We start from the raw sequence: 55,436 nt of genomic DNA, 5'->3' as shown, positions 1-55,436 counted from the left end.
GTGCAGCGCAGCGGCCAGGGCATGGCGCCCACACCGCGCGCACTCGCGATCTGGCCGGCCGTGCGCGAGGCGCTGCAGCAGTTGCAGGAGTCGCTGATTCCCAGCACGTTTGTGCCCGGCGAGGCGCATTCCACGTTTGTGCTGGCCATGGCCGACGCGACGGCCGCCGAGCTGATACCGGGGCTGGTGGACATCCTGGAACACGAGGCACCGGGGGTGTCCATCCGCGTGGTGCCGCTGACAACCCGCGATCCGCGCAAACTCCTTGACGAGGAAACCTGCGATCTGGCGATCGGCTACTTTCCCTCCGTGCTGGCGGACCTGACGGCCCGCGCCCAGAGCGGCGACGTCATGCCTTTTTTACACCAACGGCTGTATGACGGCGAATATGTGTGCGTGATGCGCGCCGGCCACCCGCTGGCCACCGGCCCCTTCACGCTGAACCGGTTTTGCGCGGCGCGCCATATGCTGGTGAGTTTTTCCGGCCGCCCTTACGGATTCATTGACGAGTCGCTGGCGTCGCTGGGCCGCGAACGCAAGGTGGTGCTGACCGTCAACCAGTTCTTCACGGCCGGCCGGGTGGTCGCCAACTCCAACCTGCTCACCGTGCTGCCCCGGCACTTTGTGCGGGTCACAGGCATCGCCGAACAGCTGGTGCTGCGGCCCCTGCCCTTTGATGTGTCGCCGGTGCACGTCGATGCGGTATGGCACCGCCGCTCCCAGCAGCACGGCGCCCATGTCTGGCTGCGCCAGGCCCTGGTGCGCTCCGCCGACAAGGCCTTTTCAGGCTGACGCCGCCGGACGGGGCACCACTCGGCCAGCCCTGGTGGCCACCCGGGTCACCGGCGCAACACTTCGGGACCTGTCAGCGGACCACGCTGAGGTAAGCACGTGCCGCACGGCGCAGTTCCTGGGCCTGCTGCGGGTTGCGGCCGGCCCCGGCTTCCGCGCGTTCCATCAGGTTATGGGCCACGCCGTGAACCGGCGCCACGGCGCGGGCAAAAGGGAGAAAACGGAAAACCTGCGAAAAAAGGGTGTACATGTCCTGGCGCCAGCCGATGGCGAAAAATTGCGATACCCCTACGTTAAGGGTTTTCCCTAGGTCTGCAAGCCCCAAACCGGCCGATAGCCATGCACAAAGCGCATAGTTGACCTGCCAACGGGCATAAGCGGCATCTCCGTCCTCTTGGGGTTCGCGTACGCCCTTCCCGGCTGAAGCCACCCCCAGCCATTGCCAAAACAGGCTTCCTGCACAATCGGCAGGTGAACATCCAGCTTCTGTCCGACCTGCACCTTGAATCCAACCCGCATTTCCTGGCCCAGCCCGTCCCCGGGGCTGACCTGCTGGTGCTGGCCGGCGATATCGGCTCCTACCAGCCGGGCTCGCTGCTGACCGAGCTGCAGGACGGCGACTTCGGACTCGCCCGCTTTTCCCCCCTGCCGGTGGCGCAGGGCGGCGCGGCCTGGCCGACGCCGGTTTTTTTCCTGCCCGGCAACCACGAGTACGACGGGCAGGACTTCGAGGCCACCCATGCGCGCCTGCGCGAGACCTGTGCGCGGCTGGGCCTGGTCTGGCTGGAACGCGAGGCGGTGGAGTGGCAGGGCATCCGTTTTGTCGGCTGCACCTTGTGGACCGACTTTGATGCCCTGACCGCCGCCCAGGCGGCCGACGGCAGCCTGACCACGGGCGAAGTCCTCAAGGCGCGTGACAAGGCCTTTCGCGCCGCCAATTTTTACCTCCAAAAAAACCACGCCTTCCGGGACGGCCAGCCCATGCTGGCCGACGCCGTGCGCGAACTGGGCCTGCAAAGCCAGGCCTGGCTGCGGCAGGCGCTGGCCATCCCCTTTGACGGCCCGACCGTGGTCGTCACGCACTTTGCGCCCAGCCTGCTCAGCGGCGACCCGCGTTATGGCCTGGTGCCCGGCACCGCGGGGTTTTGCAATGCGCTGGACGACCTGCTGGCGCAGGCGCAGCTGTGGCTGCACGGCCACCTGCATTGCCCCAACGACTACGTCAAGAACGGCTGCCGGGTGGTGGCCAATCCGCTGGGTTACGCCCGCAAGGGCGAACAGGACGGATTCAAACCCGATTTGTTGATAAAAATCGGGGCTTAGCCCATATTCGGCGGGCGCAAGCAGCTATATAAACCATAGCAACCTCCTGCCGGCAACTCACGCCCCGGGGCTGCCCAGCGTGAAGAAGAAGCGGGCCCCCGCGCCCCGGGCCGACTCGGCCCAGATCTGCCCGCCATGGCGCGCAATGATGCGCTGGATGTTGGCCAGCCCCACCCCTGCGCCGGGAAATTCCTGTGGCGCGTGCAGGCGCTGGAAACTGCGAAACAGCTTGTCGACATGGGCCATGTCGAAGCCCTCGCCGTTGTCGCTGACCACGTAGACGGCTTGCGTGCCTGTTGCCGGCGCCGGTTGCAGGCCAAAACTGATCTCGGTGTGCGTCTGCCGCGACGTGAATTTCCAGGCATTGCCGAGCAGCTCCTGCATCACCAGCCGCAGCAACATCGCGTCGGCCTGCACCACCAGGCCCTCCTGGATGCGGATGCTGCGCGCGCGCGCGGGCTCTTCCTGCTGCAGGGTGCCCATCACACTGTGCGCAACGGCGCTGAGGTCCACCGCCTGCACGCGCAGCTGCACACGCGACAGGTTGGCCAGCGCCAGCAGGGCTTCCGTCAGTTCGCCGGCCTGCCGCACGCCGACCTTGATGCGGTTGATGTAATGCCTGGCGCGGTCATCCGTCACCAGGCGTTCGAGCAAACCGCTGAAGCCGCCGATCGCAATAAAGGGCTGGCGCAGGTCATGGGCCACCGAGTGGGCAAACTCCTGCAGGTCGCGGTTGGAGGCTTCGAGCTGGGCGGTCCGCCGCCCCACGCGCTGCTCCAGTTCGGCGTTGAGCAGTGCGATGCGCGCTTCCGAACGCTTGCGTGCGGTGATGTCGCGCAAGACAATGTTGGCGCAGGGCGCGTTGTTCGAGTCCAGGAATATCGTCGACGACAGCTCGCATTCGAAGGCCGTTCCGTCGCCGCGCAGCATGCGCAGCTCGCCGCGCATTTTTCCTTCGCGCTGGCGTTCGTCGAGCAGGGCCTGCAACCGTGTGTCGCCCGGGTCCACCAGCCCCTGCCGGCCGCGCTCGCGAAGCTCATCCAAACCCATGCCAAACAGCTCGCAGGCGGCGGCGTTGGCATTGAGCACCTGTCCGTCCGGGCGGGTTTGCAAAATGCATTCCAGGCTGGTTTCAAACAGCTGGCGAAAATGTTCCTCGCTGTTGCGCAGGGCCAGCTGGGCGGTCTGGCGTTCGGTGATGTCCATCAGGGTGCCCGCCATCAGCGCCGGCTGGCGGTTGCCACTCCACGCACAGACACGGCCACGCGACAGCACCCAGACCCAGCGGCCGTCCTTGTGGCGCAGCCGCACCTCGCAGTCAAAATAAGGCGTCCTGCCGGCAAAATGCTGCTTGAGCAGTCCATCGGCGTGGAGCAGGTCCCCGGGATGGGTCAGGGCGCGCCAGGTCTGGATGTTCAGGGGCAGCAGCTCATCGAGCGCATGGCCGGTGATGGCCGCCCAGCGCTCGTCGAAGCGGGTTTCTCCCGTCTGTACATTCCACTCCCAGGTGCCGACATTGGTCCCCTCCACGATGCTGAGCAGGCGCTGCTGCTCGTGCGCCAGGTCCAGCGTCATGCGCTGGGCCACCGACAGCGCACGCGCCCGGCTGCTGCCAAGCAGCCAGATGCACAAGGCCAGCAGCAGGCTCAACAGGACACCGCCCAGCCCCAGCAAGGTCGGCATGGGGCTGGCCGACTCGGCTTCAAATGCGGGTGTGCTGCTGACACGCAAGGTCAAGGTGCGCCCACCGGCCGAGACCGGCCGGGAGGAAGAAAAAAGACGCCGGGTCTCGTGGTTCGGCACGGGGTCACCCCGGTTTGCCGCCAGTTGCCCGTTGCGGTCGTAAACCAGCGTCTGTGCGGTCGGCTGTGCAGCGTCAAATAGCTCGAAATCGGCCTGCCCCTGGGTCGCCTCGGCCGCTCCTTGCAGCACCTCGCTGACCAGCATGGGCGCAAACAGCACACCGACCAGGAGCGCCTGGCGTTGCGCCGGCGTGGTGAGGTCCCCACCCGTGCGGTAAACCGGCAACAGGTACACCCAGCCCGGGTTTTGCTGCTGGTCCTGCACCAGGGTGGTTTTTCGGGTCAAGGTGGGCTCGCCCGTCGCCACGGCACGTTCGATGGCCTCGCGGCGCACCGGCTCTGCACCGGCGTCCAGGCCCAATGCCGCCTGGTTGCGGGCCTGGGGTTCCATGAACTTCACCACATACAGGTCGGATGCAAGGTGGGCGGTCGGCGTGCCGGGCATCGTGCTGACGGCGAAGGCCGGTTCCTCATCGGCACGTTCGGCAGCGACAAAGCGGTCCAGGTCATCCCGCAGGACCCGGGCCATGAAGCCGAACCCGCGCACACCCGGAAAATCGCGCCCCAGCTGGCTGAACTGCACATAGGCGCGAAACTCGGCCCGCTCGACCGAGTTGCTGGCCGCATACACACCGGCGGCGCCGCGCAGCCCACGCAGCGGGGCGTTCAGGCGGTCCTGCACATCGATCTGGACACGGTCTGCCAGCCGGTCGAAACGCTCCCTGGCCTGGCCCTGAACCGTGTTGTTCACCCAGAAAACGCCCCCCCCGGTAAAGAGCAGGCCAAGCAGCAGGGCCAGCCCTGCCATGGCCACCGCAAAGCGCTGGCTTCGGATGGACTGCGAGTCCGAGGATGCCAGCTGGCGCGTCATGACCGGCCCGGCAGCGCTCGTAACGCACAGGCACCCGGGGTAGCCGCGTCGAACGCCGGCGGGACCAGTTTCATGCGCGATGCGAACAGCTTCATGGGTTGGGGCGGGGTTTCCCGCGTCAGCAAGGCATGTTCACGGGGAGAGGCGCAGACGCGAAAAGCCCACAAAATGTAATGCAATTTCGCACTTTCCGGTTGTTTGCGAACGCCTGGCGGGACAGCCGGTTCCCTGCGGCTTTAACGTGCACAAAGCCCCTCGAAGCAGGTGCGAATGACCAATTCAATGATCTCTTCATCACTGTGCTGGCCGCCGGCCCGCAGGAACTCCAGCACCGGGTCGCAAGCCCGGGCGTACAAGGTGTAGAGCACCAGAATCGGCGGAATGCTGGTGCTCAGGGAGCCGTCTTTTTGCGCACGTTCTATCCAGCCGCCAATCTGGTCGCTGATGCGCACCAGCCCGTCGAGGTAGGCCTTGTTGTTCATCAGCGTGGTGCGCAGGCTGGAGTTCTGGTGCGGCAGCGAGGGCATTTCGCCGGCCAGCTGCCGCTGCAGCATCCAGCGCACCATCGCCTTGAGTTGCGCCAGGGGCTGGGCGTCTGCCGGCAAGCTGGCCAGAAAGGCCTGCGCCAGCCCGACCACGCGGACCATGGCCGCCGCCGCCAGGTCTTCCTTGCTGGGGAAGTGCTTGTAAAGACTGGCCTTGGCAATGCCCACATCCGCAGCGACTTCATCCACCGTCATCAGGTCAAAGCCTTTTTCCGCCAGCAGCCGGTTGACCGCCTGCACGATGGCCTCCTCCCGGGCGGCCAGCATTTGCGCCTTGAAAGAAATTTTGGGGCCGCCATGCGCGGCGGATCTGGCCCTGGGGGCCGGCCCGGTCTGAGTGGTGGTAGTCATGCCGACATTTTAGCCGTTCACGTCTGAATCGAGAGTGCTCGCTTTATTTTCTACCCCTCAGTCACAATTGAACCTCGCGGTTTCTGCTGTTTTGTTCCCGATCGCTGCGCCCTGCCGGGTGGCATGCAGGTATCTTGCGTGGCTCGGACCCTCGTGAGAGCGTGCAGCCGCACGGCGCTCACGAGGCCTCCAGCCCCGCCGCAGGTGCGTCACCCAGGGTGAAATAGAAGGCCGCCCCGTGCCCTGGCGCGGACTCGGCCCACACCCGCCCCCCGTGACGCGTGATGATTCTGTGCACCGTCGCCAGGCCAATGCCGGTTCCGGCGTATTCCGAGACGGTGTGCAAGCGCTCGAAAGCGCCAAACAGTTTTTCTGAATAAGCCATGTCAAAGCCCGCCCCGTTGTCCCGCACCACGTACACCGCCTCACCGCCGGGGCTTTGCTCCCGCCCGAACGCGATCAGGGATTGCGCTTGCAGGCTGCTGAACTTCCAGGCATTGCCCAGCAGGTTGTCCAGCACCTGCAACAGCAGGCGCGCATCGCCCTGGGCCAGCAGGCCTGGCTGGATGTCGAGCAGGGCCACGCGACCGGGCTGCCTCTCGCGGTAACCGCCAAGTATTTTTTCCGCCAAAGCGCTCAGGTCGACGGTCTCCCAGCGCAGGTTGGTGCGCGAAACCTGCGCCAGCGACAACAGGGCGTCGATCAGTTCGCCCATCTGCACCACGCCGGCACGTATGCGGGCCAGGTAATGCCGACTGCGTTCGCCCGCTGCGCCGCCCTCCAGTTCCCGCACGAGCAGGTTGCTGAATCCACCAATGGCACTGAGCGGCGTGCGCAGGTCGTGCGACACCGAATAGGAAAAGGCCTCGAGCTGCTTGTTGGCAAACTCCAGTTGCCCGGTGCGCTGCTGCACCCGGTCTTCCAGGCTGGCATTGAGTTGCAGGATTTCCTCGCGCGCCCGCTTGCGCTCCCGGATATCGGTGTTGATGCCCAGCACGCCGTTGACCCGGCCCTGCCCATCACGCACCACGGTCCAGCGTGCCTCGATGCTGAACGTCGAGCCGTCGCGGGCCACCTGCTCGAGCTCCCCGGTCCAGTCCCCATCATTGGCCAGGGTCTGGTTCATGGCATCGGCCAGCGCCTGCGGGCTGCGGTACATGCGTTCATCCATGGTTTTGCCGAGCACCTCGTCGGCGGTCCAGCCGTAGAGGCGCTCGGCGCCCTTGTTCCAGAAACGCAGGGTTCTGTCCAGGTTGCGAACCATGATGGCGTCCTGCGCACGGTCGAGCAGCGAGGCCTGCTCGCGCACCTGGACGGCCGCCAGGCGCGCCTCTTCCTGGCTGCGCTGGCGCTCCAGCCGGGCGCGCAAGCTGCCGATGCCAAACGCCAGGTTGTCGGCCATGTCCTGCAACAGCCTGATCTCGTCAGCGGCAAGTTTTTCAAGCGATCCGGAGTACAGGCCCAGCAGGCCGAACGTGCGATGGGCGTCACTCAGGGGCAAGAACACTGCGCTGCGGTAGCCCAGTTCTGCCGCCTCCTCGCTCCAGTAAAACTGGTTGTCTCCCTGCGCGATGTCTTCACTGACGCTGGCCCGGCCACTGCGTATGGTCTGGCCCGCAGGCCCGCGCCCGGTGGGCTGGTCGGCATCCCAGGTCAGCCTGACCCTGGAGAGGTAGCCCGCTTCATGGCCGGCGTGGGCCATGGGCTCGATGCTGCGGGCTGCATCGTCCCGCGCATAACCGACCCACGCCATCCGGTAGCCGCCCACCTCCACGGCCAGCCGGCACACCTGCAGCAACAGTTCGGCTTCGTCGTCGATGCGGGTCAGCGCCTGGTTGCAGCGGCTGAGCATCTGCAACGCCCGGTTGGTGCGCGCCAGTTCGCGGTCCGCACGTTTGCGCCCGGTCACGTCACGCGCGGTGCCGACAATGCGCTCCACCGAGCCGGCCTCGTTGAGGACCGGGTAGGAACGGTCGCGAATCCAGCGCACCTCGCCATCCGGCCGGACAATCCGGTATTCCAGGTCGGTGGCAGCACCCGACGCCTGCCGGTGTTTGGTCTGCGCTTCCGCGTCCCGGTCGTCGGGGTGGATGGACTCGCGGTAGGCATCGGGTGCCGCGTACAGTTCTTCCCGGCGGCGATGCCACAGGGTCTCATAGGCCGGGCTGATGTAGAGAAAACGCCCGCTGGCAAAGTCGCGGTTGTAAAACACGTCCTTGATGTTTTCTGCAAGCTCCCGAAAACGCGCCTCGCTGCCCAGCAGCGCGGCCTCGGCCTGCGCCCGCTCGATCGCAATGCGCGCCAGCCGCACGGCCGTGTCCACCAGGTCCTGATCCGCCGGCTGAGGCGTGTACGGCGTGTGATGGTAGATCGCAAAGGTGGCCAGGACCTCGCCCGCCGCCGAGAGCACCGGCGTGGACCAGCAGGACTGCAGGTCGAATTCGCGTCCGAGCTCGCGGTAGTTGCGCATCAGCGGATCACTGGCCAGGTGCTCCACCACGACCGGCTTTTTGCGGAACGCGGCCGTCCCGCACGCGCCGGCACCTTCGCCGATCCCCAGCCCGTCGACCTGCCGGCTGAAGGCGGCCGGCAGGCTGGGCGCCGCACCATGGCGCAAGCGCGTGCCCTCGCGCAGCAAAATCGAACACAGGCTGTTGGCGGAACGGCCCTCGATCAGGCTGACGATGGCTTCGAGGGACTGCGGCAAGGGCACGCCGTAGGCGATCAGCTCCAGCACCTGCTCCTGGTCGCGCACCAGTTCCTCGGTGAACTTGCGCTCGGTGATGTCGGTAAACACCGCCAGCCCGCCCACCAGTTGCCCCGCCTCGTCGTGCAGGGGCCGGACATTGTTGCGCAGCACATGGTCCCTGGCGCCTGGCCGGCGCAGCAGGATATCCCAGTTGTCGACGCTCTCGCCGCGAATGGCCCGGCTCAGCGGCCGGTTCTGCGGCGCACACACCGTCTTGCCGTCCAGCAGCACCACCTCGTGGTCCGCCCGCCATGCCGCCAGCGTTTTGCCTGTTCCATCGCTGGGGAAATACTTTTTCGCGGTCGCGTTGAACAGCAGGAAGCGGCCTTCGACATCAATCGCCAGCACCCCTTCACTCATGCTGTTGATGATCAGGTCCAGCATGCCGCGCTCCTTGCCGATGCGCGCCAGCGACTCGTCGCGTTGCTGGTGGCTCAACTCCAGCGATGCGGCCATGCGGTTGAAGGTTCGTGCCAGATGCCCGAGCTCCCCCTGGTAAACCGGGCCGAGCGCAACGCGAGCCGCCAGGTTGCCGCGGGCCAGTTCGTCGGCTTCATGCAGCATGGCATTGGCCGGGTTGACGATCAGGCGCTTGCCCATGACCCAGGCGCAGGCCATGCCAAACAGGGCGGCAGCGAGCAGAACCCCCAGTTCCAGCGTCAGCGCTTTCGCCGGTTCAGCGGAGATCAGCGCGCGTGTCATGCTGACGGCCACAAACAGCGCGCCGTCCGCCGTGCCGCTCACCGGGGCAAAGGCGTACACGCGCTGCTCCCCGCCAGCATCCGGTGCCTCCTCGATGCCCACGCGCGGGGCCTGCAAAAAGGCCCGGATGGTCGCATCGGTCTGCAGGCTGCCCACCGCGCCGGCAGCTGCAGGCTGGGCGGCCAGGACGGTGCCTCGGCGATCGGTCAGCACCACGCTGGCCCCTGCCGTCGGCGCCACCTGCGCCAGCAGGGGCGCGAAAGCCTGCACGCTGAGCGCGGCAAAGACCGCCCCACTCAGCACCCCGGCGTTGTCATGGACGGGCGCCGCAAAACCGATGCCCGCCTGGCCGCTGCGCCTGCCCGTGCCATATTCGCCAATGGAAAACTGGCGGCTGGCCATGACCCGTTTGAAAAAAGGCCGGGCGCTGGCATCGGCGCCCACCAGGGAAGCTTCGGAGTGGCACAGCACGGTGCCGTCGAGCGCCACCACCCCCAGGTCGGTGTACTGCGGATGCATCGCATGCAAATTGCGCAGGTACTCGCTGCACAGGCCCGGCAGCCGGCCCTTGACGGAGGGCGCGCTGGCCAGATCGCCCAGAAGCTGTTTGATCGCCTCGACCTGCGGCTGCTGGCTGGCGGCGGTCAGCAGCGCCTGGGATTGCAGTGTGGAGCGCGCCAGCTTCAGGGCATCACTCTGCTTGCTGGCTGCCGCCCAGGCAAACAGGCCAAGCACCGGCAGCAGCGCCACCACAATCAACAACACCAGACGGGCGCGAAGCCCCAACGAACTTACCATTCCATTCCTTTGCGCCTTCGCCGGCCCGGGGGTCCTTGCAGGCGATGCATCGCTGCGGACCGGGAGCCCGTGCTGGGAAGCCGGCACGTGGAGACCTTTGCGCCATCGTAGTACTTTGGCTTGACCATGGCCACCCGCCGGTCACCCGCCCGCCGTCCTCCTACAGCCGGACGCTGCACAGGCTGACAAAGCGCCTGCAGATAGAGCAGCACAGTGACCGCTGAATCCCTTGCTGCAACAGAAAGAACGCCTGTGGCCCGCCCTCTTCCCAACCCGTCCAATCAGCCCGCCCCGCCCGTGCAGAAGCAGGCCACAGGCCAGCCCGGGCAGAGTGAGGGCATGCCCGTCAAGACACCGGCCGCAGGACGCCCGCGGCCCGGGCGCGCAGCAACACCAGCCGACGCGTCGGACGAAACCCGTCTCGCGCTGCCGCATGAGCGCGACCAGTCCACCGACATGACCGATGCCGAGCCCGATCCGAAACTGCAGCAAGCCAGTCGCGACCTGAGCCGGGGCCTGCAGGACACCGACAGAAGCGTTCCCATGGACAAGGCCTACGACCGGCTCAAGCGCTGAAAACAGGTTGCCAGGTGCAGCCGGATGCTACTGTCTTAATAGCTGCCGGCGTCCGCAACAAATGGGCTGCTGCCCATTTCATCATGAACAAAATCCGGCGGGTTGCGTCAGGGCGTGCGTGACGACGCCTCGGGCGCACCCGCAGGCACCCGCTCGGTCATCCAGCGCAGCAGGTCCAGCCACATCTGGCGCATCTCGGCGTCCAGCGGTGTGCGCATCGCATTGGGCAGTTCGATGGTGACCACCGGCACCCCCTTGTGCACACCGCCATAGTTGCCGAGCGAGCCCGGGAAAATGCCGACCTGGTCCAGGTACAGCCGCCCCAGTTTGGACGGTGGAACCGACGGTCCGTCAAAGTCAAGCACCCCGTACGGTGCATGGATGCTGACGATCAGGTGGGGCTTGAAGTTCTGCATCTCCTGGTGCAGAAAGCGCGACTCCGGCTCGGACAGCGGTTTGGTTCCCGGCCAGCGGCGCGGGTCCTTGCGGGTGCGCTTTTCCCAGTACGCCTTGGCGTCACGCTCCCAGAACGGCGTGGGGAAGTTGCGGTTCAGATCGACGCCATTGGCGTTGACGCGCCGCGGCGGGCTGGCCAGCAGCCCGTCGGGATTGAGGGCCGGTATAAAACGCCAGTGGATGGCTTGCGACCAGGGCGCCGTGGTTTCCTCGGCCAGGCGGATCCAGTGCAGGGCCACCGAGGCCGACGACAGCTCGTCCCCATGAATGGCGCCCAGCACCAGCACGCGCTGGCGCACATCCTCGGGCTTGACATCGCGCATCCACAGGGTCTGCCCCTTGACCGAGCGGGCGGCCGTGGCCTGCAGCTGGGCGGCCTCGCAGAGGCTGCGCCCGAGATTCGGAAGTTTGCGAACAAACTCATCGCAAGGCCCCGCAGCGGGGGCGCCAGTCGCTATCAATAATGAAGCTGTCAGAAAGGCCGCGGTGCAGGTTGAGCGCATGGTGCGATTTTACGCACGGCGCCTGATGGCGGGACGCCTGCCGGGCCCGGGGCATTGGGGTAAATTACCCCCATGACGCCTCCCACTGCATTGCGCCGGGCCAGCCACCCCAGTTTTTCCCCGCGCGAGTTCCGCGCCTGCCTCGGCATGTTTGCCACCGGCGTGACGATTGTCACAGCGCGCAAGCCCGACGGCGAGCTGATCGGCCTGACCGCCAACTCCTTCAACTCCGTCTCGCTCGAGCCGCCGCTGGTGCTCTGGAGCCTGGCGCAGGCGGCCGGCTCCATGCCGGCACTGAGTACCGGCTCGCATTACGCCATCAACATCCTGGCGGCCGACCAGAAAGAGCTGGCAGAGCGTTTTGCAGCCAAACGCGAAGGCCGCTGGGAGGGGGTCGCCTGGACCGAAGGTGCCAGCGGCTCGCCCTTGCTGGCGGGCGCCGCGGCCACCTTTGAATGTTTCAACCGCAGCCGCTACGAAGAAGGCGACCATGTGATTTTTGTCGGCGAGGTCGAACGCTGCAGCCACCGCGCCGGCGCGGCGCCGCTGCTGTTTCACGGCGGGCGCTTCTACACCGAGCATCCGCTCTGACAGCACCTGCTGCAAACCGCCGCCACGCATGACGCCACGCCAGACCCATCTCGACACCCTCGCCATCTCCCTGCTGCTGGCCTGCAGCCTGTTCTGGGGCTTCCAGCAGGTGCTGGTCAAGGCCACGCTGCCCGAAGTGGCGCCGGCCTTCCAGGCCGCCATCCGGTTTGCCGGCGCCACCGTGCTCCTCTGGCTGTGGTGTGCCTGGCGCGGCGTCAAGCTGTTCGGTGCGGATGGGTCGCTGCGCGCGGGGCTGTTGGCGGGCGCGCTGTTCGCGGGCGAATTTGCCTGCCTGTATGTGGGCCTGCAGTACACCAGCGCGTCGCGGCTCACGGTGTTTCTCTACACCTCGCCGTTCTGGGTGGCGGCCTTGCTGCCGATCTGGGTGAAGTCCGAAACGCTGCGGCCGGTGCAGTGGGTGGGCCTGGCCTGCGCTTTTGCGGCGGTGGCCTTTGCGCTGCGCGAGGGTTTCAGCGCCGCCGGCGCGCCGACCTGGGTTGGCGATGTGATGGCGCTGGTGGCCGGCATGTTGTGGGGCCTGACCACGGTGGTGATCCGGGCCTCGTCGCTGGCCAAAGTATCGGCCGAAAAATTGCTGTTCTACCAGGTGGCCGTGAGCACCGTCACCCTGCCGCTGCTGTCACTGGCCCTGGGCGAGCGCTGGTTCTGGCGCTTCAGCCCGTTTGCCCTCACCTCGCTGCTGCTGCAGACGGTGGTCGGTGCCTTTGCCAGCTACCTGGCCTGGATGTGGATGCTGGGCCGTTATCCGGCGACCAAGATTTCCGTTTTTGTTTTCCTCACGCCGCTGTTTGCGCTGCTGTTCGCTGCACTGTGGCTGCACGAGGCGACCACGCCCAGCCTGCTGGCGGCGCTGGTGCTGGTGGCGCTGGGCATCGTGCTGGTCAACCGCAAGCCGGCCTGAGCAGGGCGGCGCTCGCGGCGAGCCTCAGGCGGCGCCGGCACGCCGCTGCGCAAACGCGACGTACCAGTCCAGGCAGCCGGGATTGGCCATCGCGTCCCGATTGACCACCTTGTCGATCGGCTGGCCCAGCAGCAGTTTCTTGATCGGCAGCTCCTGCTTCTTGCCCGACAGGGTGCGCGGGATCTCCGGCACCTGGAAAATTTCGTTCGGCACAAAACGCGGGGACAGCGCCGTCTTGATGGCGTTGTTGAGCCTGGCCTTCATCGCATCGTCCAGGGCCACGCCTTCGCGCAGGACCACAAACAGCGGCATGTAGCTTTCGCGCCCCAGGTACTCCAGGTCCACCACCATCGAGTCGATCACTTCCGGCAGCGCCTCGACCGCGCTGTAGAGTTCGCTGGTGCCCATGCGCAGGCCGTGGCGGTTGATGGTGGCGTCGGAGCGGCCATAGATGATGCAGCTGCCCGAGGGCGTGATCTTGAGCCAGTCGCCGTGGCGCCAGACGTTGGGGTACATGTCGAAATAACTCGAGATATAACGCGCATTGCCGGTATCGCCCCAGAAGTACAGCGGCATGGACGGAATCGGCTGGCTGCAGACCAGCTCGCCGACCTCGCCGATCACCGGCTGGCCCTGCTCGTTCCAAGCCTCGACGGCGCAGCCGAGCAGGCGGCACTGCATCTCGCCCGGCACCTGCGGCAGCTCGCGGTTGCCGCCAATGAAGGCACCGGCGAAGTCCGTGCCGCCGGAAATATTGCACCACCAGATGTCCTGTTGCGCTTCGGTTTTGGCGATGCGCCGAAACTGCTCCGTGCCCCAGGTCTGCGCCTCGGGCGAGAGCGGCGAGCCCGTGGTGCCCAGCGCGCGGACGGACGACAGGTCGCCGCACGTCGACAGGTCCACGCCGGCCTTCAGGCAGTTGGCAAAAAAGGCCGCACCGGCCCCGAAAAACGTCACACCCAGTTTCGCGCCGAAGCGCCACAAGGTGGTCCAGTCCGGCTTGTCCTTGCTGCCACCGGGGTTGCCGTCGTAAATGCAGCAGGTCGTGCCATTGAGCAGGCCGCTGACCTGCGCGTTCCACATGACCCAGCCGGTGGAGCTGTACCAGTGGTAACGCTCGCCGAAGGAGTTGGCCTCGTAGCTGCAGCCGATGTCGTTGTGCAGGGTCTTGAGCGCCAGCGCGACCAGCACGGTGCCGCCATGGCCGTGCACGATGGGTTTGGGCAGGCCGGTGGTGCCGCTGGAATAGACGATCCACAACGGATGGTCGAAAGGCAGCCACATCGGCGCAAAGGCCGCGGTGTCAGCATCATTTCGGGCTGTAGCGCTCTCAAACCGGGCGCTGTCAGCTATTGAATTAGCAGCATCGAGGTTGTAGTGAACAATCACGTGCTGCAGCGAAGGCAGGGCCGCGCGGATCTCCGCCACCACCGCCGTGCGGTCGATGTCGCGCCCGCCGTAGGTCACGCCGTCGCAGGCAATCAGCACCTTGGGTTCGATCTGCCGGAAGCGGTCCAGCACGGCATTCGTGCCCATGTCGGGCGCGCAGATGCTCCACACGCCGCCTATGCTGACCACGGCGAGGAAGGCCACCATGGCCTCGGGAATGTTGGGCAGGTAGGCCGCCACGCGGTCGCCCGGCAACACGCCCTGGTCCTTCAGGTGCAGCGCGAGCGACGCCACCTGGCGGCGCAGCTCGGGCCAGCTCAGCTCGCGTGCCGGGGCGCTGTCCAGGCTTTTTTCGTTGTGGCTGAGCAGTGCGGGAAACCCGGCCGCATGGGCGCGGTCGACATGCCGGAACACCTGCTGCGCGTAGTTGAACTGCGCGCCGGGAAACCAGCGCGCACCGGGCATTTTTGCCTCGACCAGCACATCGGTAGCAGGCGTGGGTGACTGCAGCTCAAAGTAGTCCCAGATGCTTTGCCAGAAGGCGTCCAGGTCCGTCACCGACCAGCGCCACAGGGCGTCGTAGTTGTCAAAGGACAGCTGGCGCGTGTCGCGCAGCCAGTTCTGGTACAGGCGGATTTGGGGGATGTAGGGGGCGCTCATGAGGCGAAAGCTTAGCAGGCCCGCCCCCGCGCGGGCATCCACCCTTGCGACAGGCAGGGGGTTGCGCCGGCGCAAAAACAAAAGGCCGCCCGCAGGCAGCCTTGGGGCGGGTCAAGGCCCGCAGCATGGTGACACCAGACGCTGTTGGCGCCCACTGCAACCGATGCGATACACGTCCCTTATTTGGGCGTGCCCATCATCATCTCAACGTCGCTCATCGGCACCATGCCGTTTTTGCTCTTTGTTTTCATGTGGCCCCACATGCTCGCGTGGTGGCGGTCCCACTCGCGCTTGGAGACCATGCCGTCGCCGTTGGTGTCCATGCTGTTCATGGCGGTGTTGTTCAATTTGGCGTCAACCTTCATCTCGGCCTTGGCGGCGGGCGTGCCACCGGAAGCGGACGGGCTGATCTGTGCGTTGGCAGCAGCGCCGCCGGAACCGGCCACGGGGTTTTGCGCTGACAGCGTGGAACCATTGACCTTCTTGGCGTCAACCTTCATCTCGGCCTTGGCTGCGGGGGTGCCGCCTGAAGCGGTCGGGTTGGCTTGTGCGGAAGGCGTTGCAACGACGCCGGTGGGCGCCTGGGCAAAGGCAGCAGTACAGGCCAATGCGGCGAGGGTCAGGACAAGGGATTGCTTTTTCATGGGGTCTCCAAAAATGTGAGAGCGATGTGCTCAATATCATCTTTGCCCGGCCGGCCCGGCCCGGCTGTAGGATGAACACCGTGCGGACCGTCAGGGTCTGTCGGCTCCTCGGCGTCGCTTCTCAGCCCAAAAAAGCCTCCCTGCACAAATCGCACAGTCGTGCTAATATTTGCTTCATGGACGCCAGAACCCAGAAAAGCGAGATGACCCGCGCCGCCATTGTGGGTGCGGCGCTGGACCTTGCCTCCGCCGAGGGACTGGAGGCCATCACGCTCCAGGCCGTGGCCGACCGTCTCGGCCTGTCCAAGAGCGGGGTGTTTTCACGCATCGGTTCGCGCGAGGCCCTGCAGAAAGCCGTGATTGACGAGTTCGGCCGGCGGTTTCTGGCCGATGTGTTTGTCCCCGCGGTGCAGCAGCCCAAAGGCCTGCCGCGGCTGGATGCGATTGTGCAGCGCTGGATTGTGCGCACCCGGGACGTGGAGGCCCATACCGGCTGCGTATACAGCGCCGGCGCCTTTGAGCTGGACGACCGCGAAGGCCCCCTGCGCGACCACCTGCACGGCGAGATCACGCGCTGGCGCGCCGCCCTGCGCCGCACCGTCGTGCAAGCCGTCGAGCGGGGCGACCTCCGCTCCGATACCGACGCCGAGCAGCTCGTCGCCGAAATCTACGCCCTGATGCTGGGCCTGATCCACGACACGCGCTTCCTGCGCGACCCCCGCGCCGCCGAACGTGCCCAGGCCAGTTGGCAGCGCCTGGTCAAGAGTTACCAGCCATGAGTTTTGTCAGCCCCACCAGGGCTTTTTGTTGGCCCATATTTCGCACGATCGTGCGAAGAAAGGAAAATGCCATGTTGTTCTTCCTCCTCCTCGCCATTGCCGTGGTTGCAGCGGCCCGCGCCGCGCAATCTGCCCTCGCATCGCTGCGCTCCCTGCCGCGCAGCAATGAAGACTGGATCTGGTACTGATCCGGAAAAAGCACCCAGGAGCCTCTCATGACACGTACATCACTGGAAGCCACCGCCGCCTACTACCACACCAGCCCCGTGACCCGGCTGTTCCGCTGGGGCCTGGGCGCGTCGCAGCACGTCTGGCCGACCCTGGCGGTGCGCGCAGCACATCGCCTGTTCGGCACCCCCTTGCCGCCCAAGTGGCTGAACCGGCGCAGGACCTGGTCGCCGGACTGGCGCATCAGCCACTGGGCCTTCGAGCACGCCAGCCTGACCGTCTACGAACGCCCGGTGGCGCCGCATGGCCCGCTGGTGCTGCTGGTGCATGGCTGGGGCGGCCACGCCGGCCAGATGCTGGCGCTGGCCGACACCCTGCAGGCGCAGGGCCTGCGGCCGGTTATTCTTGAAATGCCGGCCCACGGGCGCAGCGCGGGATCGACCAGCAACCTGCCGCAGTTTGCACGCGCCATCGACTACACCGTGGCACGCCTGCGGCAGGCCGGCCACCAGGTACAGGCCCTGGTCGCGCATTCGCTGGCAGCCAACGCCGGGGCCTACGCGGCCAGCCGCGGCCTGCCCGTGGGCAAACTGGTGCTGCTGGCCCCGCCGGCATCCCCTTATGAATACACGCGGTTGTTCGCGCAGGTGTTCGGCCTGCGCGAGTCCACACGTGCGGCCATGCAGCAACGCATTGAAGCGCGCGAGGGCATCCTGATGCCGCAGTTCGAACCCGCCGCCGTCGGCCCGCGCATCACCCAGCCCACGCTGGTGGTGCATGACCGCAGCGACAGCATCAACCGCTTTGCCGACGGCGTGGCCTACAGCCAGGCCATCACCGGCGCCCGGCTGCTGGCCACGCAGGATCTCGGGCACCGGCACATCCTGAAAGACGCCGGCGTGCTGCGCGAACTCGCCGCTTTTGTCGCTTGAACATCACGCCCGCGCTGCAACAACCTTGTGCGGCATGGCTATTGCTCCTAGGATGGCGCCACTTACAAGGAGCAGTTGATGGAAAATTCAAAAGGCGGTTTCAGCTGGACAGAAAAAAGCAGCACGGTCTTGCAGCAGGGCGGCGTGATCGGGCCCGACGAGCGCCTGCCCTGGCCGCAAACGGCGGTGATGGGCGTGCAGCACGTGATCGCGATGTTCGGCGCCACCGTGCTCGCGCCCATCCTGATGGGCTTTGACCCCAACATCGCGATCCTGATGAGCGGCGTCGGCACGCTGATCTTTTTCCTGATCACCGGCGGCAAGGTGCCCAGCTACCTCGGGTCCAGCTTTGCCTTCATCGGCGTGGTGATCGCCGCCACCGCCTACGCCGGCAAGGGGCCCAACCCGAACATCGGCCTGGCACTCGGCGGCATCATTGCCTGCGGCCTGTTGTACACCGTCATTGGCGCCATCGTGCAGGCCGTCGGCACCGGCTGGATCGAACGCTTCATGCCGCCGGTGGTCACCGGCGCCGTGGTGGCGGTGATCGGCCTGAACCTGGCCGGCATCCCGATCAAGAACATGGCCGCCAGCAACTTCGACTCCTGGATGCAGGTCGTGACCTTTGTCAGCGTGGCGCTGGTCGCCGTGATGACACGCGGCATGGTGCAGCGCCTGCTGATCCTGGTCGGCCTGATCGTCGCAACGCTGGTGTATGCGGTGCTGACCAACGGGCTGGGCCTGGGCAAGCCGGTGGACCTCTCGCCGATTGCCAATGCCGCGTGGTTCGGCCTGCCCGGCTTTGCCGCGCCGGTGTTCAGCGCCAATGCCATGCTGCTGATTGCGCCGGTGGCCATCATCCTGGTCGCGGAAAACCTCGGCCACATCAAGGCCGTGACGGCCATGACCGGCAAAAACCTCGACCAGTACATGGGCCGGGCCTTCATCGGCGACGGCGTGGCCACCATGGTGTCAGGCGCGTCAGGCGGCACCGGTGTCACCACCTATGCTGAAAACATCGGCGTGATGGCCGCCACCAAGATTTATTCGACGGCGGTGTTTGTGGTCGCCGGCCTGATCGCGGTGGTGCTGGGCTTCAGCCCCAAGTTCGGCGCATTGATCCAGGCGATTCCGTTGCCGGTGATGGGCGGCGTCAGTATCGTGGTGTTCGGCCTGATTGCGGTAGCCGGCGCCAAGATCTGGGTCGACAACAAGGTTGATTTTTCCGACAACAAGAACCTGCTGGTCGCGGCCATCACGCTGGTGCTGGGCACCGGCGACTTCACGCTGAAGTTCGGCCAGTTTGCGCTGGGCGGCATCGGCACCGCCACCTTTGGCGCCATCCTGCTGTACGCCCTGCTGAACCGCAGGAAGTAGCCAGCGCGGCCCGCCGCGGGCCTACCTGGTTTTGGCCTGGGCCAGCGCCGCCTTGGTGACGGCGAGTTCGCGCTCGACACCGGCGCGTTCGCCGATTTCCTGCTCCAGCAGCTCGTTGACATGCGCCAGGTCGGCGGCAGACTTCTGGATCTTGCCTTCGAGTTCGCCGGTCTTTTCCAGTGCCTGGGCCACATCCCCGGTTTGCACATGTTCGGGGATTTCCTGCTTGAGCACCGCGTTGATCACAAACAGTTCGGCGCTGGTCTGCTTCACGGTTTTCTCGACCGCCTCGTTCCGGTCAAGCGCACGTTCCAGTGGCGTGTTTGCAGAAGAGGCGGACTGCGGGGACGATGGGGATGACTTGGACATGGTGAACACCTCGGGGGCAAACGGGGAAAGAGCTGGCGACACAACGCGCGCGCGGGGGACCCAGGGCCACCCGACGTAGAAAGCCCCTATGGTACCCAAAGTGCACGTTCCGGGGCCAGCAATGTCCACACCGCCATCAGGCTTCAGCGCAGGCTGGGACAAGGCCGGCCCGTACCGCTCAGGGGGCCGTTCCCGGCGCGGCGGGCGGGCTGGCGATCCGGCCCGGAATCGAACAGCCTGCCCAGGGTGGCGCCCACACGCGCACCAATCGCCGTTCCGATGCCGGGCAGCACCGCCGTGCCCAGCAGCGCGCCGGCCACCGCGCCCCTCGGCACCGACACCGCCACCTTGTCCACCGGCCCGCTGAGCACCAGGGGCACGCCAACGATGCCGTCCACCAGATCCACCGCGAATTCGGCCTCGATCTGCCGGTTGGCCAGGCGGGCCTTGCCGGAGGCACTCAGGGCCCCGGAACTGGCCTTGATCCCGGTGAATTGCGTGACCATGCCGCGCGGCGTGTTCTGGGTGTCCATCTGGCCGGACACCGCGTCGAGTGCTGTCTGCCCCGCATGCTCCCGGCCGAGGCTGCGAATGGCCTTGTCCAGGTCGAAGCGCAGCAGGGTCGAGGCGCCCATGGTGAACACGGTTTTTGTATGCAGCGACTGCGCCAGTCCGACCAGGGTATCCGCCTGGGCCGACAGCACGGTGTGGCCCGAGGCCTTGCCAGCGATGACCGGCTTGCGGTTGAAGGCAGCCACCGCGCTCGCCACCTCAACCCCGCTGGGCCGCAATTGGCCGTCCAGCGCCAGGCGGCCGTCGGCACGGGTCTGAAACTGCACCTCGCCATCGGCCGTGCCGCCGCCCACTTGGCTGCGGATGGCCCAGCGGTCGTCCTGCCCTTGCCGGGTCAGGGTCAGGTCGGTGGCCGGCGTGAAACCGGGGCGACGCAACACGGCCTGGCGTGGCCGCCAGCCCGGGTCAAAGTCGATCTCGCCGTCATACACCACCGGCACGCCATGGCGCGACAGCCAGGTCAGGTCGCGAAACACGAAACGCGCCAGCGGCGTGGCCCCGGCTTCCGCGGGGGCGCCGCGTGAGGTCGCGTCGAGCGCCCGCAAGGACAGTTGCGGCACCACCGCGCCGTCGAGTTCCACACGGTCCAGGATCACGCGCCGCTGCAGCAGGGCCAGCAGATCCGGATAGGCCGTGAGCTTTTTGACCGTGATGGCCTGTGGCTGGTCGGTCGCCACGTCCTCCAGCACGATGGCCGGTACCGGCAGCAGGCGCCAGTGCAGCGCGCCCAGCCGCACCGGTACACCGAGCCGGCCCTGCAGTTCGCCGGCGGCGTGGGCGGCCAGGTCCTCGTCAGCGGGGATGAACCACACCAGCGCCAGCCACAAGGCGCCCAGCAGCGCCACCAGGCCACCTGCGGCCACCATCCATGTTTGTCTGCGTGCCATGCTGCCTTCCGCCGTTGTTGCCCTGTCTGCCCTCTGCCTCGACTGAGCTTAGGCGGCTGGCTGCGCGGCACTTGTAGGCCGCAATCTCTTTATAGTCTGGGGTACAAGCCCTTTTGACGCCCTGTGGAACCACGATGCCTGTCTGGAAACAACCGATTTCTGTCGAACTGCTGACCCGCAACAACGCCAACAGCGCGGTGACGCACCTGGGCATCGAATTCCTGGAGGTTGGCGACGACTTCATCCGGGCCCGCGTGCCGGTCGATGAACGCACGCGCCAGCCCTACGGCCTGCTGCATGGCGGTGTGTCGGTGGTGCTGGCCGAAACCCTGGGCTCCTGCGGCGCCGCCTTTGCGGCACCCGAGGGCCACCGCACGGTGGGCCTGGACATCAACGCCAACCACCTCAAGGGCGTCACCAGCGGCTGGGTCATCGGGACCACCCGGCCGGTGCACATCGGCCGCAGCACCCAGGTCTGGGCCATCGAGCTGACCAACGAGGCCGGCGAGCTGACCTGCGTTTCGCGCATCACGATGGCGATGCTGGCCCCGCGTTAACCACAAAATCGGCCCTCAACTCTTATGGGTCGGGCTCAAACAGCTATTAATACAGTAGCAGTTGTGCGATTCAATCCGCGGCCGATCGGGCCAGGCGTTCACTCTTCCAGTACACGTCGTCGCCGCCGTTCATGCGGTTGAGCACGCGCGAGAGCACAAACAACAGGTCGCTCAGGCGGTTCAGGTACTGGCGCGGCGACGCGTTCAGCGTCTCGGCCTGGTCCAGCGCCACCACCGCACGTTCGGCGCGTCGGGCCACGGTGCGGCAGACATGCGCCAGCGCGGCGGCACGCGAACCGGCCGGCAAAATGAACTCCTGCAGGCGCGGCAGGGTCGCGTTGTATTTTTCGAGCGCCGCATCAAGCAGCGCCACCGCCTCGGGCTTGAGCAGTTCAAAGCCGGGAATCGACAGCTCGCCGCCCAGGTTGAACAGCTGGTGCTGCACCTCGACCAGCAGTTCGCGCACGTCGGCCGGCATCTCTTCGCACAGCAACACGCCAATTTGCGAGTTCAGTTCGTCGACGTCGCCCATCGCATGCACCCGCAGGCTGTCCTTGGACACGCGCGTGTTGTCGCCCAGCCCGGTGGTGCCGTTGTCGCCGGTACGGGTGGCGATCTGGGTCAGTCTGTTGGCCATGGCGGGTACTCTTCCGGCAGGCGCGGCCTGCGTTACGCGAGGAAAAAAAATGTGTCGGAACCGTGGCACATGTCAGCAAGGCAACACTGTGAAAGAGCGCTGGCTGGACCTGCCTTGCTGCGGTGCAATGACGTCCTGTTCAATTCAAGGAAACCGTTCGCTCATGGCCTCCAAATCCCATTTTATTCCCAACTTCGAAGCACGCAGCGTGCTGCTGCTGGCCGCGCTGACGGTCGGCACGGTGCTGGCCATTCATGCCCAGGTGCGCGAGCCCGTGGTCACGCCGGCCCGCGTCGTCACCGGCACGCAAGACATCAACGCGGCTTTCGATCGTGCCGACGTGAACGGGGACGGCAAGCTTGACCGCGCCGAGGCGGCACGTTTTCCGGTCATCGAGCAGCGATTCGACCAGATAGACAGTAACCGGGACCAATCGGTCTCGCGCGAGGAGTTTGCGGCGGCGATCAAGACCTGATGCCCCCGCGGGGCGCCGGGTGGCCCCCCGCGGATGCCGGAGCCGTCGTAAACTGGGGGCCTCAGACCGGAGACACCATGAACGCCCCCACCCACCCCGACCACCTGCTGCCCCAACTCAACCTGCGCGCTGTGCCGCTGGCCCTGATCGAGGCCCTGAAAACAAGGTTTGCCGAGCGTTGCTCCACCGCCCTCGTGGTGCGCGAGCAGCATGGCCGCGACGAGTCCTCGTTTGCGGCGCCGCCACCGGCGGCGGTGGTGTTTGCCGAAAGCACGGCCGACGTGGCTGACGCGGTCAAGCTGGCTGCGCAGTACCAGGTGCCGGTCATCCCCTTTGGCGTCGGCACCTCGCTGGAAGGCCATCTGCTGGCCGTGCAGGGCGGCATCAGCATTGACGTGAGCCGCATGAACAAGGTCTTGTCCATCAATGCCGAAGACCTGACCGTGACGGTGCAGGCCGGCGTCACGCGCAAGCAACTCAACGAAGAGGTCAAGAGCACCGGCCTGTTCTTCCCGATCGACCCGGGCGCCGATGCGACGATAGGCGGCATGAGCGCCACCCGCGCCAGCGGCACCAACGCCGTGCGTTACGGCACCATGCGCGAAAACGTGCTGGCGCTGGAGGTGGTCACCGCCAGCGGCGAGGTCATCCGCACCGGCACCCGTGCCAAGAAATCATCGGCCGGTTACGACCTGACGCGCCTGATGGTCGGCAGCGAAGGCACGCTGGGCGTGATCACCGAAATCACCGTCAGGCTCTACCCGCTGCCCGAGGCGATCTCGGCGGCGATCTGCTCCTTCCCGAGCATCGAGGCGGCGGTGCGCACCACCATCCAGATCATCCAGCTCGGCGTTCCGATTGCCCGCGTGGAGCTGATCGACAGCAACACCGTGCGCATGGTCAACGCCTACGCCAAACTCGGCCTGCGCGAGGAGCCCATGCTGCTGATGGAATTCCACGGCTCGCCCAACAGCGTCAAGGAACAGGCCGAGACCGTGCAGGAGATCGCGACCGACATGGGCGGCAACGCCTTTGAATGGGCCAGCACGCCCGAGGAACGCACGCGCCTGTGGACCGCGCGGCACAACGCCTACTTTGCGGCGATCCAGTCGCGGCCGGGCTGCCGCGCGATCTCGACCGACACCTGCGTGCCGATCTCGCGCCTGGCCGACTGCCTGCTCGACTCGGTCAGCGAAGCCGATGCCAGCGGCATCCCCTACTTCCTGGTCGGTCACGTGGGCGACGGCAACTTCCACTTCGGCTACCTGATCGATCCGGACAAGCCCGAAGAACGGGTGGCCGCCGAAGCGCTGAACCACACGCTGGTGGCACGCGCCCTGCGCCTGGAAGGCACTTGCACCGGCGAACACGGCGTCGGCCTGCACAAGATGGACTTTCTGGTGACCGAAGCCGGCAACGGCGCGGTGGACATGATGCGCACCATCAAGCGCGCACTCGATCCGCACAACATCATGAACCCGGGCAAGATCTTCACGCTGTGAAGGCCGCGGCGGCCTGACGCCGGCCCTGGCCCCCTTTCCTGGCGGGCAAAACAGAAGGGCTGCGGAAGTACCAAGGGCCTCCGCTGATGGGAGCTTGCGCGCCGCATGGTTTGTCGTTAGGGTGATCGTCCTCCCGCACACCCCCGAGGACGCCATGAACAAACACCCCTCCCCGCCCAAAAACCGGTTTTGTGACCTGGTGATGAAAGGCGGCGTCACCAGCGGCATTGTTTACCCCAAGGCCATCGGCCGGCTGGCGGCGCACTACCATTTCAAGAACATCGGCGGCTCCTCGGCCGGCGCCATTGCGGCCGCCGTGACCGCCGCCGCGGAGTACCGCCGGCGGCACACCGGCAGCATGGCCGGGTTTGAGCGCCTCGCCCGCCTGCCCGACGAACTCGGACAGCGGGCGGACCCGCAGGGGCCCAGCCGCCTGCTGCGCCTGTTCCAGCCGCAACAAACCACGCGTCGCTTGTTCTCGGTACTGGTGCTGGCGCTGAACCGCGGCGGCACCTGGCGCCGGGTGTTCCACATCGTCCGCGGGCTGCTGCAGGCCTACTGGGCGGCCAGCCTGGCCGCGCTGGTGCTGGCCGTGGCGGCCAGCGGGTACAGCAGCCTGCTGGCCGGCGTGCTGACCTTCGTGCTGGCAGGTACCGGCCTGGTGCTCTGGGGGGTGTACCGCGATGTCACGCGCAAGCTCACGGCCAACGGCTTTGGGCTGTGCACGGGCATGAGCGAGCCCGGTGATGCCGACCCTGCCCTCACACCCTGGCTCCACGACACCATCCAGCAGGCCGCGGGCCGCACGCCGGGCGACCCGCCCCTGACCTTCGGCGACCTCTGGCGCGCCCCCGGCTTTCCGCCCGAGGGCAGCACGCTGCCACCGACCGTGCCGCCCAGGTCCATCCACCTGCAGATGTTCACCACCAACCTGTCGCATGGCCGGCCCTACGTGCTGCCCTTCGAGGAAGGCGACCCCCAGCGCAACCAGGGCCAGCATGCCGCCACGCGGCGGCGGCTGTTTTATCGCCGCGCGGAACTGGCGCGTTACCTGCCCGGCGAGGTGATCGTCTGGCTCACTGAGCACAGCCAGGCCTACGAGTTGAGCCCGGGCCGGGCCTCCTGGGACCCGGCCACGGCCGACGGCGAGGGGCTGCTGGAACTGCCGGCACCGCAGGATTTTCCGGTCGTGCTGGCAGCCCGCATGAGCCTGGGTTTTCCGCTGCTGTTTGCGGCGGTTCCCCTCTGGGCCATCGACTACGACGCGAAGGAAGGGGTGGGCCGGCGCAGCTTCAAGCGCTGCTGGTTCTCCGACGGCGGGCTCTCGTCCAACTTCCCGATCCACATGTTTGACGGCCTGGTGCCGGCCTGGCCCACGTTTGGCATCACCCTGGAGCCCAAGCTGCCCGGGCGGGCCAACATGACCTTTCTGCCCACCCGCTACCACTACGGCTACGGTGAACGCTGGCAGCGTTTTGACGAACAGGGCCACCCCGGCAGCCGCATGGGCGGTTTCCTGTCCGCGCTGGTCCCACCATGCAGGCGTGGAACGACAACACCCTGTCGCGCATGCCGGGCGTGCGCGACCGCGTGGTGCGCCTGCGGCTGCACCCGCAGGAAGGCGGGCTGAACCTGAACATGCCGGCGGACACCATCACGAGTGTGTCCAGCCGGGGCCTGGAAGCGGCCGACGACCTGATCCGGCGCTACCTGCCGGCGGCTGACGCCGCGCGCATCACCGGCTGGGACGAGCAGCGCTGGGTGCGCCTGAACGTGTTCCTGCGCATGCTGGAAAAACGCCTGCCCGGGGTGCGCGCCGCACTGGAACACAGCCCGGCGTCCACCGATTGGGAGGCGCTGATCGACCTGGCCGGCCAGGACAAGGCGGCAGGCTTTGACCGCCCGATCACGGCCGACGAAGCGCAGGCGCTGCGCGCCATGTGTACCTTGCTGAAACAGTTTGCCGATGACTTCATGCCGCTGGCCCAACGGCTGGCCTTTGTTGCCATTCCCGAACCGGAACTGCGGGTCCGGCCGGCGCTATAAAATTTATAGCTATTCACGCCCGTTCAGTGACGGGCCGGGCCTATTTGTTGCCGCGCAGGCGCTCGATCAGCCCGTTCAGCTCGTCCATGGAGGCAAACTGGATGGCGACTTCGCCGGTGTCCTCGCGCCGGCCATTGCGCTTGACCTGTTTCTTGACGCGGACCTCGACGTCGGCCATCAGCAGGTCGGCCAGCTCTTCTTCCACGCGGCGGGTGTCGCGCGACTTTTCCTTGGTGTTTTTTTGCGGCTTGAGCGAGAACTCGGCGCTGAGTTTCTTGACCAGGCTTTCGGCCTCGCGCACCGACATTTTTTTGGCTGCAATCTGGTTGCCGGCGGTGATCTGCGTAGCCCGGTCCAGCGCCAGCAGCGCCCGCGCATGGCCCATGTCGATGTCGCCGGCCATCAGCATGGTCTGCACCGGCTCGGCCAGGTTCAGCAGGCGCAGCAGGTTGGAGGCGGCGCTGCGGGAACGGCCGACGGCTTGCGCGGCCAGTTCGTGAGTGAGCCCAAACTCCTTCACCAGCCTTTGCAAGCCCTGAGCTTCTTCCAGCGGGTTGAGGTCTTCGCGCTGGATGTTTTCAATCAGCGCCATGGCCGCGGCCGACTCGTCGGGCACGTCGCGCACCAGCACCGGCACGCTGTCCAGGCCGGCGATTTTCGCGGCACGGAAGCGGCGCTCGCCGGCAATGATTTCGTACTTGCCGTCGTTGGCGCCGCTGGTCAGGCGCCGCACCAGAATCGGCTGCATGATGCCCTGGACCTTGATGGACTCGGCCAGTTCGTAGAGCGCGCCCTCGTCCATGCGGGTGCGCGGCTGGTACTGGCCGGCGACCAGGTCGGTGAGCCGGAGCGAGGCCGGCTGGCCGGGACTGGTGGCGCTGCTGTTGCCCTGGTCGGCATCGCCGGCTTCGCTGACCTTGGGGCCCAGCAGGGCCTCGAGTCCGCGGCCCAGGCCTTTGGGTTTTTTGGTGACCATGGTGTCTTGTCTTTCTCTGGTTCAGATTAGAAGGGGCTGATGCGTCTGTGATGCGTCACAGACGCATCAGCCGCAGGAGTTGTTCGTGGGCCTCGGGCCAGTCGGCCAGACCGCTCTCGGCATTGAGGTGGCCGCGGGGGCCGGCGTCGATCGACCTGGCACCCCAGGCGGCGGCGAACTGCGCCGCCCGCGCGGGCACGCAAAACGGGTCGTCGCTGCTGGCCAACACCACGGCCGGAAACGGCAGCGGCTGCAGCGGCACCGGCGCCCAGCTGCTCAGCATGGGGCGGATGTCCTCGCGCGCCACATCAGGCGGCGCGACCAGCAGCGCACCCTTGACGCGCTGCGTGTTTTTTGAATGGGCGGCCCAGGCCGCCGTGTGTATGCAGCCCAGGCTGTGCGCGACCAGCACGGCCGGCTCGTCGCAGGACAGCAGCACCTCTTCGAGCCGCGCAATCCAGTCGCCGCGCAGCGGGTGCATCCAGTCGTGCTGCTCGACGCGCTGGTAACCGTGGACCCGCTCCCAGCGGCTTTGCCAGTGCTCGGGGCCGCTGTTTTGCCAGCCGGGGAGGATCAGGACGTTCGAGGACTTCATGCCGGAAAAAGCAGATTTACTATGGTTTTGATAGCTGTCAGCGCAGGTGGTGCCTGGGCCGGAAGCCGATTTGGCTTGAAACCCAGGCCATCACATGGCCTTGATGCGCTGCACCATCTCTTCGGCGAAGGTGACGAAGGCCTGTGCGCCTTTGGACGACGGGTCAAACACCACGCCGGGCAGGCCGTAACTGGGCGCTTCGGCGAGGCGCACATTGCGCGGGATCACGGTGTTGAACACCTTGTCGCCAAAATGTGATTTCAGCTGGTCGCTGACCTGTTGCTGCAGGGTGATGCGCGGGTCGAACATGACACGCAGCAGGCCGATGATGGCCAGGTCCTTGTTGAGGTTGGCGTGCACCTGCTTGATGGTGTTGACCAGATCCGTCAGGCCTTCGAGCGCAAAGTACTCGCACTGCATGGGCACGATCACGCCGTGCGCGCAGCACAGGCCGTTGAGCGTCAGCATCGACAGGGAGGGCGGGCAATCGATCAGCACGAAGTCATAGTGCTCGCCGACATCCGCCAGCGCCAGCTTGAGCCGCCTTTCGCGGCGCTCGACATCCACCAGCTCGACCTCGGCGCCGGCCAGCTCGCGGTTCGCACCGAGCACGTCGTAGCCGCATTTCTCGCTGTGCACCCGCGCCTCCAGCAGCGACGCCGACTCGAGCAGCACGTCGTACACCGTGAGTTCGAGTTTGCGCTTGTCCACGCCTGACCCCATGGTGGCGTTGCCCTGCGGATCCAGGTCGATCATCAGCACGCGCTGGCCGACCTTGGCCAGTCCCGCTGCCAGATTGACCGTGGTGGTGGTTTTGCCCACCCCGCCCTTTTGGTTGGCAACGCAGAATATTTTGGCCATGTGCTTCTTTGGGTTCTGGAGATCGGAAGGTTTACTTGGAGATGGCCAGCTTGATGCCGAAGCCGATGAGAAACACGCCGGCCGCCTTGTTCAGCACCGCGGAGATTTTCGGATTGGCGCGGATGCGCGCGGCCAGAAAGTAGGTGATCAGCACCGAGCTCAGGCCGTACAGAAAGGTCAGCCCTGCAATGGTGGCGGCCATCACCGCAAAGGTGGTCAGGCCCTGGTGCCGGGCCGGGTCCACAAACAGGGGGAAGAACGCCATGTAGAAAACGATGGCCTTGGGGTTGAGCAAGGTGATCAGGAGGGCCTGGCGGAAATAGTGACGTGGCTTGATCTGCAGAATGGGTGCATCGCCGGGCTTGGCCAGCAGCATCTTGAGGCCGAGCCAAGCGAGGTACACCGCACCGGCCCACTGCACCGCATGAAAGGCGGTCGGGTAGGCGGCCATCACCGCCGACACGCCGGCCACCGCGGCCCAGAGCAACACCTGGTCCCCGGCGATCACGCCGAAGGTGGCACCGAGTCCGCCCGGAATGCCGCCCTTGCTGGTCGAGGTGATCAGCGCCAGGTTGCCGGGGCCGGGAATCAGCAGAAAAACAAGGATGGCGACAACAAAAGCGCCGTAGTCAGCGACGCCCGCAAATGAACCCCACATGGAGACCTCCGAAAAACAGGTTTTGAGTTTACGTCAGCGCACAGGCTGAAAATCCGCCGGCACCTGCCATGCGGGCCTGATGTGCAGTTTTTTTGCCCGGACTGTGGCTTAAACCGCTGCTTTGGGGCGCAGCCAGAGCATGCAGCGCTCGGCCGCCAGCCCGGGCACGGCCAGTTGTTCCACGTGAAACACCTCCACCGTGGCCGGCAAGGCGGCGATTTCGTCCGCCGGGTGTTTGCCCTTCATGGCCATCCAGACACCGTGCGGCGCCAGCGCCTCGGCCGACCATTGGGTGAAGTCGGCCAGCGACGCAAAGGCGCGCGAACAGATCAGGTCAAAAGGTTGGGTGATCGTCTCCACCCGCGCATGCAGGCCGGTCAGGTTGGGCAGCTTCAGGGCCAGCGCCGCCTGCTTGATGAACGCAGCCTTCTTGGCCACGGTGTCCACGCAGGTCACGGCCACGGCCGGGCAACAGACGGCGATGACCACGCCCGGCAAACCGGCGCCCGAACCGACGTCCAGCAGGCGGGCCCCCTGCGCCAGCCCGGCCTGCTGCAGATGACGCCGCAGCGGCGCGATGGCGGCCAGGCTGTCGAGCAGGTGATGCGTCATCATTTCCGTCGGGTCGCGCACGGCCGTCAGGTTGTAGACCTTGGTCCATTTGGCAATCAGGTCCAGGTAGTCGAGCAACTGCCCCACCTGGTGATCGTTCAGGTCGAACTGAAGCGCCTTCAGGCCGGTGCGCAAATCCTGTTCGCCGCTGCGCATCAGGCTTCGGCTTGCTCAGCGGGCTTCAGGGGAACCGTGTTTTTCCAGAGGTTCTTCTTCAGGTGCACCAGCAACAGCGACACGGTTGCCGGCGTGATGCCGGAGATGCGCGAGGCCAGGCCCAGGGTTTCGGGCCGGTGTTTGGCCAGGGTTTGCCGCGCCTCGAAACTCAGGGCCGAGACCTGCAGGTAATCCAGGTCAGCCGGCAGCTTGAGGTTTTCGTAGTGCGAGGCACGCTCCACTTCCGTCTTCTGCAGGTCGATGTAGCCGGCGTATTTGACGGCAATCTCGATCTGCTCGATCACGCTGGCCGCCATGTCGGCCGCCTCTGTTTCACGTGAAACACCCTCGGCGGGCGGTGCCAGTTCGGCGTTCGCATATTTGCCGCCGTCCAGCGACATCAGCGCGGCGTAGTTCACGTCGGGGCGGCGCAGCAAATCGAGCAAGGTGTACTCGCGTTCGATGGCCTTGCCCAGCACGCGTTCGGCCTCGGCCAGCGGCAGGTTGCGCGGGTTGACCCAGACGGAGCGCAGCCGTTCTGTTTCACGTGAAACAGCGTCGCGCTTGCGGTTGAAGGCGTCCCAGCGGGCATCGTCCACCAGCCCCAGTTCCCTGCCCTTTTCGGTCAGGCGCATGTCGGCATTGTCTTCACGCAGCATCAGGCGGAACTCGGCCCGGCTGGTGAACATGCGGTAGGGCTCGGTCACACCCTTGGTGATCAGGTCGTCCACCAGCACGCCCAGGTAAGCCTCGTCGCGTCGCGGCAGCCAGGCCTCTTTCCCCTGGCATTGCAGCGCGGCATTGATGCCGGCAAACATGCCCTGGGCCGCCGCCTCCTCGTAACCCGTGGTCCCATTGATCTGCCCGGCGAAAAACAGGCCGCCAATGGACCGGGTTTCAAAGCTGGTTTTCAGCGCGCGCGGATCGAAGTAGTCGTATTCGATCGCGTAGCCGGGACGCAGGATGTGGGCGTTCTCCATGCCCGCCATCGAGCGCACCAGGTCGTACTGGATGTCAAACGGCAGACTGGTCGAGATGCCGTTGGGGTAGATCTCGTGCGTCGTCAGGCCTTCGGGCTCGAGGAAAATCTGGTGGCTTTCCTTGCCGGCAAAGCGGTTGATCTTGTCCTCGACACTCGGGCAATAACGCGGGCCCACGCCGTCGATCTTGCCGGTGAACATCGGGCTGCGGTCAAACCCGGAACGGATGATCTCGTGGGTGCGTTCGTTGGTGTGGGTGATCCAGCAGGGCATCTGCCTGGGGTGCTGGATGCGCCCGCCCATGAAGCTGAACACCGGCACCGGCCCGGGCGTGCCACCCGGCATGCCGTCGCCCGGCTGCACCGTGCATTTGCTGAAGTCGATGCTGCGCCCGTCGATGCGCGGCGGCGTGCCGGTTTTCAGCCGGCCCTGCGGCAGCTTGAGCTCTTTCAGGCGCGCACTCAGCGACACCGCCGGCGGATCCCCCGCCCTGCCCGCCGCATAGTTGTTGAGCCCGACATGGATCTTGCCGTCCAGAAAGGTGCCGGCCGTCAGCACCACGGTACGCGCGCGAAACCGGATGCCGACCTGCGTGACCGCGCCGACGACCCGGTCGCCCTCGACCATCAGGTCGTCCACCGCCTGCTGGAACAGCCAGAGGTTGGGCTGGTTTTCCAGTTTGCGGCGAATCGCCGCCTTGTACAGAATGCGGTCGGCCTGCGCCCGGGTGGCGCGCACCGCCGGGCCCTTGGAGCTGTTGAGGATGCGGAACTGGATGCCGCCCTCGTCGGTGGCCAGCGCCATCGCGCCGCCCATGGCGTCGACCTCCTTGACCAGGTGGCCCTTGCCGATGCCGCCAATCGAGGGGTTGCAGCTCATCTGGCCCAGGGTCTCGATGTTGTGCGTCAGCAGCAGGGTCTTGCAGCCCATGCGGGCAGCAGCCAGCGCGGCCTCGGTGCCGGCATGGCCGCCACCGACCACGATCACGTCAAATTCTTTCGGATATACATAAGGCGAGTGCATCACGCCTCCTTCAATAAAGCAGTCGTCAGGCGAGATGCCTGCGCGCCCTGGAAAAGACCGGCCGGGCCGGAACAGTCAGCAAACAGCTTGCCGCTTTCACAAGACGAAAAACAGGATTTTATCAGGGTGCCTCTTTTTTGTGCTGCGGGCGCCCAACCGGGCCAGCGCCGCGCTGCCTGCCGGCCGGGTCGATGGCTTGCTATGTTTTTAATAGCTACAGACGCTTGATCCATAAGGGCTACCTGCCAAAATCACTGATGGCCGCTACCGGCAGCAGCATCCCGCCCGGCCAGACCGTGAAGGCGGCGGCACGCAAGCACAATAGGGGCATGAAACTTCTGATCTTCGCCGGCAGCACCCGGCTCGCCTCTTTCAACCGCAAGCTGGCCCAGGTGGCTGCCGGTCTCGCGCGCACCAGCGGCGCCGAAGTCACCCACATCGAGCTGGCGGACTTCGACATCCCGATGTACAACGCCGACCTCGAAACCCAAGGCACGCCGGCCGACGTCATGAAGCTCAAGCAGCTCATGTTCGAGCACCCCGGCTGGATCATCTGCTCGCCCGAATACAACGGCAGCTACACCGCCCTGCTGAAGAACACCATCGACTGGGTCTCCAGCCCGGTCAAGGCCGACCCGGCCTGGCAGGACGGCTTCAAGTCCTTCAGCGGCAAGGTCGTGGGCATGCTCAGCGCCTCGCCCGGCGCGCTCGGCGGCCTGCGCTCGCAAAGCCACCTGGTGCCGCTGCTGCTGAACGCGCAATGCTGGGTCGCCCCCAAGGCCTTTGCGCTGGGCCACGCCGGCGAAGCGTTTGACGCGGACGGCCAGCTGGTCAGCGAGGCGCATCGCAAGAACGTGCAGGCGGTGATCGACCAGGTGCTGTTTGCGAGCCGCCGACTTCATGCCTGAATCGACCGCTGGCCCTTTCTTCACGGGCGTCCACTGCTCCTTATTCAATAGCGAAAGGCGCGCGTGAACTGCCGCCCCGGCTGCGGCGCCTGCTGCATTGCGCCGTCCATCAGCTCGCCGATTCCCGGCATGCCGCAGGGCAAGCCGGCCGGGGTGCGTTGTGTGCAGCTGGACCAAGCCAACCGCTGCCGCATTTTTGGCCAGCCGGAGCGGCCTGCGGTCTGTGGCCAGCTGATGCCGTCGGTTGAAATGTGCGGAAAAGACTCAGCCGCCGCACACGCCCACTTGAAATGGCTCGAACATGCGACTAAGCCTTGGTCAAACGTCCTCGGCCGCAGCTCATAAAGAGATCCACGCATAGATAGCTAATTGCTATTTCCCCCCAGTAGGGTTTGGCCTTTTGCTGTCGTGACGCAAGACTGTGGCATTCATCAACCACAGGAATGGCGCCATGCGTGAACCAAATCAAGATGGCGATCTGCGACGTCGAGCCCGTCGCATCCGAAACAAACTCAAGGGCACTATTGCTAGCATTGCCCACGCGGTAGTCGCAGAGTCTGTCGTTAGCATAGTCCGCGATGCCATCCCGGACCCCGTCAACTTGTATAGGGAGATATTGCGTTGTATGACAACCTTCCTGTAACCAGGCACCAAGGCTGCGCCCCGACATTCAGGCGCGGGAGCCAAGAACGTCAGAACGGATAATGCCGCGGCGTCGTCTGGATCGTGATCCAGCGCAGCTCGGTGAACTCGGCCACGCCGGCCTTGCCACCGAAGCGCCCGATGCCGCTGCCCTTGACGCCGCCAAACGGCATCTGCGCCTCGTCGTGCACGGTCGGGCCGTTGACGTGGCAGATGCCGGAGTCGATGCGCCGTGCCACGTTGAAGGCCCGCGCGATGTCGCCGCCGAACACGGCGGCCGACAGGCCGTAGGCATTGTCATTGGCGCAGGCCACGGCCTCCTCCACCCCGCTGACCCGCACCACACACTTGACCGGGCCGAAGGTCTCCTCGTGGTAGATGCGCATGGCGGGTGTCACATGGTCCAGCACGGTCGCGGGCATCAGTGTGTTCTCGGCCTTGCCGCCACAGGCCAGCTTGGCGCCCCTGGCCAGCGCGTCGTCGATCAGCGCGTTGCAATGCTCGACCGTGCCCATGCCGATCACCGAGCCCAGCACCACCGGCTCGGGCTTGCGCGGGTCGCCGAACGGCAAGGCGCTGGCCTTGGCCGCGAACTTCTTGACAAAGGCGTCGGCAATTTTCTGGTCCACGATGATGCGTTCGGTCGACATGCAGATCTGGCCACTGTTGGCAAAGCTGCCAAAGGCGGCGGCGTTGACCGCGTCGTCGAGGTTGGCATCGTCGAGGATCACCAGCGGCGCCTTGCCGCCGAGTTCCAGCACCACCGGCTTCAAGTATTTCGCGCAGGTCATCGCGATGATCTTGCCGACCTTGGTCGAACCGGTGAAGTTGACACGCCGCACCGCCGGGTGCGCCACCATGGCCTCGACCACCGCGCCGGCGTCGGCCGGCGCATTGGTGATGTAGTTGACGACACCGGGCGGAAAGCCGGCGTCGGCAAACGCCTCGACGATCAGCTGGTGGGTGCGCGGGCAGTTCTCCGAGCCCTTGAAGATCACGGTGTTGCCGCAAGCCAGCGGCGTGGCAATCGCACGCACGCCGAGAATCACCGGCGCGTTCCACGGCGCAATGCCGAGCACCACACCGGCCGGCTGGCGCACGCCCATGGCGAGGCTGCCGGGCACGTCGGACGGAATCACCTCGCCGCTGATCTGCGTGGTCAGCGAGGCCGCCTCGCGGATCATGCCGGCGGCCAGCATCACGTTGAAGCCGGCCCACATGCCGGACGCGCCGGTTTCGGCGGCCACCGCTTCGACGAACTGCGGCGTCTTCGCCTCCAGCGCATCGGCGGCCTTGAGCAGCAGGGCCCGGCGCGCGCTCGGGCCGGTTTCGCTCCAGGTCTTGAAGGCCTCGGCGGCGGCTTCGACGGCCATCACCGCGTCGGCCGGCGAGGCCGCCGGTGCGCGGGTGGCGACGCTGCCATCGAGCGGGTTGCGGCGCTCGAAGGTGGCGCCTTTTTCAGCGGTGACCTTCAGGCCGTTGATCAGCATGGACATGTCAGACATGGCGGTACTCCTTGAGGGAAAAATAAAGTCAGGCCCGGGCGGGCGCCGAGGGGGTGGAAATGGAGCCGGATGAGGCAGGGGCCGCACCGAGGTAGGCCTCCCGAATGACGGTCGAGCGCGCCAGCAGCGCCGCCGGCCCGCTGGCCACCAGTGTGCCGCGCTCCAGCACATAACCGCGGTCGGCCACGGCCAGCGCCTTCTTCACGTTCTGCTCGACCATCAGCACCGTGGTGCCGCTGTCGGCGATGCGGCGCGTGATCGCCAGCAGCTCGTCCACCATGCGCGGCGCCAGGCCCAGCGAGGGTTCGTCCAGCATCAAGAGGCACGGCGCACTCATCATGGCGCGCGCCACCGCCACCATCTGCTGCTCGCCGCCGCTCATGGTGCCGGCCAGCTGCTGCGCGCGTTCGCGCAGTTTCGGGAAGTCGGTGAAGGCCTGCTCGAGCCGCCGCGCGCGTTCGGCCTTGGCCACCAGCCAGCCGCCGAGCTCCAGGTTTTCGGTGACCGTCATCTGCGGAAAGAGCTGCCGGCCCTCGGCCACCAGCGCCATGCCGCGCTGCACGATTTCGCTGGTCTTGACCGGCAGCGCCTGGCCGTTGAGCAGCACCTCGCCGCCACGCGGGATCAGGCCGGACAGGGCCTTGAGCAAGGTCGTCTTGCCGGCACCGTTGGGGCCGAGGATGACGGTCAGGCCAGGTTTGATTTCCAGCGTCAGATCGCGCAGCACCAGGAAGGCGCCGTACCCTGCGCTCAGGCCCAGGACCTTCAGGTGCGCCTGGCTGGACGCGCCGAGCACAAAAGACGGGGCGTACCACATCATGCCGGCACTCCCGGAGCTTCCACCATCTCATCACCGAGGTAGGCTTCGATCACCTCTTCATTGCGCACCACCTCGGCCGGCGTGCCGTCGGCAATCTTTCGGCCCTGGTGCAGCACGATCACGCGCTCGACGTGGCGCAGCAGCGTGGTCACCGCATGTTCGATCCACACCACCGTCAGGTCCAGCTCGTCACGCATGCGGCGTATCAGCTGCGCCATGTTTTCAATCTCGGCTTCGGTCAGGCCGGCCGCCACCTCGTCGAGCAGCAGCAGACGCGGCCGCGTGGCCAGCGCCATGCCGACCTCGAGCAGGCGCTGCTGCGACGGGGTGATCGCGCCTGCCGGCAAGGCCGCCTGCGCGTGCAGGCCGATCAGTTCGAGAATGCTGCTTTCGTCGCGCAGATGCCAGGAGCCCTGGCGCGTCCGCCCTGCAAACTTCAGCCCGAAGTCAATGTTGGCGGCCACGCTCATGTCGGGAAACACGCGCGGCGTCTGAAAGGTACGCGCCACACCGGCTGCGGCGTAACGGTGCGGCCCCTGCCCCGCCAAGTCGCGCCCACCCGCCAGCAGCTGTCCGCTGGTCGGCGGGATCACGCCCGAAATCGCATTGAAAAACGTGGTCTTGCCGGCACCGTTGGGGCCGATGATGCCGACCAGTTCGCCGGCATGGAAATCGGCGCTGACGGCATCGACCGCCGTCAGGCCGCCAAAACGCACCGTGATGTCACGCGCCTGCAGCAGCAACTCAGCCATTCTTGCGCTCCTTGCTGGTCAGGCCACGCGCCCAGCTGCGGCTGCCCTGCCACCAGCCGCTGAAGGTCGCCCAGCGCAGCGAGGCCAGGCCGCCCGGCAGGTAGAGCACGCTCAGGATCAGCAGCAGCCCCAGCGACATCATGTAGACCTGCGGCGCCTGCAGGCGCAGGGTCTCGGCCAGCACGCTGAACACAATCGCGGCGATCAGCGGGCCCCACAGCGTGACCGCGCCACCGATCAGCGCGATCAGAACGGTCTGGAAACCGATGAAGGGGTTGAACACCGTGTGCGGGTCGATGTAGGTCCAGCGCACCGCCATGGCCGCACCCACGGCGCCGACAAAGGCCGCCGTCATCGCAAAACCGGCCACCTTGATCAGCCGCGTGTTCACCCCCAGGGTCTGCGCGCGCTGCTCGTCGGCGCCTATGCCCATCAAGGCCAGGCCGAAGCGGCTGCGCCGCACAATGATGGACACCAGCACCGCCAGCACGGCCAGCGCCAGCACCGTCAGGTAAATCGTGTCGCGGTCGGGCACCACGGTCAGCACCCGGCCCACCGTGCCCGTGACTTTTTTCTCGAAGTAGGTCACCGCATGGCGGATCAGCTCGGTCATGCCGAAGGTCAGCACCGCAAAGTAGGTGCCGCGCAAATGCAGCACCGCCGCGCCCATGACCACCGCGACCACGGTGGCAATACCGGCGCCCAGCGCAATCGACTCGAGCCAGGCCATTTTTTCCAGCGCAATCGCGCTGGTGTAAGCGCCGATGCCGAAGAAGGCCGAGGTCGCCAGCGACAGGTAACGCGTGCTGCCGCAGAACAGGCCCCAGCTCGAAGACAGCGCCACATACATCAGGCAGGTCAGCGCCATCGAGACGACAAACTCGCTGCCGTAATGCGGCAGCGCCAGCGCCCAGCCGGCAAAGGCCAGCAGCAGCAGCAGGTCGCGCACCAGAATCTGTTTGTCTTTCATTCTTCTCTTACTTCGCAAACAGGCCGCGCGGCCGCAACAACAACACCGCAATAAACACGCTGTAAGACAGCAGCGCTTTCAGCGAGGGATTCGTGAAATGCATGCCCAGCACTTCCACCACGCCCAGCAGCAGCCCGCCGGCCAGCGCGCCGCTCATGCTGCCGAAGCCACCCAGCGTGATGACGATCAGCGCGGTGACGGTGTAGGGCTCACCCATGGACGGCGTGATGGTGTAGGCCATGGACAGCAGGCAGCCGGCCACACCCGACAGCCCCAGGCCGATGCCGAACATCAGCGGGTGCAGGCGCTGCGTGTCGATGCCCACCAGCTGCGCGCCGGTCGGCGACTGCATCAGTGCACGCACCCCCTTGCCGAGCAGCGTGAAGCGCAGCAGCGCAATCAGCGCGCCGCTGAACAGCAGCGCCAGGCCGAACACCAGCAGCTTGTTGCCGGCAAACTGGGCCTCGCCGATCTTCACCGGTTCGGCCAGGTAGTCGTAGCCGCGCAGGTCGCCGCCCCACATGAAGGAGGCGAAGTTCTGCACCAGGAACATCAGGCCGAAGGCCACCATCAGGCCGCGCGCCTCGAAGATGTCGAGGTTCGGCGAGGTGACGGTCAGGCGCCGGAAACACAGCTTGTGAATCACCAGGCCCAGCGCCATCAGCGCCAGAAAGGACACCGGCACCATCAGCAGCGGAGAGATGCCGAGCGTGGTGTGTGCCATCCAGGTCAGGTAGGCGCCCAGCATCAGGAACTCGCCGTGCGCGATGTTCAGGATGCGCATCAGCCCGTACTGCAGGTTCAGCCCGAGCGCCACCAGCGCGTAGATGCCGCCGGTGATCAGCCCGGAGGCGATCAGTTCAAACCAGGAAAAAAGTGACATGGGTCTCTGTTTCAGGGACACCGCGGAGACGGCTTTGCCGGTCCGCAGGTGTCGCCCCCTCGAGGGGGAGGCGCCGAAGGCGCTTCGGGGGAGAGGCTGATTATTTCCAGGCGGGCTTGACGAGGCTGAGCTTGGCGGTGGCCATCTTCTGCGGCCACACCACCTCGAACTCGCCGTTTTGCCACTGGCCCACCGTGCCCGGCGTGGCGGTGTTTTCACTGCCGGTGAACTTGATGTCGCCGATGATGGTCTTGTGTGTGTTGCCGGCGATGTAGTCGCGGATCGCCTTGCGGTCCAGGCCAGACTTGGCCACGGCCGCCTGCAGGATCTCCAGGCCGGCCCAGCAGTGGCCGCTGGCCCAGCGATCCGGCTCCTTGCCGCCGAACTTCTTGGTATGCGCATCGAAGTAGGCCTTGGCGCCCGGGCTGGTCTTGCTGTTCCATGAGCCCATGCCGAGCACGCCTTCGGCGCCGGCCGGTGTCATCACATTGCGGTAGAGCTGGAAGGCGGTGCCGACCGAGGCATAGTAAAAGCGCGGGTTGAAGCCGATTTCCTTGGACTGCTTGCTGGCCAGGATGGTGTCGGGCGGGTAGCTCAGGCCGATGAAGGCCTCCGGGTTCTTGTCCTTGATGGCACGCAGCACCGGCGACAGGTCCTTGATGTCGCCGGGGTAGCTTTTTTCTTCCACCACCTGGATGCTGGTGCTGCGCAGCGCGACCTTGAGCGCAGAGAAATTCTCCAGGCCGAACAGGTCGTCCACGTAAATGACGGCTACCGTCTTCACGCCATTGGCCACCAGCATGTCCACCAGCGCGCCCACCATGCGGTCGGGCTGCTGCAGCAGCAAAAAGAAATTCGGCAGTTTCAGCTCGACCAGCTTGCGCGACAGCGCGGTGGGCGCCAGCACCGGGTAACCCATGCGGTTGGCCAGCGGAGCGATCGCAAAATTGGCGTTCGAGCCCCAGGGCGGCAGGATCAAATCGACCTTGTCGCTGCCCATCAGTTTTTCATACGAACGCACGCAGGTCTCGATGTCGCTGCGGTCGTCGGAGCTGATCAGCTCGATCGGCCGTTTCGTGCCCTTGACGTCCAGCCCGCCGGCCGCCTTGACCTGCTCGGCCCAGAGCAGGTAGTTGGGCTCCTGGCTGACCTGCGCGCCGCCGGTCCATGGGCCGGTGCGGGCAATGGCATAGCCGATGCGCACCGGGCCCGCCTGGGCAAACAGGGAGGGGGCAAAGGCGGCGGCCCCGACGGCGGCTGCCGCGCCCTTGAGCAATTGACGCTTCGATGACTGGACCATGGTGTCTCCTGTGTAGTCGCCCTGAAGGGCTGTTGGAACCCGCATGATAGGCAGACACCGGGCCCGACGCTTTGCTTTGCGCGCACAAAGCAGTTGACGGTCAGCGCACGGCGATCCGGGTTAACCCTTGACCTGAAACTGCAACAGGACAAGGCACAACACCCATAATCTTTCCACAGGCCCCGGGCCTGTTCATCAACCGGAGACAAGCATGACCGCGGCCACCCTGGTATCGACCAACGACTTCGCCCCGCGCGAGCGCGCACCGGTGTGGCGAGAGTGGATCTGGAAACATTTCGGCGGCCTGGAATCGGACCTCTACGGCGACACCGACTTCGACGGCGAAATGGTCTCGGCCCAGGCCGGCGACGTGGTGCTGACCCGGCTGGAAGCCAACCGCCACCGCGTCGTGCGCACCCCGGACATGGTGCGCGCCAGCGATGCGGGTTACCTCAAGATCGTGGCGCCGCTGCAGGGCCGCGCCGGGGTCGAGCAGATGGGCCGGCGCGCCTGGGTCAGCCCCGGGGCCTGGACCATTTACGACACCACCGGCTCCTACGCGGTGGACAACCCCGAACGCGTGGAACACCTGATCGTGATGCTGCCCAAGGCGCAGCTCATCGAGCGCGGCCTGCCGCTGGAGCACCTGATGGCGCGCCACGTGGGCGGCGCCAGCGGCATCGCCCGGGTGGCGCTCACCACCATGCGCAGCACCTACCAGGAGCTGCCCAACATGAGCGTGGCCGCCGCCCGCGGTGCCGGCGAGCTGATCGCCCAGCTGGTGCGCCTGTCGCTGATCGAACTGGCCGGGCAGGCCACCGCCGTGACGCAGCGCGAGGCCCTGAAGGACCGCATCCGCGCCTATGTCAGCACCCGGCTGCGCGACCCGGCCCTGTCCATCGAGCAGATCGCCCACGCGCTCAATTGCAGCAAGCGCCATCTGCACAACGCCTTCGCCGGTGAAACCGACACCCTGGCCAGCTACATCCTGCACCTGCGCCTGCAGGCCTGCATCCGCGAGCTGCAGCAACACGGGCCGCAGGCGCGCCCCATCACCGACATTGCGCTGTCCTGGGGGTTCAGCAACCTCTCGCATTTCAGCCGCGTGTTCCGCGGCCACACCGGCCTGAGCCCGAGCGAATTCCGGCAGGCCTGGCTGCTCAACGCGGCCGCCGGGCTGCTGCGCCACTGAAGCGGCCCGATTCAGCACCAAATGGGCCGTTAGCCCTTAGAGGACGTACGCCGACAGCTCTTCTTTTAATAGCGCTTCGGGATGACCTCAGGCTGATCAGGCGCTTGTCAAACGGGTGACCGTCGCCGCCGCTGCGCTGGCGTATCGTGCAGCATCACCCCCATTCAGGAGACCCTCATGCATATTCCCTCCCTCAAGGAAGTTGTCAGTGCCGAAGAATGGCAACTGCGCTGCGACCTGGCCGCCTGCTACCGGCTGGCGGCGCTGTACGGCTGGAGCGACCTGGTCTTCACGCACATCAGCGCCAAGCTGCCCGAATCGGTCAGCGGCGCCGGCGCGCACCACTTCCTGATCAATCCCTATGGCCTGATGTTCGACGAGATCACCGCCTCCAGCCTGGTCAAGGTCGACGAACAGTGCAACAAGGTGATCGACTCCGCCTTCCCGGTGAACCCGGCCGGCTTCGTGATCCACAGCGCGGTGCACGAGGCCCGGGCGGACGCCGGCTGCGTGCTGCACACCCACACCCGCGCCGGCGTCGCCGTCAGCGCGCAGAAATGCGGCGTGTTGCCGATCAGCCAGCAGTCGACCTTTGTGCTGGGCTCGCTGGCCTACCACGCGTACGAAGGCGTGGCCTTTCGCGACGATGAAAAGCCGCGCCTGCAGGCCGACCTGGGCACGGCCAACTTCCTCATGCTGCGCAACCACGGCCTGCTGGTGGTCGGCAAGACGATTGCCGACGCCTTCCTCAGCATGTACACCTTCGAGAACACCTGCCGCATCCAGCTCGACGCGCAGGCGGGCGGCGAACTGATTCCGGTGAACCCGCAAATCGTCAAGGGGGTGGCCGAAGCCATGCGCGTGCAGACCGGCGGCCTGGGCGGCGCCTTTGCCTGGCCCTCGCTGATCCGCAAGCTCGACCGGATCGACGAGGGTTACAAGTCCTGAAGTGCTGACGTGCTGACCGGCCGGCCGTTCAGGCGGCCATGGACAGGGCTGGCGGCAAGGTATCGGTCGCCTGGCGCACTGAGCTGTCGCCCTGGTCCACCACCAGTTCCTTGCGCAGCATCCGCACGTTGCCAAAAATCGTGGCAAAGGCCACGTCCTTGGCATCGCGCCCGGTGCCGACCCGTACCAGGCGATCGTTGGGCGCCATGCGGGTTGCATCAAACAGCACCCAGCGGCCATCCAGCCAGGCCTCGAACACCGCGTGAAAATCCTGCGGTGGCTCGTCAAAATAAACGTAGCCGACCACCAGGCGCGCCGGAATGTTCAGCGCACGGCACAAGGTGATGCCCAGGTGCGCAAAGTCGCGGCAGACGCCGGCGCGGTGCACAAACACCTCCTGCGCCGTGGTGGTTGAATTGCTGAAGCCCGGCAGGTAATGGATGGAGTCGTGGATCCAGCTTTCAATCGCCCGCACCCGCGACAAACCCGGCGAGATATGGCCAAACAGCTGCTGCGCGGCGCGGCTCATGATGTCGGACTCGCAGTAGCGGCTGGGCATCAGGTAACGCAGGACGTCGTCGGGCACCGCCGTCACCGCCGCCTCCTCCAGGTGCAGCGGCACCGGCGCATGGTGAAGCTCGACCTGCGCGTGGTAGTTCACTGACAACTGGCCGCGCGAGGCGTCCAGCCGGAAAAAACGGTTGCCGCTGCGCTCGTCACAGAAATGGCGCACCTTGACGCTGGGCGTGACGGTCAGGCGCTCCTCCACCACGCGGTGGGCATCGTGAAAGGCCGCCTCGATGCTGAAGCAGAAATGGGTGGGGCTGGCGACGTCGTAGTCCAGCAGGCAGTCAATCGTGGCGGTGTGCATCAAGGTCCTTGTTGGGGGTGTTGTCGGAGGGCGGCACAAGCGGCGCGCCGGCGGCCGCCGGGGGCACCTGCCCGTCGCGCTCCGGCGACGACAGAAACCAGTTCTTGCAGGTCACAAAAATCACGTGGGCGGCGCGCTCCAGCGAATCCACCGCCAAGTCGCGCCGGGTGCGCGCCCGCAGGCGCGCCACCAGCAGCAGTTGCGCCAGGCTGGCCCGCTGGCTGTCCACGCGCGAGACTTCGGCGCGGCGGCCCTTGGCGGGAGGTTCGCTCGGAGGCACCCGGGACATGACGCCGACATTCGGTGACAGCGGCATTTACTTGAGCGCCTTCCGGGCCGCACCCACCCCGAGGGCTGCCAGCACGATAAACACCAGCGCCAGGATCAGGAACAGGCCGAACAGGATTTTGGCAATGCCCGCAGAGCCGGCGGCAATGCCGCCAAAGCCCAGGGCTCCGGCAATCAGCGAAATGAGGGCGAAAACAATGGCGTACTTCAACATGGTGTCTCTCCCTGAAAGGATAAAAAGGCGCCAGGCAAATGCAAGCCCGGCAAGTGCCTCTCAACAGTCAGGACGATGGTAGGCGGCGGTCCGCGCGCGCCGAATCAGCAGCCGGCGCGCACCGCTGTAGGACAAACCGGACAGCCCGAGCACTCCTTTTTTCATAGCTGCCGGCGCAGGCAGGAAAAGGGCTGAAGCCGATTTCAACCACAAACCGGGCGGCCGGGCGTGGCGCTGGCCCTACTTGCCGAAGAGTTTGTTCAGGCCCTGGCCGAGCCGGTCGCCGAGTTCCATGCCGGCGCCGGTCCCGACGCCGGGCATCACCACCGTGCCGACAGCCGCGCCCAGCAGCGCCCCGCGGGTCAGCGTGACCTCGGGTGCCGCCAGCGTGCCGCCCACCACCAGCGGCACCCCGACGGTGTTGCCCAAGCTCACGCTCACGCGCCCGCTCAGGGCCTGGCTGGCTGATACGGCCACGTTGCCGGTGGCGCTCAGCGCCCCGGAACTGGCCACCAGGTTGTTCAGCTGCGCGGCCCGTCCCTGCGACTGCACCTGCCCGGCCAGCGTGTCCAGCCGCGTCTGTCCGCCGCGGCTCAGGCCCACGGTCTGCACCGCCTTGACCAGGTCCATGCCGTTGAGCACTGCGTCCTTCACGGTGAAGCGCGTCTGCGTCTGCAGCGCGTCAACCAGGCCGGCGGTGGTTGCCGCAGCGGCCCTGAGCGTGGTGGACGCCTCCAGCCGGCCGCTGAGCGGGCGGTTCGGCGCGGTCAGCGCCGACACCTCCACCCCGCGGGTTTCCAGCTTGCCCTGCAGCACCAGCGCCTGGCCGCCCTGCGCCGACGGCGCGCGCTGCATGCCCAGCCGGCCCGCGACCGTGCCGCCGCCGACCTCCACACGCAGCGCCCACTGGCCGGCCTCCTCACGCTGCAGGCTGCCGTGGAGCCCCCGCAAATGGCCTTGCGTGACCTTGAGCGAGGCCTCCTCGGGCAGGCTGTCGGCGCCCAGGCGCATCCCGGCATCCACCGTGGTGCGCGAGCCCTTGAGGCTGACCCAGCTCACGTCCTGCAGCAGCGCGCGGCGCGGCAGCCAGCGGTCCACCGCCGCCCCACCCTCCGCAGCCCCCGCACCCGCGGGCTGAAGACTTGAAGCCCTTTTGGGCTGCAGCCCAGGCGCGGCGAGCGCTGCTTGCTTCTTTTTTTGTAGCGACAACAAAATCGCGTCGATCGCCTGCTGCGGCAACACCGCGTCCCGCAGCACCAGCGTGGCCACCTCGAGCCGGCCCTGCAGCAGCGCCGCCCAGCCCGGACGCAACTCCAGCCGCGCCAGGGTCAGCGGCGGCCGGCTTTGCACCTCGATGCCGCTCAGCGCCACGGCCGGCAGCGGCCACAGCGCCACCTCGATGCCGCCCACCCGCACCGGCAGGCCCAGCGCCGCGGAGGCCTCCTGCTGCACGCGCTGCCTGAAATCGTCGCTGCCCACCCAGCCGTGCAGCGCCAGCGCCACCCCGGCCAGCAACAACACGGCGGCCAGCGCCAGCCACAGGACCCCTCTGAAAATTCTTGCCATGCCCGTATTGTGGCGAGTCCCGGCAGGGCGGCGCGCCCTCGGGTACACACGGCGCTAGACCACGAAGGCCGGCTGACATCAACCGCTGCAGGATGGGCGCCCACCTGCGTCAGGCGGGCCCCGTGAACGCCTCCTTGGGCCAGATCAAGAGACGCACGGCAAAGCTGCGGTAACTTGTCAGGCGTACGCCATCGCGGCTAACACGAATCCATCAGCCCGTGTTGCACAAGCCAATCGATATCCGCCCACACTGCGGGCTGTCTTCAACTTTTCACTGAGAGTTTTCTTCATGCCCACTTTGTTCGACCCCGTCCAGGCCGGCGACCTGCACCTTGCCAACCGCATCGTCATGGCGCCGCTCACGCGCAACCGCGCGCCCGACGCCATTCCCACGCCCCTGATGGCCGAGTACTACAGCCAGCGCGCCAGCGCCGGCCTGCTGATCACCGAAGCCACTGCCATCAGCCAGCAGGGCCAGGGTTATGCCGACGTGCCGGGCCTGTACGGTACCGAGCAGCTCGACGGCTGGAAAAAAGTCACCGCCGCCGTGCACCAGGCCGGCGGCAAGATCGTGGTCCAGCTCTGGCATGTGGGCCGCGTCTCGCACACCGACCTGCAACCCGGGGGCGGCAAGCCGGTGGCACCCTCGGCCATCACCGCCAAGACCAAAACCGTGCTGATCAGGGACGGCGCGCCGGTTTTTGTCGACACCTCCGAGCCGCGTGCGCTGGATGCCGGCGAGTTGCCCGGCATCGTGCACACCTACCAGGCGGCGGCGCGCAACGCGGTCGAAACCGCCGGCTTCGACGGCGTGGAAATCCACGGCGCCAACGGCTACCTGCTGGATCAGTTCCTCAAGAGCAGCGCCAACCAGCGCACCGACGACTACGGCGGCAGCATCGAAAACCGCGCCCGCCTGCTGCTGGAAGTGACCCGCGCCATCACCGGCGCCATCGGCGGCGGCCGCACCGGCATTCGCCTGTCGCCGGTGACCCCGGCCAACGACGTGTTCGATGCCGACCCGCAGCCGCTGTTCGACCATGTGATCCGCGAACTGGCCACGCTGAACCTGGCCTACATCCACATCATCGAAGGCGCCACCGGCGGCCCGCGCGAGCTGCCCGACCGGCCGTTTGACTACGCCGCACTCAAGGCGGCCTACCGCGCGGCGGGCGGCAAGGGCGCGTGGATGGTCAACAACGGCTACGACCAGGCCCTGGCCGACCAGGCCGTGCAGGACGGCGCCGACCTGGTCGCCTTCGGCAAGGCCTACATCGCCAACCCCGACCTGGTGCGCCGCCTGCGCGAGGGCGCGCCACTGAACACTCCCGACAAGGCGACCTTCTACGGCGGCGGCGCGCAGGGCTACACCGACTACCCGGCGCTGGCCTGACCCGCGCGGCCTTCCCCTAAACTCGGCGGCATGTTCTTCATGCCGCCGTTTTTTTGTTTCGCCCCCTGCTGGTCGCCAGCGGCCTGCTGGCCTGCCTTTCGGCCCATGCCGGGCGCCCGCTAACGGTGGACGATGCCAACACCGACGACGCGGGCACCGGCCACATCGAGGGCTGGTATGCGCGCCTGCCGGGCCACGCCCACACCTGGACGCTGGCACCGGCTTACGCGCCGGTCGATGGCCTGGAGCTCGGCGCCTCGGTCACACGCGACCGAACCGCCGCCAGCACCAGCCAGGCGCTGCAGGCCAAGTGGCGCATCACACCGTCACAGGAGGCCGGCTGCCATACCGCCGCCGTGCTGGGTGCCACGCAAACCCGCGGCCAGGGCGGCACCACGCCCTTCCTCAACGGCCTGTTGACCTGCAACAGCACGTGGGGGGCGACCCACCTCAATCTCGGCGGACAGCGGCCGTCGGGCGGGCCGGGGGTGGCGACCTGGGGGCTGGCCCATGAACGTGCGTTCGGCGTGGCCACCCTGCATGTGGAGGCTTTCGGCCAACAGCTGGCCAAGCCCACCGTCCAGGTCGGTGCACGCAGCAACCTGACCCACCGGCTCCAGCTCGATGCGACCGTGGGCCGCAGCAATCGGGAAACGCTGGTCAGCGTCGGACTCAAGCAGTCGTTTTGAGGCCAGGCGGCAGCGCCGGGGCCTGCGTTGCTACAAAATAAATAGCTGTTAACAACCGCCAGACGCGGGCTACAGGTATTTTTGAGGAAAATTCAGGCGGCGCCGACGCCGATCGGCGCAGGCGCGGTCAGCACAATGCGTGTGAACAGCCGGTCGTAACACGGGTCGCGCAGGCCGCCGGCGAGCGGGTCGCGCTCATGCTGGAAGGCCGCGTCCAGCTGCACCCAGTCCTCGGCCGTCAGGGCCTTCTGCGCCGCCGGCAGGATCTGCGTTTCCTCGGTGCGCATGTGCTCGAGGTAAAAGCCCACATAGGCCTGCGCCGCCTCGGTGAACGCGGCGCGCCGCGTCTCACCGATCAGCTCCCAGGCCAGCAGCAGGTGCTGCAGTTCGCGCACCTTGCCTTCGCCTTTCATGTGGTCGGACTCGAGCTGGCGTATCACCGGCATCAGCTCGGGCGCCACGCGCGCCAGCCGGGGAAACAGCAGGTCCGACTCCTTCGGGTGATGGCGCCGCTCGGGAAACTCGTCGATGTAAAACAGCATCGCGCGCAATACGTCAAAAAAGCGCTCCGGCGCGTCGCCCGGACCACGCTCCATCATCATGACGAGGGAGCGCAACATGGCGGCCACGGCCGCGTGCTCGTCGCGGATGATTTGCAGTGAGGAATGAGTCATGGCGGCAGCTTGTCACAGGCCCCGGCGCCAAACCTTGATCCACGTCAATCCCGGCGCAGCCGCCAGCGCTTGAGCAGCAGCGCGTTCGAGATCACGCTGACGCTGGACAGCGCCATCGCCGCACCGGCCACCACCGGGCTCAGGAAACCCAGCGCCGCCAGCGGGATGCCGGCCACGTTGTAGGCAAAGGCCCAGAACAGGTTCTGCCGGATCTTCATCACCGTGCGGTGCGAGATGTCGAGCGCACCGGCGACCAGCGCCACGTCGCCGCGCATCAGCGTGATGCCGGCCGCGTGCATGGCCACATCGGTGCCCGTGCCCATGGCCATGCCGACATCGGCCGCCGCCAGCGCCGGCGCATCGTTGACGCCGTCACCGACCATGACCACAGTGTGGCCGCCGGCCCTCAGCGCCGCCACCTTTGCCGCCTTGTCGCCGGGCAACACCTCCGCCATCACCTCGTCGGCACCCAGACCCAGACGCGCACCCATGGCCAGCGCCGCGCCCTGGTTGTCGCCGGAGATCATGACGATGCGGATGCCGCGCACGCGCAGCGCCGCCAGCGCTTCTTTGGCCCCGGCCTTGGGTTCGTCGGCAAACGCCATCAACGCCCGGGGGCTCAGGCCCGCGGTCGTGCGTTCCACCAGCAGCGCCAGCGTCGCGCCTTCGCCCTGCAGCCGCTGCGCCTGCACCGCCAGCGCGCCCAGGTCCACACCGAGTTCATCCATCCAGCGCAGGCTGCCGATCAGGTAGCTGCGCACGCCGACCTCGCCCTCGCTGCCGCGGCCCGGCACGGCACGCAGGCCATCAGGCTGCGCCACCGTCATGCCGCGCTCCTGGGCGGCGGCCACCACCGCGCGAGCCAGCGGGTGTTCGCTGCCGCTTTGCAGGCTGGCGGCGACCGCCAGCTGTGCCGCTTCGTCGGCGTCTGGAGACACGACGAATGCCACCAGCCGCGGCCGCCCGACGGTCAGCGTGCCGGTCTTGTCAAAGGCCACGGTGTCGACCTGGTGCGCCAGTTCCAGCGCCTGCGCGTCCTTGATCAGAATGCCGTTTTTCGCCGCCACCCCGGTGCCCGCCATGATGGCTGCCGGCGTGGCCAGCCCCAGCGCACAGGGACAGGCAATCACCAGCACGGCCACCGCATGGATCAGCGCCGTCTCCATGCCGGCGCCGGCCCACAGCCAGCCCAGCAAGGTGAGCAGGCCAATGGCCAGCACCACCGGCACAAACACGGCCGAGACCTGGTCCACCAGACGCTGGATGGGGGCCTTGGCGGCCTGCGCGTCCTCCACCAGGCGGATGATGTGGGCCAGCACACTTTCGCTGCCCACGGCACTTACCTGCAGCACCACCCGCCCGTCACCGTTGATGCTGCCGCCGGTGAGCCTGTCGCCGGCTTGTTTGGTCACCGGCAGCGGCTCGCCGGTGAGCATCGATTCATCCACCTGGGTCTGCCCTTGCTGCAGCAGGCCGTCCATCGGGATGCGCTCGCCCGGCCGCACCACCAGGCGGTCGCCCAGCAGCACCTCGGCCACCGGCAGGTCGGCTTCCTCGCCCGAGCCCTGCAGCACATGCGCGACCTCCGGCCGCAAGGCATGCAGCGCGCGTATCGCCGCCGTGGTCTGGCGCTTGGCGCGCGTCTCCAGCCACTTGCCCAGCAGCACCAGCGTGACCACCACGGCCGAGGCCTCGAAATAAAGATGCGGCATCGTGTCGGCCTCGGCACTGAGCCACAGCCACACCGACAGGCCCCAACCCGCGCTGGTGCCAATGGCCACCAGCAGGTCCATGTTGCCAGTCAGCGCCTTGAGCGCATGCCAGCCCGCCTTGTAAAAACGCGCGCCCAGGATGAACTGCACCGGCGTCGCCAGCAGGAACTGCTGCCAGGCGGGCAGCATCCAGTGTTTGCCCAGCAGGTCGCCGAGCATGGGCACGACCAGCGGCGCCGAGAGCAGCAGGCCGATGGCCACCGGCGCAAAGCCGGCCCACGGCGAAAGCTCTTCCGGCACGGCTTCCTCCGCCGCGCGCGGCTCATAGCCGGCGTTGCGCACCGCGCGGCGAATCTGCGCGTCCATCTGCGCCGAAGGGGCGTAGACCACCCGCGCCGATTCGGTGGCGAGGTTCACGATCGCGTCTTGCACGCCAGGGATTTTTTTCAGGGCCTTCTCAACACGCGACACACACGACGCACAGGTCATGCCGTCAACGCCAAGGTCCAGGGTAGAGGGGGAGAGGGTGGTGTTCATGAATGAATGGTCAACCTTGACATCATGGCAAGGTCAAACCTTGATCGAGATCAACCTTACGCAACGCAGGGGTTTGGTGCCAACCCGCTTGACCTTACCATGGTGGCAAGCTTCAGGCTTCAGGCTTCTTCCAGTCAACCCCGAAAGGACAACCCCATGGACCAGACCTTCAACGTACAGGGCATGACCTGCGGCCATTGCGAACGCGCCGTGACCCAGGCCGTCAAGACCCTCGATCCGCAGGCCGAAGTCAAGATAGATCGCGCAGCCGGCAAGGTGGAGGTGCGGTCGGACCAGCCCCGCGAGGCCATCATTGCGGCGATTTCCGAAGAAGGCTATGCCACCGCATGAGCGCACCCATGAACATCGGTGAGGCGGCGCGCCAGTCCGGCGTGTCCGCCAAGATGGTGCGGCACTACGAGTCGCTGGGGCTGCTGCCGCATGTGCACCGCAGCGACAGCGGCTACCGCCAGTACAGCGAAACCGAGGTCCACACGCTGCGCTTCATCAAGCGCTCGCGCGAGCTTGGTTTTTCCATGCCGGAAATCGCCGAGCTGGTCAGCCTCTGGCAAAACCGCCGCCGCGCCAGCGAAAACGTGCGGCGCATTGCGCAGAAACACGCCGACGACCTGGCCCAGCGCATCGCCGCCATGCAGGCCATGCAGAAAACGCTGGGTCACCTGATCCACTGCTGCCAGGGCAACGACCGGCCCGACTGCCCCATCCTCGACGACCTTGCCGGCGTGGCCCCGCGCCCGGTTCTGCAAAAAAACTTTACAAAATCCTGACGCAGGCGTCATGGCGCCCTTACACAGGCGGCGCAAACTTCCCTTCAACCTCACGCCACTCCCGGCCACAGGCTTGTCTTCTACCGAAAGGAAGCTTTCATGACCTCTATGTTCACACCCCTGAAATCAGTCCAGTCCCTGGTGCTCGCCGGCATCATGGCCACCGCGGCCCTGGCCGCCACGGCACAAACCGTTGCGCCCGCGGCACCCGCCACAGCGGGCACGCCGGCCAAAGCCGGTGGCCACCATGGCGACCACATGGGCCGCCATGACCCCGCCCAGATGCAGGCGCGCATCGCCAAGCACCAGACCGAGCTCAAGGCCAAACTCAAGCTCACGCCGGCCCAGGAAGGCGCGTGGACAGCCTTCACCGCCTCCAGGCAGCCGCCGGTTCACGGCGCCCGCCCCGACCGCGCCGCCATGAAGGCCGAGTTCGACAAGCTGACCACGCCCGAGCGCATCGACAAGATGCGTGCCCTGCGCACCCAGCGCATGGCCGAGATGAGCGCCGCCATGGACAAACGCGGCGAGGCGACCAAGACCTTTTATGCCGCGCTCAGCCCCGAGCAGCAAAAAGTCTTTGACAGCCAGCGCATGGGCCGCGGCGGCATGGGCCATGGTGGACACCACGGCCAGCATCACAAAGGCTGAGCCTTCCTGGCGCCACAGGGCGGCCCTCACCGCCCTGAACGCAGCCTGCCTCCAGCCTGCGCCGCGTCCCCGTCGGGCGTGGCGCAGGCTTTTTTGATGGCGGGTCGCACTTGAAGCGCTCTGCTTTCAGGAGCTGCTTGCGTAGACAGGTCTTGGGCTGGACGCACTTTTGACTCATTTTTCCTGCCTCGCCAGACGCCACCGCCTTCCCGCGTAGGACGAGGTGCAAGCTTCGCTTTTCCAGCGGGCGGCCTGCCTAAACTGGCGCCATGACCTCCATCCGCACAGGCCAGGCGCCGGCCGCTTTATCGCGCAGCGTGTTCCATGAACGTTTCATGGAATCCTTCATGGACCCGGCCTTCCAGGCGGAAGCCGAGGCGATCTCCCGCGTCGAGGCGATTGCCTGGGACGCCTACCAGGAAGGCCGCAAGGCGCCCCGCACACGCAAGGCCGGCCCGGGTTACGCCGACCCGGACTACGACCTCTCCGTCGAGTGGCTGGCGACCAAGGCGCGTATTGAGCAGGCCCAGGCGGTGTGGCAGGACCCGGCGACACCCTCACGTGTGCTGCTGGTCTGCGGTTCGGCGCGCAACGACGGCACCTGCCCCGGTGAGATCTCGAAAACCTTCCGCATGGTGCAGTGGGCCGAAGAAACCCTCGCGCAGGCACAGATCCAGACCGATGTGCTCGACCTCAGCCTGCTCACATCGAGCTACCACTTGAACATCCATCCCTGCAAAGGCTGCGTGTCCACCGCCATGCCGCTGTGCCACTGGCCCTGCAGCTGTTACCCCAACCATGCCCAGGGACAAACCAGCGACTGGATGAACGAGATCTACGAGCGCTGGACGGCAGCGCATGCGGTCATCATCGTGACGCCGGTGTACTGGTACCAGTCACCGAGCCCGCTCAAGCTCATGATCGACCGGCTGGTCTGCGCCGACGGCGGCAACCCCGACCCCACCAGCACCCACGGCAAGAAGATCGCCGAGGCCAAGGCGCTGGAGCTGCAGGGCTGGGACTACCCCCAACACCTGGCCGGCCGCGCCTACGGCCTGGTCGTGCACGGCGATGTCGCAGGCATCGAAGGCGTGCGGCGCGGCCTGTCCGACTGGCTCGACTGGATGGGCCTGATCGACGCCGGCAGCCAGGCCCGGCTGGACCGTTATGTCGGCTACTACACGCCTTACGCCACCAGCCATGACGACCTGGACGCCGACGCGCCCATGCAGGCCGAGGTGCGCAATGTCGCCAGCGCGGTGGCCCACGCCGTCAAGGCCTTGCGGGCCGGCACCCTGTCCCAGCCCGACAAGGGGCTTTCCCGGCCACGGCCGAAATAGCGCCCCCACGTAGAGCCCCCACGTTCGCTCGCTACGCGTAGCTCTCTGCCCCCCGAGGGGGGCGCTGCGCCTGCGGCCCCGGCTGGTGAGAAGAGGGAGCGCCCACGCATGTGGTTAACGGTGCCCCGCCTAAACTCCGCTTCAGCCGCCCAGCAGGGCCTTGAGTTCGCCGCTGGCGATCAGCTTGTCCAGGTCGCCCGCGCCGCCGATCAGCGTGCCGCGCACAAAGATCATGGGAAAGGTGGGCCAGCCGGTCCACATCTTCAGGGCATTGCGCTCGCGCCAGGTGTTGAGGTAGTTGCCGTATTCGAGGTAGTGGTGCGCCACCCCCGCCGCATCCAGCGCACGGCGCGCCTTGCGCGGAAACGGGTTCATGGCCATGCCGACCACCACCACCGGATGGACGGCCACGGCGGCCTGCACTTCCTGCACGATGGCCTGCTCATGGCGGGCGATCTTGCCCCGGATGGCCGGGTGGATGCGGGACTCCTCAAGTATGGCGCGGGGCATGGCGAAATCCTTTCAGGGAATGGGGGACGCGGGTGGCCGGCCTGAGGCCACGCCGGAACCAGACGCAGCATACGGCACAGCCCGCGCAGACGCCCGTCACGCAGGCAAAAAAAAGGGGGCCGGGTCACCGGGAACATGCCCCGGCGGCCCGGCCCCGCAGGACCGTCGGTTCAGTACCGGTTTACTTGGCCTCGACCTGGCCGCCGACAGCGGCCGAGCCCTGCACGTTGCCACGCGCACTGGCGGGCAAGGCGTTCTGGATGCCGTTGCCGGCACGGCGGGCGACGTTGCCCACCGAGTTGACCGCGCGCCCGGCGACATTCTTCGTCGCGCTGGCACCACGCTCCACGGCGTTTTCTGTGCGGTTCGCTGTGCGGCTGACCGTGCCCTTGACGCTGCCGCCCGAGACCTGGGCACCGGCCCGTGTGTCGGTGTTGGCGCCCATCGAGCTGTCGCTGCGCGTGGCCGTGCCGTACGAGGAAGCAGTGGCGTTCACGCCAACGCCTGCGTTGGCTCGCACGTCGCTGCTGATGTTGTTGTTGACTCCGGTGCGCACACCGACGTCAGCGCCGACACCCACCTGGGCATGGGCTGCAAAAGCCAGCGTGGCGGTCAGGGCCGCAGCGGCAGAAAGGGAACGCATGGAAAACTTGTTCATTTCAAACTCCTTGTGATGAAACAGGCAGGCCAGGGCGGGTCGTGACCCTCTGAAGTAACTGCCAGCCTGCAGGGCGCCCGGAAAGGCGGCTGCAGACGCCAGCGCCTTGTCGGAACTGGGTAACTCAAATCTACTACCCAGGCCGGCCCGGACCTGCCGGAGAGCCCCCCTGCCTGACGTAGGACACCGACCTTTACGGACGCTTGACATGCGGGCGCAAGACCCCGCCCGCTACACGGCAAATGAGCTTGCTGTCCTACAGCCTTTGGGCACGGCCGCGCGACAATAAGGCTTTGCTCCTTTTGCCGCGCCATGCCCTCTTCCGAAACACCTCTCAAGCCCAGCGAACCCGTGGCGCCCTCCGTCTCCGTGGTGCAAGCGCCGCCCGACGAGGCCGATGCACTGGCGCAAACCCAGGCGGCCATTGCCACGGCCGCCCAGAGTGTCTCCATCAAGGTCCTGACCGTCAACATCCACAAGGGCTTCACCTTCTTCAACCGCAAGTTCATCCTGCATGAACTGCGCGAAGCGGTGCGCACGGTCGGCGCCGATGTGGTGTTCCTGCAGGAAGTCACCGGCACCCACGCCCGCCACGAAAGCCGCGTCGCCAACTACCCGGCCACACCGCATTACGAATTCCTGGCCGACACCATCTGGCCGCAGTTTGCCTACGGCCGCAACGCCGTGTACACCAACGGCCATCACGGCAATGCCGTGCTGTCGAAGTTTCCCATCGTCCACTTCGAGAACCGCGACGTGTCCATCAGCGGCCCCGAGCGGCGCGGCCTGCTGCACTGCGTGCTGGAAGTGCCCGGCCGCGACACGCATGTGCACGCCATCTGCGTTCACCTGGGCCTGGCCGAATCGCACCGCCTCAAGCAGCTGCACATGCTCTGCGACATGGTGCACAAGGACATCCCGGCCAGCGCGCCGGTGATCGCGGCCGGCGACTTCAACGACTGGCGCCGCCGCGCCCATGCCGTGCTGGAACAGGGCGCCGCCATGCACGAGGTGTTCGTCAACGCCAACGGCAAGGCGGCGCGCACCTTCCCCGCGCGTTTTCCGGTGCTGCCGCTGGACCGCATCTACGTGCGCAACGCGATCGGCCATTCGCCCGTCGTGCTGCCGCTCAAACCCTGGTCGCACCTGTCGGACCACGCACCGCTGGCCGCTGAAATCGAGTTCTGAACATGCCTCAGGGCCCTGCACCGGAGACCACCTCATGAACGGCCGCTGGGTCGCCGGCAACCGCTTCACCTTGCTGGAAAACGGCGAGGGCTTTTTCCCGCGCGTTTTCGAATGCATCGCGGCAGCCGAGCACGAGGTGCTGCTGGAGACCTTCATCCTGTTTGAAGACAAGGTCGGCCTGGCCCTGCAGAAAGTGCTGTTGACCGCTGCGCGGCGCGGCGTGCGGATCGACATCACCATCGACGGCTACGGCTCCCCCGATCTCTCGCCGGCCTACATCCTGGCGCTGACGCAGGCCGGCGTGCGGGTGCATGTGTTCGACCCCAGCCCCCGCCTGTGGGGCTACCGCACCAACCTGTTTCGCCGCATGCACCGCAAGATCGTGGTGGTCGACGGCAAACGGGCCTTCGTCGGCGGCATCAACTATTCGGCCGACCACCTCGCCGACTTCGGGCCCGAGGCCAAGCAGGACTATGCGGTTGAAGTGGAGGGGCCGCTGGTGGCCGAGGTTCACCAGTTTGTCCGGGCCCAGCTGCGGCTCGGCCAGCACCCGCCGGGCAGCCGGTTGGCCCAGCTTCTCACCCGCCAGCCGGCCCCCGC

General features: G+C 66.6%; 55 protein-coding genes (1 of these 55 running past the window's edge). 25 read left to right on the top strand and 30 right to left on the bottom strand.

The features are described from left to right. Positions 1-792, top strand: partial view of a LysR family transcriptional regulator gene (locus tag B7G53_RS17470; RefSeq protein WP_096670040.1) — the 3' portion only. It extends 165 nt beyond the left edge of the window; the window shows 792 of its 957 coding nt (coding positions 166-957); the start codon falls outside the window, past its left edge; its stop codon occupies positions 790-792. A gap of 73 nt (positions 793-865) precedes the next feature. Here the strand turns inward: B7G53_RS17470 and B7G53_RS22900 are convergent, their stop codons facing one another. Beyond that, positions 866-1,042 carry a hypothetical protein gene (locus B7G53_RS22900; protein ID WP_176491390.1) on the bottom strand — a complete coding sequence of 59 codons (177 nt, stop codon included), beginning with the start codon at positions 1,040-1,042 and terminating at the stop codon, positions 866-868. Positions 1,043-1,263: 221 nt separating this feature from the next. Between B7G53_RS22900 and B7G53_RS17465 the strand changes: the two genes are divergently transcribed. Next, positions 1,264-2,115, top strand: coding sequence for a metallophosphoesterase (locus tag B7G53_RS17465; protein ID WP_096670038.1), 852 nt, complete (start codon positions 1,264-1,266; stop codon positions 2,113-2,115). Between the two features lie 57 nt (positions 2,116-2,172). Here B7G53_RS17465 and B7G53_RS17460 read toward each other — a convergent pair whose 3' ends face one another. From B7G53_RS17460 to B7G53_RS17450, 3 genes are all read right to left on the bottom strand, one after another. After that, a complete protein-coding gene (locus B7G53_RS17460; protein WP_096670036.1) occupies positions 2,173-4,788 on the bottom strand; it encodes a CHASE domain-containing protein in 2,616 nt (871 codons plus the stop codon). Between the two features lie 236 nt (positions 4,789-5,024). Then, on the bottom strand, positions 5,025-5,600 hold the full coding sequence (locus B7G53_RS17455) for a TetR/AcrR family transcriptional regulator (RefSeq protein WP_096670034.1): 576 nt from the start codon (positions 5,598-5,600) through the stop codon (positions 5,025-5,027). A gap of 262 nt (positions 5,601-5,862) precedes the next feature. Beyond that, positions 5,863-9,933, bottom strand: a complete 4,071-nt coding sequence (locus B7G53_RS17450; RefSeq protein WP_096670032.1) for a PAS domain S-box protein — start codon at positions 9,931-9,933, stop codon at positions 5,863-5,865. A 252-nt stretch (positions 9,934-10,185) separates the two neighbouring features. Here B7G53_RS17450 and B7G53_RS17445 point away from each other — a divergent pair, with 252 nt between their 5' ends. Further along, entirely contained in the window at positions 10,186-10,509 is a 324-nt protein-coding gene (locus B7G53_RS17445) for a hypothetical protein (protein WP_255250060.1), read from the top strand. A gap of 107 nt (positions 10,510-10,616) precedes the next feature. On the opposite strand, the gene B7G53_RS17440 is transcribed toward B7G53_RS17445, so the two are convergent. Further along, positions 10,617-11,468: a M14 family murein peptide amidase A gene (locus B7G53_RS17440; protein ID WP_096670030.1), complete on the bottom strand. Its 852-nt coding sequence runs from the start codon at positions 11,466-11,468 to the stop codon at positions 10,617-10,619. Between the two features lie 72 nt (positions 11,469-11,540). On the opposite strand from B7G53_RS17440, the gene B7G53_RS17435 reads away from it, so the two are divergent. Both B7G53_RS17435 and B7G53_RS17430 read left to right on the top strand, forming a co-directional pair. Further along, entirely contained in the window at positions 11,541-12,059 is a 519-nt protein-coding gene (locus B7G53_RS17435; RefSeq protein WP_096670028.1) for a flavin reductase family protein, read from the top strand. Positions 12,060-12,087: 28 nt separating this feature from the next. Then, the gene (locus tag B7G53_RS17430) at positions 12,088-12,981 is read left to right on the top strand and encodes a DMT family transporter (protein WP_096670026.1); all 894 of its coding nucleotides are present in this window, start codon (positions 12,088-12,090) and stop codon (positions 12,979-12,981) included. Positions 12,982-13,005: 24 nt separating this feature from the next. Here B7G53_RS17430 and B7G53_RS17425 read toward each other — a convergent pair whose 3' ends face one another. Together B7G53_RS17425 and B7G53_RS17420 are read right to left on the bottom strand one after the other, a co-directional pair. Next, positions 13,006-15,030: an acetoacetate--CoA ligase gene (locus B7G53_RS17425; RefSeq protein ID WP_096670024.1), complete on the bottom strand. Its 2,025-nt coding sequence runs from the start codon at positions 15,028-15,030 to the stop codon at positions 13,006-13,008. 179 nt (positions 15,031-15,209) lie between these two features. Further along, a complete protein-coding gene (locus tag B7G53_RS17420; protein WP_096670022.1) occupies positions 15,210-15,674 on the bottom strand; it encodes a hypothetical protein in 465 nt (154 codons plus the stop codon). A 176-nt stretch (positions 15,675-15,850) separates the two neighbouring features. On the opposite strand from B7G53_RS17420, the gene B7G53_RS17415 reads away from it, so the two are divergent. From B7G53_RS17415 to B7G53_RS17405, 3 genes are all read left to right on the top strand, one after another. Then, on the top strand, positions 15,851-16,453 hold the full coding sequence (locus tag B7G53_RS17415) for a TetR/AcrR family transcriptional regulator (RefSeq protein WP_096670020.1): 603 nt from the start codon (positions 15,851-15,853) through the stop codon (positions 16,451-16,453). A 215-nt stretch (positions 16,454-16,668) separates the two neighbouring features. Continuing rightward, a complete protein-coding gene (locus B7G53_RS17410) occupies positions 16,669-17,553 on the top strand; it encodes an alpha/beta hydrolase (protein ID WP_096670018.1) in 885 nt (294 codons plus the stop codon). A 78-nt stretch (positions 17,554-17,631) separates the two neighbouring features. After that, entirely contained in the window at positions 17,632-18,930 is a 1,299-nt protein-coding gene (locus B7G53_RS17405) for a solute carrier family 23 protein (protein WP_096670016.1), read from the top strand. A gap of 21 nt (positions 18,931-18,951) precedes the next feature. Here B7G53_RS17405 and B7G53_RS17400 read toward each other — a convergent pair whose 3' ends face one another. Next, entirely contained in the window at positions 18,952-19,299 is a 348-nt protein-coding gene (locus B7G53_RS17400) for a hypothetical protein (protein ID WP_096670058.1), read from the bottom strand. A 143-nt stretch (positions 19,300-19,442) separates the two neighbouring features. Continuing rightward, positions 19,443-20,759, bottom strand: a complete 1,317-nt coding sequence (locus B7G53_RS17395; protein WP_096670014.1) for a glycine zipper domain-containing protein — start codon at positions 20,757-20,759, stop codon at positions 19,443-19,445. Between the two features lie 134 nt (positions 20,760-20,893). Here B7G53_RS17395 and B7G53_RS17390 point away from each other — a divergent pair, with 134 nt between their 5' ends. Beyond that, positions 20,894-21,316 (top strand): hotdog fold thioesterase, encoded by a 423-nt coding sequence (locus tag B7G53_RS17390; RefSeq protein WP_096670012.1) that lies wholly within the window; start codon positions 20,894-20,896, stop codon positions 21,314-21,316. Between the two features lie 70 nt (positions 21,317-21,386). Here the strand turns inward: B7G53_RS17390 and B7G53_RS17385 are convergent, their stop codons facing one another. Next, positions 21,387-21,953 (bottom strand): cob(I)yrinic acid a,c-diamide adenosyltransferase, encoded by a 567-nt coding sequence (locus B7G53_RS17385; protein WP_096670010.1) that lies wholly within the window; start codon positions 21,951-21,953, stop codon positions 21,387-21,389. 163 nt (positions 21,954-22,116) lie between these two features. Here B7G53_RS17385 and B7G53_RS17380 point away from each other — a divergent pair, with 163 nt between their 5' ends. From B7G53_RS17380 to B7G53_RS17365, 4 genes are all read left to right on the top strand, one after another. Then, the gene (locus B7G53_RS17380; protein ID WP_096670008.1) at positions 22,117-22,428 is read left to right on the top strand and encodes an EF-hand domain-containing protein; all 312 of its coding nucleotides are present in this window, start codon (positions 22,117-22,119) and stop codon (positions 22,426-22,428) included. A 77-nt stretch (positions 22,429-22,505) separates the two neighbouring features. After that, entirely contained in the window at positions 22,506-23,930 is a 1,425-nt protein-coding gene (locus B7G53_RS17375) for an FAD-binding oxidoreductase (protein ID WP_096670006.1), read from the top strand. Positions 23,931-24,084: 154 nt separating this feature from the next. Next, entirely contained in the window at positions 24,085-25,560 is a 1,476-nt protein-coding gene (locus B7G53_RS17370) for a patatin-like phospholipase family protein (RefSeq protein WP_096670004.1), read from the top strand. Continuing rightward, a complete protein-coding gene (locus B7G53_RS17365; protein WP_141396371.1) occupies positions 25,467-25,976 on the top strand; it encodes a hypothetical protein in 510 nt (169 codons plus the stop codon). Before B7G53_RS17370 ends, B7G53_RS17365 begins: the two co-directional genes overlap by 94 nt. A 40-nt stretch (positions 25,977-26,016) precedes the next feature. Here the strand turns inward: B7G53_RS17365 and B7G53_RS17360 are convergent, their stop codons facing one another. The 6 genes from B7G53_RS17360 to mnmG all read right to left on the bottom strand — a co-directional run bounded on the left by B7G53_RS17360 (position 26,017) and on the right by mnmG (position 31,837). Further along, complete coding sequence (locus B7G53_RS17360; RefSeq protein WP_096669998.1) at positions 26,017-26,952, bottom strand: ParB/RepB/Spo0J family partition protein; 936 nt, start codon at positions 26,950-26,952, stop codon at positions 26,017-26,019. 55 nt (positions 26,953-27,007) lie between these two features. Then, positions 27,008-27,547, bottom strand: a complete 540-nt coding sequence (locus B7G53_RS17355) for an RBBP9/YdeN family alpha/beta hydrolase (RefSeq protein ID WP_096669996.1) — start codon at positions 27,545-27,547, stop codon at positions 27,008-27,010. A 90-nt stretch (positions 27,548-27,637) separates the two neighbouring features. Further along, on the bottom strand, positions 27,638-28,408 hold the full coding sequence (locus tag B7G53_RS17350) for a ParA family protein (protein ID WP_096669994.1): 771 nt from the start codon (positions 28,406-28,408) through the stop codon (positions 27,638-27,640). Between the two features lie 31 nt (positions 28,409-28,439). Beyond that, positions 28,440-29,066, bottom strand: a complete 627-nt coding sequence (locus B7G53_RS17345; protein ID WP_096669991.1) for a LysE family transporter — start codon at positions 29,064-29,066, stop codon at positions 28,440-28,442. A 108-nt stretch (positions 29,067-29,174) separates the two neighbouring features. Continuing rightward, positions 29,175-29,834, bottom strand: a complete 660-nt coding sequence (rsmG, locus tag B7G53_RS17340; protein WP_096669989.1) for a 16S rRNA (guanine(527)-N(7))-methyltransferase RsmG — start codon at positions 29,832-29,834, stop codon at positions 29,175-29,177. Beyond that, positions 29,834-31,837 carry a tRNA uridine-5-carboxymethylaminomethyl(34) synthesis enzyme MnmG gene (gene mnmG, locus B7G53_RS17335; RefSeq protein WP_096669987.1) on the bottom strand — a complete coding sequence of 668 codons (2,004 nt, stop codon included), beginning with the start codon at positions 31,835-31,837 and terminating at the stop codon, positions 29,834-29,836. Before mnmG ends, rsmG begins: the two co-directional genes overlap by 1 nt. Positions 31,838-32,166: 329 nt before the next feature. Between mnmG and B7G53_RS17330 the strand changes: the two genes are divergently transcribed. Both B7G53_RS17330 and B7G53_RS17325 read left to right on the top strand, forming a co-directional pair. Beyond that, on the top strand, positions 32,167-32,745 hold the full coding sequence (locus tag B7G53_RS17330) for an NADPH-dependent FMN reductase (protein WP_096670056.1): 579 nt from the start codon (positions 32,167-32,169) through the stop codon (positions 32,743-32,745). Positions 32,746-32,808: 63 nt separating this feature from the next. Beyond that, a complete protein-coding gene (locus B7G53_RS17325; RefSeq protein ID WP_096669985.1) occupies positions 32,809-33,090 on the top strand; it encodes a YkgJ family cysteine cluster protein in 282 nt (93 codons plus the stop codon). Positions 33,091-33,437: 347 nt separating this feature from the next. Here B7G53_RS17325 and B7G53_RS17320 read toward each other — a convergent pair whose 3' ends face one another. From B7G53_RS17320 to B7G53_RS17295, 6 genes are all read right to left on the bottom strand, one after another. After that, complete coding sequence (locus B7G53_RS17320) at positions 33,438-34,892, bottom strand: aldehyde dehydrogenase (protein ID WP_096669983.1); 1,455 nt, start codon at positions 34,890-34,892, stop codon at positions 33,438-33,440. Positions 34,893-34,920: 28 nt separating this feature from the next. Continuing rightward, positions 34,921-35,712, bottom strand: a complete 792-nt coding sequence (locus tag B7G53_RS17315; RefSeq protein WP_096669981.1) for an ABC transporter ATP-binding protein — start codon at positions 35,710-35,712, stop codon at positions 34,921-34,923. Further along, positions 35,709-36,464 (bottom strand): ABC transporter ATP-binding protein, encoded by a 756-nt coding sequence (locus tag B7G53_RS17310; RefSeq protein ID WP_096669979.1) that lies wholly within the window; start codon positions 36,462-36,464, stop codon positions 35,709-35,711. The genes B7G53_RS17315 and B7G53_RS17310 overlap by 4 nt, the downstream gene beginning before the upstream one ends. Further along, a complete protein-coding gene (locus tag B7G53_RS17305) occupies positions 36,457-37,434 on the bottom strand; it encodes a branched-chain amino acid ABC transporter permease (RefSeq protein WP_096669977.1) in 978 nt (325 codons plus the stop codon). The genes B7G53_RS17310 and B7G53_RS17305 overlap by 8 nt, the downstream gene beginning before the upstream one ends. A gap of 7 nt (positions 37,435-37,441) precedes the next feature. Beyond that, positions 37,442-38,317, bottom strand: coding sequence for a branched-chain amino acid ABC transporter permease (locus tag B7G53_RS17300; RefSeq protein WP_096669975.1), 876 nt, complete (start codon positions 38,315-38,317; stop codon positions 37,442-37,444). 100 nt (positions 38,318-38,417) lie between these two features. Continuing rightward, positions 38,418-39,617 carry an amino acid ABC transporter substrate-binding protein gene (locus B7G53_RS17295; protein WP_096669973.1) on the bottom strand — a complete coding sequence of 400 codons (1,200 nt, stop codon included), beginning with the start codon at positions 39,615-39,617 and terminating at the stop codon, positions 38,418-38,420. 211 nt (positions 39,618-39,828) lie between these two features. Here B7G53_RS17295 and B7G53_RS17290 point away from each other — a divergent pair, with 211 nt between their 5' ends. Beyond that, the gene (locus tag B7G53_RS17290; protein WP_096669971.1) at positions 39,829-40,809 is read left to right on the top strand and encodes a helix-turn-helix domain-containing protein; all 981 of its coding nucleotides are present in this window, start codon (positions 39,829-39,831) and stop codon (positions 40,807-40,809) included. A 177-nt stretch (positions 40,810-40,986) separates the two neighbouring features. Further along, positions 40,987-41,757, top strand: coding sequence for a class II aldolase/adducin family protein (locus tag B7G53_RS17285; protein ID WP_096669969.1), 771 nt, complete (start codon positions 40,987-40,989; stop codon positions 41,755-41,757). Positions 41,758-41,785: 28 nt separating this feature from the next. Here the strand turns inward: B7G53_RS17285 and B7G53_RS17280 are convergent, their stop codons facing one another. The 4 genes from B7G53_RS17280 to B7G53_RS17265 all read right to left on the bottom strand — a co-directional run bounded on the left by B7G53_RS17280 (position 41,786) and on the right by B7G53_RS17265 (position 44,696). Beyond that, entirely contained in the window at positions 41,786-42,628 is an 843-nt protein-coding gene (locus B7G53_RS17280) for a transglutaminase-like domain-containing protein (protein ID WP_096669967.1), read from the bottom strand. Further along, positions 42,609-42,944, bottom strand: coding sequence for a hypothetical protein (locus B7G53_RS17275; protein WP_096669965.1), 336 nt, complete (start codon positions 42,942-42,944; stop codon positions 42,609-42,611). The genes B7G53_RS17280 and B7G53_RS17275 overlap by 20 nt, the downstream gene beginning before the upstream one ends. After that, positions 42,945-43,130, bottom strand: a complete 186-nt coding sequence (locus tag B7G53_RS17270; protein WP_096669963.1) for a DUF1328 domain-containing protein — start codon at positions 43,128-43,130, stop codon at positions 42,945-42,947. Positions 43,131-43,370: 240 nt separating this feature from the next. Next, complete coding sequence (locus B7G53_RS17265) at positions 43,371-44,696, bottom strand: AsmA family protein (RefSeq protein ID WP_096669961.1); 1,326 nt, start codon at positions 44,694-44,696, stop codon at positions 43,371-43,373. A 289-nt stretch (positions 44,697-44,985) separates the two neighbouring features. On the opposite strand from B7G53_RS17265, the gene B7G53_RS17260 reads away from it, so the two are divergent. Continuing rightward, a complete protein-coding gene (locus tag B7G53_RS17260) occupies positions 44,986-46,089 on the top strand; it encodes an alkene reductase (protein WP_096669959.1) in 1,104 nt (367 codons plus the stop codon). 53 nt (positions 46,090-46,142) lie between these two features. Then, positions 46,143-46,778 carry a hypothetical protein gene (locus tag B7G53_RS17255; RefSeq protein WP_096669957.1) on the top strand — a complete coding sequence of 212 codons (636 nt, stop codon included), beginning with the start codon at positions 46,143-46,145 and terminating at the stop codon, positions 46,776-46,778. 92 nt (positions 46,779-46,870) lie between these two features. Here the strand turns inward: B7G53_RS17255 and B7G53_RS17250 are convergent, their stop codons facing one another. Both B7G53_RS17250 and B7G53_RS17245 read right to left on the bottom strand, forming a co-directional pair. Then, a complete protein-coding gene (locus tag B7G53_RS17250) occupies positions 46,871-47,452 on the bottom strand; it encodes a hemerythrin domain-containing protein (protein WP_096669955.1) in 582 nt (193 codons plus the stop codon). Between the two features lie 44 nt (positions 47,453-47,496). Continuing rightward, the gene (locus B7G53_RS17245; protein ID WP_096669953.1) at positions 47,497-49,701 is read right to left on the bottom strand and encodes a heavy metal translocating P-type ATPase; all 2,205 of its coding nucleotides are present in this window, start codon (positions 49,699-49,701) and stop codon (positions 47,497-47,499) included. A gap of 156 nt (positions 49,702-49,857) precedes the next feature. Here B7G53_RS17245 and B7G53_RS17240 point away from each other — a divergent pair, with 156 nt between their 5' ends. The 4 genes from B7G53_RS17240 to B7G53_RS17225 all read left to right on the top strand — a co-directional run bounded on the left by B7G53_RS17240 (position 49,858) and on the right by B7G53_RS17225 (position 52,480). Further along, positions 49,858-50,052 (top strand): heavy-metal-associated domain-containing protein, encoded by a 195-nt coding sequence (locus B7G53_RS17240; protein ID WP_096669951.1) that lies wholly within the window; start codon positions 49,858-49,860, stop codon positions 50,050-50,052. 8 nt (positions 50,053-50,060) lie between these two features. After that, positions 50,061-50,489, top strand: a complete 429-nt coding sequence (cueR, locus tag B7G53_RS17235) for a Cu(I)-responsive transcriptional regulator (protein WP_441338994.1) — start codon at positions 50,061-50,063, stop codon at positions 50,487-50,489. Positions 50,490-50,588: 99 nt separating this feature from the next. Further along, positions 50,589-51,140 (top strand): Spy/CpxP family protein refolding chaperone, encoded by a 552-nt coding sequence (locus B7G53_RS17230; protein ID WP_441338993.1) that lies wholly within the window; start codon positions 50,589-50,591, stop codon positions 51,138-51,140. 269 nt (positions 51,141-51,409) lie between these two features. Beyond that, entirely contained in the window at positions 51,410-52,480 is a 1,071-nt protein-coding gene (locus B7G53_RS17225) for a flavodoxin family protein (RefSeq protein ID WP_096669945.1), read from the top strand. A 141-nt stretch (positions 52,481-52,621) separates the two neighbouring features. On the opposite strand, the gene B7G53_RS17220 is transcribed toward B7G53_RS17225, so the two are convergent. Continuing rightward, positions 52,622-52,990 carry a glutaredoxin domain-containing protein gene (locus B7G53_RS17220; RefSeq protein ID WP_096669943.1) on the bottom strand — a complete coding sequence of 123 codons (369 nt, stop codon included), beginning with the start codon at positions 52,988-52,990 and terminating at the stop codon, positions 52,622-52,624. Between the two features lie 181 nt (positions 52,991-53,171). Then, complete coding sequence (locus tag B7G53_RS17215) at positions 53,172-53,648, bottom strand: hypothetical protein (protein ID WP_096669941.1); 477 nt, start codon at positions 53,646-53,648, stop codon at positions 53,172-53,174. A gap of 312 nt (positions 53,649-53,960) precedes the next feature. On the opposite strand from B7G53_RS17215, the gene B7G53_RS17210 reads away from it, so the two are divergent. Next, complete coding sequence (locus B7G53_RS17210) at positions 53,961-54,836, top strand: endonuclease/exonuclease/phosphatase family protein (protein WP_096669939.1); 876 nt, start codon at positions 53,961-53,963, stop codon at positions 54,834-54,836. Positions 54,837-54,870: 34 nt separating this feature from the next. Beyond that, a partial coding sequence (gene clsB, locus B7G53_RS17205) for a cardiolipin synthase ClsB (RefSeq protein WP_141396370.1) occupies positions 54,871-55,436 on the top strand: 566 nt, incomplete at its 3' end.

The organism is Polaromonas sp. AET17H-212 (assembly GCF_002379085.1).
In the GTDB taxonomy this organism is placed as follows: domain Bacteria; phylum Pseudomonadota; class Gammaproteobacteria; order Burkholderiales; family Burkholderiaceae_C; genus Polaromonas.
This window is presented reverse-complemented; position numbering and strand designations above follow the sequence as displayed.

Bases quoted from the DNA above. Each gene is read 5' to 3' on its own strand.
- B7G53_RS22900 (WP_176491390.1), bottom strand. From the start codon at position 1,042: ATGTACACCCTTTTTTCGCAGGTTTTCCGTTTTCTCCCTTTTGCCCGC.
- B7G53_RS17460 (WP_096670036.1), bottom strand. From the start codon at position 4,788: ATGACGCGCCAGCTGGCATCCTCGGACTCGCAGTCCATCCGAAGCCAG.
- B7G53_RS17455 (WP_096670034.1), bottom strand. From the start codon at position 5,600: ATGCTGGCCGCCCGGGAGGAGGCCATCGTGCAGGCGGTCAACCGGCTG.
- B7G53_RS17450 (WP_096670032.1), bottom strand. From the start codon at position 9,933: ATGGTAAGTTCGTTGGGGCTTCGCGCCCGTCTGGTGTTGTTGATTGTG.
- B7G53_RS17440 (WP_096670030.1), bottom strand. From the start codon at position 11,468: ATGCGCTCAACCTGCACCGCGGCCTTTCTGACAGCTTCATTATTGATA.
- B7G53_RS17435 (WP_096670028.1), top strand. From the start codon at position 11,541: ATGACGCCTCCCACTGCATTGCGCCGGGCCAGCCACCCCAGTTTTTCC.
- B7G53_RS17430 (WP_096670026.1), top strand. From the start codon at position 12,088: ATGACGCCACGCCAGACCCATCTCGACACCCTCGCCATCTCCCTGCTG.
- B7G53_RS17425 (WP_096670024.1), bottom strand. From the start codon at position 15,030: ATGAGCGCCCCCTACATCCCCCAAATCCGCCTGTACCAGAACTGGCTG.
- B7G53_RS17420 (WP_096670022.1), bottom strand. From the start codon at position 15,674: ATGAAAAAGCAATCCCTTGTCCTGACCCTCGCCGCATTGGCCTGTACT.
- B7G53_RS17415 (WP_096670020.1), top strand. From the start codon at position 15,851: ATGGACGCCAGAACCCAGAAAAGCGAGATGACCCGCGCCGCCATTGTG.
- B7G53_RS17410 (WP_096670018.1), top strand. From the start codon at position 16,669: ATGACACGTACATCACTGGAAGCCACCGCCGCCTACTACCACACCAGC.
- B7G53_RS17405 (WP_096670016.1), top strand. From the start codon at position 17,632: ATGGAAAATTCAAAAGGCGGTTTCAGCTGGACAGAAAAAAGCAGCACG.
- B7G53_RS17400 (WP_096670058.1), bottom strand. From the start codon at position 19,299: ATGTCCAAGTCATCCCCATCGTCCCCGCAGTCCGCCTCTTCTGCAAAC.
- B7G53_RS17395 (WP_096670014.1), bottom strand. From the start codon at position 20,759: ATGGCACGCAGACAAACATGGATGGTGGCCGCAGGTGGCCTGGTGGCG.
- B7G53_RS17390 (WP_096670012.1), top strand. From the start codon at position 20,894: ATGCCTGTCTGGAAACAACCGATTTCTGTCGAACTGCTGACCCGCAAC.
- B7G53_RS17385 (WP_096670010.1), bottom strand. From the start codon at position 21,953: ATGGCCAACAGACTGACCCAGATCGCCACCCGTACCGGCGACAACGGC.
- B7G53_RS17380 (WP_096670008.1), top strand. From the start codon at position 22,117: ATGGCCTCCAAATCCCATTTTATTCCCAACTTCGAAGCACGCAGCGTG.
- B7G53_RS17375 (WP_096670006.1), top strand. From the start codon at position 22,506: ATGAACGCCCCCACCCACCCCGACCACCTGCTGCCCCAACTCAACCTG.
- B7G53_RS17370 (WP_096670004.1), top strand. From the start codon at position 24,085: ATGAACAAACACCCCTCCCCGCCCAAAAACCGGTTTTGTGACCTGGTG.
- B7G53_RS17365 (WP_141396371.1), top strand. From the start codon at position 25,467: ATGCAGGCGTGGAACGACAACACCCTGTCGCGCATGCCGGGCGTGCGC.
- B7G53_RS17360 (WP_096669998.1), bottom strand. From the start codon at position 26,952: ATGGTCACCAAAAAACCCAAAGGCCTGGGCCGCGGACTCGAGGCCCTG.
- B7G53_RS17355 (WP_096669996.1), bottom strand. From the start codon at position 27,547: ATGAAGTCCTCGAACGTCCTGATCCTCCCCGGCTGGCAAAACAGCGGC.
- B7G53_RS17350 (WP_096669994.1), bottom strand. From the start codon at position 28,408: ATGGCCAAAATATTCTGCGTTGCCAACCAAAAGGGCGGGGTGGGCAAA.
- B7G53_RS17345 (WP_096669991.1), bottom strand. From the start codon at position 29,066: ATGTGGGGTTCATTTGCGGGCGTCGCTGACTACGGCGCTTTTGTTGTC.
- rsmG (WP_096669989.1), bottom strand. From the start codon at position 29,834: ATGCGCAGCGGCGAACAGGATTTGCGCACCGGCCTGAAGGCGCTTCAG.
- mnmG (WP_096669987.1), bottom strand. From the start codon at position 31,837: ATGCACTCGCCTTATGTATATCCGAAAGAATTTGACGTGATCGTGGTC.
- B7G53_RS17330 (WP_096670056.1), top strand. From the start codon at position 32,167: ATGAAACTTCTGATCTTCGCCGGCAGCACCCGGCTCGCCTCTTTCAAC.
- B7G53_RS17320 (WP_096669983.1), bottom strand. From the start codon at position 34,892: ATGTCTGACATGTCCATGCTGATCAACGGCCTGAAGGTCACCGCTGAA.
- B7G53_RS17315 (WP_096669981.1), bottom strand. From the start codon at position 35,712: ATGATGTGGTACGCCCCGTCTTTTGTGCTCGGCGCGTCCAGCCAGGCG.
- B7G53_RS17310 (WP_096669979.1), bottom strand. From the start codon at position 36,464: ATGGCTGAGTTGCTGCTGCAGGCGCGTGACATCACGGTGCGTTTTGGC.
- B7G53_RS17305 (WP_096669977.1), bottom strand. From the start codon at position 37,434: ATGAAAGACAAACAGATTCTGGTGCGCGACCTGCTGCTGCTGCTGGCC.
- B7G53_RS17300 (WP_096669975.1), bottom strand. From the start codon at position 38,317: ATGTCACTTTTTTCCTGGTTTGAACTGATCGCCTCCGGGCTGATCACC.
- B7G53_RS17295 (WP_096669973.1), bottom strand. From the start codon at position 39,617: ATGGTCCAGTCATCGAAGCGTCAATTGCTCAAGGGCGCGGCAGCCGCC.
- B7G53_RS17290 (WP_096669971.1), top strand. From the start codon at position 39,829: ATGACCGCGGCCACCCTGGTATCGACCAACGACTTCGCCCCGCGCGAG.
- B7G53_RS17285 (WP_096669969.1), top strand. From the start codon at position 40,987: ATGCATATTCCCTCCCTCAAGGAAGTTGTCAGTGCCGAAGAATGGCAA.
- B7G53_RS17280 (WP_096669967.1), bottom strand. From the start codon at position 42,628: ATGCACACCGCCACGATTGACTGCCTGCTGGACTACGACGTCGCCAGC.
- B7G53_RS17275 (WP_096669965.1), bottom strand. From the start codon at position 42,944: ATGCCGCTGTCACCGAATGTCGGCGTCATGTCCCGGGTGCCTCCGAGC.
- B7G53_RS17270 (WP_096669963.1), bottom strand. From the start codon at position 43,130: ATGTTGAAGTACGCCATTGTTTTCGCCCTCATTTCGCTGATTGCCGGA.
- B7G53_RS17265 (WP_096669961.1), bottom strand. From the start codon at position 44,696: ATGGCAAGAATTTTCAGAGGGGTCCTGTGGCTGGCGCTGGCCGCCGTG.
- B7G53_RS17260 (WP_096669959.1), top strand. From the start codon at position 44,986: ATGCCCACTTTGTTCGACCCCGTCCAGGCCGGCGACCTGCACCTTGCC.
- B7G53_RS17250 (WP_096669955.1), bottom strand. From the start codon at position 47,452: ATGACTCATTCCTCACTGCAAATCATCCGCGACGAGCACGCGGCCGTG.
- B7G53_RS17245 (WP_096669953.1), bottom strand. From the start codon at position 49,701: ATGAACACCACCCTCTCCCCCTCTACCCTGGACCTTGGCGTTGACGGC.
- B7G53_RS17240 (WP_096669951.1), top strand. From the start codon at position 49,858: ATGGACCAGACCTTCAACGTACAGGGCATGACCTGCGGCCATTGCGAA.
- cueR (WP_441338994.1), top strand. From the start codon at position 50,061: ATGAACATCGGTGAGGCGGCGCGCCAGTCCGGCGTGTCCGCCAAGATG.
- B7G53_RS17230 (WP_441338993.1), top strand. From the start codon at position 50,589: ATGACCTCTATGTTCACACCCCTGAAATCAGTCCAGTCCCTGGTGCTC.
- B7G53_RS17225 (WP_096669945.1), top strand. From the start codon at position 51,410: ATGACCTCCATCCGCACAGGCCAGGCGCCGGCCGCTTTATCGCGCAGC.
- B7G53_RS17220 (WP_096669943.1), bottom strand. From the start codon at position 52,990: ATGCCCCGCGCCATACTTGAGGAGTCCCGCATCCACCCGGCCATCCGG.
- B7G53_RS17215 (WP_096669941.1), bottom strand. From the start codon at position 53,648: ATGAACAAGTTTTCCATGCGTTCCCTTTCTGCCGCTGCGGCCCTGACC.
- B7G53_RS17210 (WP_096669939.1), top strand. From the start codon at position 53,961: ATGCCCTCTTCCGAAACACCTCTCAAGCCCAGCGAACCCGTGGCGCCC.